This window comes from Halomonas urmiana, from assembly GCF_005780185.1.
GTDB lineage: Bacteria > Pseudomonadota > Gammaproteobacteria > Pseudomonadales > Halomonadaceae > Halomonas > Halomonas urmiana.
Window position 1 is genome coordinate 55,203 of sequence record NZ_VBUI01000013.1, and the last position, 56,114, is coordinate 111,316.

The following is a 56,114-nucleotide window of genomic DNA, read 5'->3' on the forward strand; positions in this document are numbered from 1 at the left end:
CCTGCCCGACACCGACCGCTCTCGCGCTGGTGGCGACCCTCAAGGCACTGCGCCCACTCGCCCCTCGTCGGGCCCGCGTTCGGTGGCCGAGCGCGCCCGGGACATGGGGATCAGCCGCAATGAGCTGGTCAAGGCCCGCAGCCGCGGCACCATCCTGATCGGCATGGAAGAGAAGGACGTGATCGACATCCTCGGCCAGCCGGACGACGTGGATACCAGCGGGGGGTATGGCTCCCGCTGCAAGACGCTGCACTGGTACGACCGCCGAGACGACCTGCCCGATTACGTCAGCACCTGCGATGGTCGGGTCGATTACTTCAGCAACGGGTAATCACCGGCGCTGCATGCGCCCGATCGAGTGCCTCGAGCGTCCATGACGCAAAACGGCCGCCGCCTCGAAGGGCGGCGGCCGTTTTTCATGTCGTGCTGGTGCCGCAAAGAGGATTCGAACCTCCGACCTACGCATTACGAGTGCGTTGCTCTACCAGCTGAGCTATTGCGGCGACAGCAGGCAGGATAGCGCCGGGCCCGGCGCGCTGCCAAGGGTCAGGAGCGCAGCCGGGTCAGCCCCTCCTGGGCACTCGAGGCGACCAGTCGGCCCTGGCGGTCGTAGAGGCTGCCGCGGGCGAAGCCTCGCGCCCCGCCGGCCCAGGGGCTGTCCATGTCGTAGAGCAGCCAGTCGTCGACCCGCACGTCGTGATGGAACCAGAGGGCATGATCGAGGCTGGCGATCTGCAGTTGGGGGTCGCGGAAGTCGAGGCCATGGGGCACCAGGGCGGTGGTCAGCAGGTTGAAGTCGGAGCTGTAGGCGAGTAGGTAGCGGTGCAGCGCCTGGTCGTCGGGCAACTCGCCGACCAGCCGGAACCACAGGCGCTTGCGGGCCGGTCGGCCCGCCGCGGCCTCGTCGCCGAGGTGCAGGAACTCGATGGGGTGGCCGGGGAAACGCTCGAGGCGGCCATCGCCGTCCGCCAGCGCCTCGGGCGGGGTGACCTCGGGCATGGCGGGCTGGTGGGCGATGCTTTGCTCCTCGCCGTGGAAGGAGGCGCTGCAGAAGAAGATCGGCCGCCCCTTCTGGATGGCGGTGACCCGGCGGGTGGTGAAGCTGCCGCCGTCGCGCACCGCATCCACCTGGTAGACAACCGGACGATGCGGATCCCCCGGGCGCAGGAAATAGCCGTGCTGGGAGTGGACCCGCCGGCTGGGGTCGACGGTCTGGCTGGCCGCCGAGAGCGCCTGGCCCAGCACCTGGCCGCCGAACAGCTGCGGCAGGCCGAGGTCCTGGCTGCGGCCGCGAAACAGGTTCTCCTCCAGGGCCTCGAGGCCGAGCAGGTCCACCAGGGTGTTGAGGGCGTCGGGTGTCATCGTTGTCCTCCGGGACGACGGCGTGCAGGGAGGCCGTCGGTATCATACGATCGTCTGAAGCCATCCAGTCTACGGGAGTTCAGTACAGTGCGCAGCGACGAGTTCTACATGCACCGGGCGCTGGACCAGGCCCGGCTGGGCCTGGACGCCGGCGAAGTGCCGGTGGGCGCGGTGGTGGTGGACGCCGCGGGCGAGATCGTCGGCGACGGCTTCAATGCCCCGGTGGGCGGCCACGATCCCAGCGCCCACGCCGAGATCCAGGCGCTGCGCGCCGCCGGCGAGCGACTCGGCAACTACCGGCTGGACGGCTGCACCCTCTACGTGACCCTCGAGCCCTGCCTGATGTGCACCGGGGCGATCATCCATGCCCGCCTGGCCCGAGTGGTCTACGGTGCGGCCGAGCCGCGCAGCGGCATGGTGGAGTCGAAGGCCAACCTCTTCGCCCAGCCCTGGTATCACCACCGGGTGACGGTGGAAGGGGGCGTGCTGGCCGCCCGCGCCTCAAGGCTGCTCAAGGCGTTCTTCGCCGCCCGCCGGGGGGGCGACGTGCGCGGCGACGGCGAGGCCGGCTAGCTAGAGGACCGGCGGCACCTGCTCGAAGAGCTCGACGTCGGCCCGGTCCGGCCGCCGGGCATTGAGCTCGTGGAACTGCTCCTGGCTGCGATCGAGGTAGGCCAGGATCTCGTAGTAGCGGCGGATGTTGCGCACGTAGATCACCGGCTCGCCGCCCCGGGCGTAGCCGTAGCGCGTCTTGCTGTGCCACTCGCGCTCCTGCAGCAGCGGCAGTGAGCCGCGCACGTCGCGCCACCGGTCGGGGTCGCCGCCGCGCATCTCGGTGATCTTGCGGGCATCGTATAGATGGCCGAGGCCGACGTTGTAGGAGGCCATGGTCATGAACAGGCGGTCATCGCCTTCGATCGATGCCGGCAGGCGCTCCTCGATGTGGCGCAGGTAGCGGGCGCCGCCGTGGATGCTCTGAGCCGGGTCGAGGCGATTGTCGACGCCGAGATCCCCGGCGGTGGCGTTGGTCAGCATCATCAGCCCGCGCACCCCGGTGGGGGAGGTGGCCCGTGGCTCCCAGTGGGACTCCTGATAGCCCAGCGCGGCCAGCAGCTTCCAGTCGAAGCCGGTGTTACGGGCGGCCTCGCGGAACAGCTCGCTGTAGCGGGGCAGGCGCGCGCGGGCGTGGGCGATGAAGGTCCGGGCCCCCACGTACTCGAGGTAGTCGTCGTGGCCGAAGTAGCGGGCGACCAGGGCATCGAGCTCCTCATCGCGGCGCAGCGCGTCGAGGAAGCGATTGGCTTCGCCGACCAGCCCCAGCCCGCGGCCGGCGGGGAAGGCCCAGGCCAGGGAGAGCGGCTTGCCGAGCGTGAAGCCGTCCTCGACCTCGGGGAAGAACAGCCGGTTGAGGCGGAACTGGTGCTCGAAGATCACCGCGGCATCCAGGGTGCCGCCGGCCACCTGGCCGAGCAGCTCGGCCACCTCCAGTTCGGCGGACTCCTTCCAGCTGAGCCACGGATGCTCCTCCTGTAGCTCGCGCAGCACCCGGTCGGTGCCGGAGCCGCGCAGGGTGCCGATCTCGAGCCCCTCCAGTTCCTCGATTCCCTCGGGCGGATGCAGGCCGCGGCGATAGACCAGCAGCGGCTGCAGCGGCATGATCGGCCGGCTGAACAGCACGCCCTCGAGGGTCGGGTCCAGTGGCAGGGCGGCCGCGCCCAGGTCGCCCTCCTTGCGCACCGCCTCGAGCACGCCGGAAATGTGGTGGTCAGCGTCCAGGGTCAGGCTGACCCCCAGGTGATCGGCGAAGCGGCGCACCAGCTCGTACTCGAACCCGGTGGGGCCCTCGCGCCCCTCGTAGTAGGTGGTGGGGGTATTGCGGGTATGCACGCTGAGAAAGTCCCGGGCGAGCACCTCTCTAAGGTGCGACTCCTCCGGGGAGCCGCCGTGGTGGGGTAGCAACGCCAGCAGCAGGGCGCTGCACAGCAGGGCGGTCCCGCGCCAGTGGCGCCGGGAAGGGGCGGTCGCGAATGCGGGCATAGGGGCGGCGTGCGGCGATGAGACCCTCAACCATAACCAGCTAATCGATGGCTGTCACCTTCGCCGATTTCTCGCGCCCGGTGCTTTCCAGTATCATGTGCGCTCGTTGCCGCCGGCCGCGGCCCCGAATTCCCCCCAGTACCAGAGGCTCCAGGATATGCTCGAACTGCGAGGCGCGCCCGCCCTATCTGCTTTCCGTCATGCCAAGCTGTTGGACGCCCTGCGCGCATCCGTTCCCGAGGTCGAGTCCCTGCAGGCCGACTACGTTCACTTCGTCGACCATGACGGCGACCTGGACGAGGGCGAGCGGCGCCTGCTGGAGCAGCTACTCGACTATGGTCCTGCGCGCCAGGATGCGCCCCACGGCGAGGGCCAGCTGTTCCTCGTGGTGCCGCGCATCGGCACCCAGTCCCCCTGGTCCTCCAAGGCCACCGACATCGCCCACAACTGCGGGCTTGGCCGGGTGCGGCGCATCGAGCGCGGCATCGCCTATCGGGTCAAGGTGGCCGGGACGCTCGCCGAGGCCGCCTTCGAGAGCCTCCAGGCCGCCCTGCACGACCGCATGACCGAGACCGTGCTGGCCGATCCCTCCGACGCCGCCCGGCTCTTCGCCCACCACGCGCCGGCGCCGCTGGGCAGCGTGGACATCCTCGACGGCGGCCGCGAGGCTCTCGAGGTCGCCAACGTCGTGCTAGGCCTGGCGCTGGCCGAGGACGAGATCGACTACCTCTGCGAGGCGTTCCGCGAGCTCTCTCGCAACCCCTCGGACGTTGAGCTGATGATGTTCGCCCAGGCCAACTCCGAGCACTGCCGCCACAAGATCTTCAATGCCGACTGGCTGATCGACGGCGAGCCCCAGGAGCGCTCGCTGTTCAAGATGATCAAGAACACCCACGAGCGCTCGCCCGGCGACATCCTCTCCGCCTACAGCGACAACGCGGCGGTGATCCGGGGCTCGGAGGCGCCGCGCTTCTATCCCGCGCCGCTGACCGGCCGTGGCGAGGAGCGCGCCGTCTACGGCGCCACACACGAGCCGATCCAGATCCTGATGAAGGTGGAGACCCACAACCATCCCACGGCCATCGCGCCGCATCCGGGCGCGGCCACCGGCGCCGGCGGCGAGATCCGCGACGAGGGCGCCACTGGCATCGGCGGCAAGCCCAAGGCGGGCCTGACCGGCTTTACCGTCTCCAACCTGCGCATCCCCGAGTTCGTGCAGCCTTGGGAGGCCTTCGACTACGGCAAGCCCGAGCGCATCCAGTCGGCGCTTCAGATCATGCTCGAGGGGCCGATCGGCGGCGCCGCCTTCAACAACGAGTTCGGCCGCCCGAACCTCGCCGGCGTCTTCCGCACCTACGAGCAGGATGCCCTGGGGCGCGACGGCATCGAGCGGCGCGGCTACCACAAGCCGATCATGCTGGCCGGCGGCTACGGCAACATCCGCGACGGCCACGTCCAGAAGGGCGAGATTCCCGTCGGCGGCAAGCTGATCGTGATGGGCGGGCCGGCGATGCTGATTGGCCTGGGCGGCGGTGCGGCCTCCTCCATGGCTTCAGGCGCCTCCAGCGCCGACTTGGACTTCGCCTCGGTGCAGCGCGGTAACCCCGAGATGGAGCGCCGCGCCCAGGAGGTCATCGATCGCTGCTGGGCGCTGGGCGAAGGGAACCCGGTCCGCTTCATCCACGACGTCGGTGCCGGCGGGCTCTCCAACGCCCTGCCGGAGCTGGTCAAGGACGGCGAACGCGGCGGGCTGTTCGACTTGCGCGCCGTGCCCAACGCCGAGCCCGGCATGAGCCCGCTGGAGATCTGGTGCAACGAGGCCCAGGAGCGCTACGTGCTCGCCGTGGCCCCGCAGGATCTTGACACCTTCGAGGCGCTCTGCGCCCGCGAGCGCTGCCCCTACGCCGTGGTCGGCGAGGCCACTGCGGCCCACCACCTGGCGGTGACCGACGGCCACTTCGAGAGCCAGCCGGTGGATCTGCCGATGAGCGTGCTGTTCGGCAAGCCGCCGAAGATGCAGCGCGAGTTCAGCCGCCAGACCAACACCCTCTCCGGCGTGATGCTCGACAACCTCGACCTGCGCGAGGCGATGGACCGGGTGCTGCGCCTTCCCGCCGTGGCTTCCAAGAGCTTCCTGATCACCATCGGCGACCGTTCGATCACCGGGCAGGTGGCTCGCGACCAGATGGTCGGCCCCTGGCAGGTGCCGGTGGCGGATGTCGCCGTGACCACGGCGAGCTTCGACACCCATGCCGGCGAGGCGATGGCCATGGGCGAGCGGCCGCCGGTGGCGCTGATCGACCCGGCCGCCAGCGCACGCCTGTCGGTCGCCGAGGCGATCACCAACCTGGCCGCCGCGCCGATCGCCAAGCTCGAGGACATCAAGCTCTCGGCCAACTGGATGAGCGCCGCCGACCATCCGGGCGAGAACCAGGCGCTGTATGACGCCGTGCACGCCGTGGGCATGGAACTCTGCCCGGCGCTGGGCATCGCCATCCCAGTGGGCAAGGACTCCATGTCCATGCGCACCGCCTGGCAGGAGGAGAACGCCCAGGGCGAGGCCGAGGAGAAGAGCATCACCTCGCCGCTGTCGCTGTCGATCACCGGCTTCGCCCCGGTCACCGACGCCATGCGCACCCTGACCCCACAGGTCAACCTGGAGCAGGATGAATCCGACCTGCTGCTGATCGATCTGGGCGCCGGCAAGAACCGCCTGGGCGGCTCGGCGCTGGCCCAGGTCTACGGCCAGGTGGGCGACGTGTGCCCGGACCTGGACGATCCCGAGGACCTGCGCGCCTTCTTCACGGTGATCCAGGGGCTCAACGCCGAGGGCAAGCTGCTGGCCTATCACGACCGCAGCGACGGCGGCCTGCTGGTGACCCTGCTGGAGATGGCCTTCGCCGCCCACACGGGGCTCGAGATCAAGCTCGACTGGATGATCGACGAGCCCGTCGACGCCTTCAACGCGTTGTTCGCCGAGGAGCTTGGCGCGGTCATCCAGGTGAACCGCCGCGACACCGAGGCGGTGCTGGCGCAGTTCGCCGCGGCGGGCATCGAGACCTGCGGCGTTATCGCCCGGCCGCGCTACGACGACCAGGTGCGCGTGACGCTGTTCGAGGAGCCGCTGCTGGAGACCACCCGGCTGCTGGCCGAGCGCACCTGGGCCGAGACCAGCTACCGCCTGCAGGCGCTGCGCGACAACGCCGAGTGCGCCAAGAACGAGTTCGACGGCCTGCTCGACGGCCGCGACCCGGGCCTCTCGGCCCAGCCGACCTTCGACGTCGACGAGGACATCGCCGCGCCCTATCTTCAGGCACCCCGGGTCAACAAGACCCGCCCGGCCGTGGCGGTGCTGCGCGAGCAGGGCGTCAACGGCCAGTTGGAGATGGCCTGGGCCTTCGACAAGGCCGGCTTCGAGGCCGTCGACGTGCACATGAGCGACATCCTCGAGGGCCGGGTGAGCCTCGAGGCGTTCAAGGGCCTGGTGGCCTGCGGCGGCTTCTCCTACGGTGACGTGCTGGGCGCCGGCGGCGGCTGGGCGAAGTCGATCCTCTTCAATCCCCGCGCCCGGGAGCAGTTCTCGGCCTTCTTCGAGCGCGACGACAGCTTCTCGCTGGGTGTGTGCAACGGCTGCCAGATGCTCGCCCAGCTCAAGGAGCTGATCCCGGGCGCCGAGGCCTGGCCGCGCTTCGTGCGCAACGAGTCCGAGCAGTTCGAGGCGCGGGTCTCCATGGTGCAGGTGGAGGAGAGCCCGTCGATCCTGCTTGCCGGCATGGAGGGCTCGCGCCTGCCGATCGCCGTGGCTCACGGTGAGGGCCGGGCCGAGTTCCGCGACAGCGCTCACCTGCGCAGCCTCCAGGGCAGCGGCCAGGTCGCCCTGCGCTTCCTGGATAACCACGGCCAGGTGACCACCCGCTATCCGGCCAACCCCAACGGCTCGCCCTCCGGCATCACCGGCCTGACCACGCCGGACGGACGCGTGACCATCATGATGCCGCACCCGGAGCGGGTCGTGCGGGCGGTGACCAACTCCTGGCGCCCCGCCGAGTGGACGAAGGACGGCGCCTGGATGCGCCTGTTCCGCAACGCCCGGACCTGGCTCGGCTGATTCGCGAGGTGCGGCGCCGCTCGCGCCGTCGATGAAACGCCGACGCCCGGGCCATGTGCCCGGGCGTCGGCGTTTCTGCGATGGCCTGTCTGGCGCTGCGCGTGTTATCGGGGCGTCATCAGTGCGCCACTGTGCGCTATCGATCTGCCGCCGGTGCGCGTCCGTTCGCCTCGGCCGGCGGGGCGAGGGCGATCAGCCGCGATCGTCGTCGGCGGTGTCGCGACGCTGGAGCTGCTCCTCGAGCTCCTCGATGGCGTGGCGGAACTGTGCCTGGAAGTAGTCGAAGCGTCCGAAGTCGTAGTCGCACTCGGCGCAGTGAACGTGGTACTCGTCCTTGCGGCCGGGCGGGAATCGCTTCATGCGATGGCCGCACTTGGGGCATTCCGGGCTGGTCTTCACTTTCATCTGCGCCTCTCCTGTTTCGGCTATGGGCAATCGATTCTTCCCTTGGTCCCTTTAGATATCATGGCGAAAGGCCGTCAGGTCAAGGCCCGTTCATCGCCGGCCGTGCCCCGCCGTTAAAATGAAAAATAATTCCACTATATTTTCCTTGCCGGCCGGGCCGGTCTATGGAGCGTCTGGCGCGCCTGACGCGGCCGACGCCGCCCGGTAGGATGGCGTCTTCGCCGACAGGAGGTGTCCATGCCCGAGACGTCTGTGCCCCAGCTGCGCCCCTACCAGCACCAGGCCGTCACCCGGGTGGTCGAGTACTTTCGAGCCGCCGACGACCCCGCGGTAGTGGTGCTGCCCACCGGCAGCGGCAAGTCGCTGGTGATCGCCGAGCTGGCGCGCCTGGCCCGGGGGCGGGTGCTGGTGCTGGCTCACGTGCGCGAGCTGGTCGAGCAGAATCACGCCAAGTACCAGGCCTACGGCCTCGAGGCCGATATCTTCAGCGCCGGGCTGGGGCGCAAGGAGAGCGGCCGCCAGGTGGTGTTTGGCTCGGTGCAGTCGGTGGTGAGGCACCTGGAGCGCTTCGACGATGGCGCCTTCACCCTGCTGGTGATCGACGAGTGTCACCGGGTATCGAGTGAGAAGGAGGCCAGCTACCGTCGGGTGATCGACCGCCTGCGGCATGCCAACCCGCGCCTCAAGGTGCTGGGGCTGACCGCCACGCCCTATCGGCTGGGCCAGGGCTTCATCTACCACCGCCACCACCACGGCATGGTGCGCGGCGACGAGGCGTGCTTCTTTCGCGACTGCGTCTTCGAGCAGCCGCTGCGCCTGATGGTCCGCCAGGGCTACCTGGCCGAGCCCCGGCGGATCGATGCCGCGGTGGAGCGCTACGACTTCTCGGCGCTGGCACCGGCCTCGAGCGGGCTCTTCCGCGAGGAGGAGCTCAACCGGGTCGTCGCCGGGAACCGTGCGACCCCGGGGATCATCGCCGAGGTGATCGAGCGCGCCCGTGAGCGCCAGGGCGTGATGCTGTTCGCGGCCAGCGTGGCCCACGCCGAGGAGATCCTGGGCTATCTGCCGGCCGGCGAGGCGGCGCTGATCACCGGGGCGACCCCCTCGGCCGAGCGCGAGCGCCTCATCGCCGCCTTCAAGGCCCGCGAGGTCAAGTACCTGGTCAACGTGGCGGTGCTGACCACCGGCTTCGACGCCCCCCACGTCGACCTGATCGCCATCCTGCGCCCCACCGAGTCGGTGAGTCTCTACCAGCAGATCGTCGGGCGCGGCCTGCGCCTCTCGCCGGGCAAGGCCGACTGCCTGATCCTCGACTACGCCGGCAATCCCTGGGACCTCTATGCCCCGGAGGTGGGCAGCCCCAAGCCGGACGGTGACAGCGAGCCGGTGCAGGTGCCGTGCCCCGAGTGCGACCACCCCAACCTCTTCTGGGGCAAGCGCGACGGTGAGCTGGTCATCGAGCACTTCGGGCGGCGCTGCCAGGGGCTGGTGCCTTCTACTCGCGCCCGACCCCGCGCGAAAAGCGCAAATCGCGCCAGCCCCCGCGCGAAAGGCACGTCCTCAAGGTCGGCAGCGCCGGCGATGGAGCAGTGTTCGTTTCGCTTCCGCTTCAAGACCTGCCCCGACTGCGGCGCCGAAAACGATATCGCCGCCCGGCGCTGCCAAGGCTGCCAGGCGCTGCTGGTGGACGCCGACGACAAGCTGCGCGAGGCGCTCAAGCTGCGCGACGCCCGGGTGCTCCGGGTCGGCGGGATGCAGCTCGAGGCCACCGTCAACGGCCGCGGGCTACCGCGCCTCAAGGTCACCTACCACGACGAGGAGGGCGTGACCCTGAGCGAGTGGTTCGCCCTGGAGACCCCGGCCCAGCGCGGCGCCTTCGCCGCGACCTTCCTGCGTGACCACCTGCGCGCGCCGGGTGCTCGCTGGTCGCCGACCACACCGGAGGAGGTGATCGCCGAGCAGCGCCGGCTGCGCGCGCCGGACTTCGTGGTGGGGCGCAAGGTGGGGCGCCACTGGCAGGTGCGCGAGAAGCTGTTCGACTACACCGGGCGCTATCGCAAGGCGGACAGTGTGGAATAGCCAGCGGTAATCGACCGCCTGCGCCATGGTCAAGGGGACCCGCATGGTAAAGGTTGTTAAAGTGGCATCACGGAGCAGGCAGGCGCACGGCAACGGAGGGTAGAGCAGATGCTGCCAGACGACTTTTTCGCAAACCTGGTGGAGAAAGTGGATGACGTGATCTGGGCGGTCGGTTATCCCCATCTGCAGCTGGAATACCTCAATCCTGCCGCAGCTTCCGTTTTCGGACGCCCGGTTCAGGCATTCATGGAGGACCCGCGGCTCTGGTTGGCTATCGTCCATCCGGATGATCATCACGACGTTGCAGCCTCCCATGATCGCCTCCTGGAGCAGGGACACGTGGAGCGTCGCTATCGAATCCTGAGACCCGATGGCGAAGTGGTCTGGATTCATGATCGCGCCTGGCTGATGCGAGAAGCAGACGCTGAGCCGCTGCGTCTGTTCGGGGTCGCGCGGGATGTGACGCACGAAATGGCCGAGCAGCAGCGATTGAGCAGCACCTTGATGCTGCACCGCCGCTTCATGGAGAGTGCCCCTGACCCCATCTTCCTGGTCAAGGTCGAGCCGGACGGCACTTTCGTTTTTCGCTACAACAATCCTGCTCACCGGTTGCAGACCGGTATCCCCCTCGAGGTGCTACGCGACCAGACGCCGGATACGTTGCTTGATGCGCCTCAGGCGGCGTCCGTCAAGGCGCGCTATAGCGAGTGCGTGCAGCTGAAGCAGCCCATCCAGTACGAGGAGCGTCGCGCTCTGCCGGCCGGCACACGTGACTGGCAGATCATGCTGGTGCCTGTGGAAGATGCGGCCGGCAACGTTATCGAGCTGGCCGGTATTGCGCGCGATATCACGCTGCTCAAGGCGGCCGAGCGGAAGAGTCGCGGCGCCTTCGAGTCCCTGGATCAGCTGCTCCAGGCGAGCCCGGTGGTGATTTATGAGTGCCAACCGACACCTGAGCTGATCCCGATCTATATCAGTTCCAGCGTAGAGAGGCTGACAGGTTACGCACGCAGCGAGCTCCTGGGTCGACCCGCCTGGCATGCCATGCTCCATCCCGACGATGCCCCTCTGGTCATGGATAAGGTGAAGGCCATGCTGGCGGGCGAAGGGCCGATCCAGCTCAATTACCGCCTGCGCCATCGGGAGGGCCACTATCTTCAGGTGCAGAGCGAGAAGCGGTTGATCTGCGATGAGGGTGGGCATTCCGTCAAGGTGGTAGGAGCGATTCTCGATATCAGCCACTCCATTCGCCTCAGCCAGCGGCTGGAAAAGCTGGCCCAGCAGCTGCCAGGTTTCATCTATCAATATCATCTCACCCTGGATGGCAAGGGCTGCTTTCCCTATGCCAGTACCAGCAGCCTGGAGATCTATGGAGTGCCCCCCGAGGAGCTGGCGCATAGCGATGAGGCGGCCTTTCGCAAGATTCATCCCGATGACCAGCCGGACGTCAAGGCTGCGATCGAGATGTCGGCCGAGACGCTGAGCCCTTGGCACTGCGAATACCGCGTCCTGCATCCCGGGGGGCAGGAGCTCTGGGTGGAAGGGAGTGCTGCGCCTGAGCGCCTGGCGGATGGCAGCGTGTTGTGGCACGGCTACATTGCCGACGTCTCGGAGCGCAAGCGACTGCAACTCGAACTCCAGAAGAGCGAGGCTCGCTTCCGTCGGCTGGCGACGGTGGACATGCTGACGGGTGCCCCAAATCGGCGCCACTTCATGCAGTCTCTCGATACCGAGCTGTCTCGCGTCAAGCGGCATGGTGTCGCCGCCTGCCTGGTGATGTTCGATGCCGACCACTTCAAGCGTATCAACGATACGTTTGGCCATGCCGCCGGCGACGAGGTGCTCAAGGCGCTGGTCATCGCAGGACGTGAGCAATTGCGCACCCCTGATATCCTGGGTCGATTGGGGGGCGAAGAGTTCGCTATCCTGCTGCCCGATACCTCACTCGATGGGGCCCGGGGGGTTGCCGAACGTTTCCGCCGCGGCATTGCGGCCCTGAAGGTTGCCTCGGGGGATGCCAGCATCAGCTTGACCATCAGCTTGGGGGCCGTTGCGTTGCGCGCGCAGGATTCGCCGGATAGCGCCATGGAGCGAGCCGACAAGACGCTCTATGCGGCCAAGGCATCCGGTCGTGATCGCGTCTGTTGCGAAAGCGATGGCATGGGCGAAGCGACAATCGGCTGAGGGGCTCTGTCTGCGCAAGAGGCATCTTGCTAGACTGCCCCGTTGTTCCTGCGTCCCCGGAGAGGCACGCCGCGTGAGCGCCACCCCCGATACCGCCAGCCCCGAACAGACCGATGCCGCGGCCGGCCACGCCGACGTGCTGGGCCGCCTGTTCGACGAGCCGATCACCGAGCTGCCCGAGGATCTCTACATCCCGCCGGAGGCCTTGCGGGTCTTCCTGGAGGCCTTCGAGGGGCCGCTGGACCTGCTGCTCTACCTGATTCGCCGTCAGAACCTGGATATCCTCGCCATCGACGTCGCCGCCATCACCCACCAGTACATCGAGTACGTGGAGCTGATGAAGGCCATGGAGATCGAGCTGGCCGGGGAGTACCTGCTGATGGCGGCGATGCTCGCCGAGATCAAGTCCCGCACCCTGCTGCCGCGTCCGCCCAAGGAGGGCGACGAGGACGACGAGGAGGACCCGCGCGCCGAGCTGATCCGCCGCCTGCAGGAGTACGAGCGCCTCAAGCATGCCGCCGAGGCGCTGGCCGAGCTGCCGCGCCTGGGCCGCGACTGGTTCCCGGCGCGGGCCGCGCTGCCGGCCCTCGAGGCGCGGGTGATCCACCCGGACGTGGAGCTCGACGAGTTGCTCGGGGCGTTGGCCGGCATCCTGCGCCGCGCCGAGCTCAACCAGGCCCACCAGATCAGCCGCGAGGGGCTCTCGACCCGGGAGCGCATGCTGACGATCATGGCGAAGCTGACGCGGGAGCACTACACCCCCTTCGAGGCGCTGTTCACCCTCGAGGAGGGGCGCGCCGGGGTGGTCGTGACCTTCATGGCGATCCTCGAGCTCGCCAAGGAGGCGATGATCGAGATCGTCCAGAATGCCCCGCTCTCACCGATCCACGTGCGGGCCCGGCTGGACGAGGAGGCGGCCTTCGAGGAGGCCCTGGAGGACGAGGCGGGTGACGAGCGCCCCTTCGACGACGCGCGCCTCGATGATCACCAAGACGGGAGCAAACCGGCATGACCGCCATGGAATCCCCCAATGCTCTGGACGATATCCTCGAGGCCACGCTGCTGGCGGCCGGCGAGCCATTGGGACTGGATCGCCTGGAGGGACTCTTCGACGAGCACGAGCAGCCGCCGCGTCGCGCGCTGCGCGAGGCCCTCGAGCGGCTGGGCCTGCGCCACGAGCGGGGTGCCCTGGAGTTGCTCGAGACCGCCTCGGGCTATCAGCTGCGCATCCGCCCGCGGCTCTCGCCCTGGGTGTCGCGGCTGTGGGACGAGCGCCCCCAACGCTACTCTCGGGCGCTGCTCGAGACCCTGGCGCTGGTCGCCTACCGCCAGCCGGTGACCCGCGGCGACATCGAGGAGGTGCGCGGGGTTTCGGTGAGCGGCTCGATCATGCGCACCCTGCTCGACCGTGGCTGGGTGCGCGTGGTGGGCCACCGCGACGTGCCGGGTCGCCCGGCGGTCTATGCCACCACGCGCAGTTTCCTCGATGACTTCGGACTCAAGACTCTCGACGAGTTGCCGCCGATGCACGAGCTCAAGCAGTTCGAGGAGCCGACCCTCGAGGAGGAGGCACCGCCGCCCCAGCACGACCTGCTAGCCCAGGCGGATGCGCCGGCGGACGACACCGACGACGGGTCAGACGACAAGACAGCGCCGCCCGAGGAGGGCGGTGAGGTCGATGCCGAGACCGCCGAGGCGGTCTCGGAGATGACCGAGACGACGGCCGGGAGGGCCGACGACGACCACGCCGGGACGGCGTCCGAGCGGACAGGGCTGAGCTTCGCCGATCTGGAGGCTCGCCTGTCCGAACGTGCCCGGGGCCGCGTCGACGATGACGCTGCCGCGGGGACGGAATCCACATCCAGTGAGAACGATGACCGATGAGCACTACCACCGAGAAACTGCAGAAGGTCCTGGCCCGTGCCGGGCTGGGTTCGCGCCGCGAAATGGAAACGGCCATCGCCGACGGCCGGGTCAAGGTCAACGGCAAGGTGGCGACCCTGGGCGACCGCATCGAGGCGCGCGACCGGGTGGCCCTCGACGACCGCCCGGTGACCCTGCGCGCCGCCGAGGACGTGCCGCGTCGGGTGATCATGTACAACAAGCCCGAGGGTGAACTCTGCACCCGCAAGGACCCCGAGGGGCGCCGCACCGTCTTCGATCGCCTGCCGCGCCTCAAGGGCGAGCGCTGGATCGCCATCGGCCGCCTGGACATCAACACCAGCGGCCTGCTGCTGTTCACCACCGACGGCGAGCTGGCCAACAAGCTGATGCACCCCTCCACCCAGGTGGAGCGCGAGTACGCCGTGCGCGTCATGGGCGAGGTCACCCAGGCGCAGGTCAAGGCGATGGTCGAGGGGGTGATGCTCGACGATGGCCCGGCGAACTTCACCGACGTGCAGGAGTTCGGCGGCGAGGGCATCAACACCTGGTTCCACGTCGTGATCATGGAAGGGCGCAACCGCGAGGTGCGCCGGCTGTGGGAGTCCCAGGGCCTGACCGTCAGCCGCCTCAAGCGGGTGCGCTACGGCAACATCTTCCTCGACAAGCGCACCAAGGCCGGGGAGTGGGTGGAACTCTCCCAGGACGAGATCGATGATTTGGCCATGACGGCCGGCCTGGCGGCGCGCAAGGTGCCGGAGCTGACCCCGGACGAGAAGAATCGCTGGAGCCGCGACAAGCACAAGCGCCGGCCGGTGCAGGCCATGCGCAAGCCGAAGAGCCAGCGTCAGCGCTGATCCGCGCCGTTCTCTTCGACCAAAGGCAAAAATCGCTTGCCATCGCGGGGGCGGATCAGTAATATCTGCACCCGTTCGGAAGGGTCGTTAGCTCAGTTGGTAGAGCAGTTGGCTTTTAACCAATTGGTCGTAGGTTCGAATCCTACACGACCCACCATCCGAACCTGAGAGCATGGCGACTGAGCCGCCATGCGTCATGGGTCGTTAGCTCAGTTGGTAGAGCAGTTGGCTTTTAACCAATTGGTCGTAGGTTCGAATCCTACACGACCCACCAGATTCGACGCCCCCGCTTCCCCTGGAAGCGGGGGCGTTCTGCGTTGGGGACGCCCAACGCGGGTCGAGTCCGGCCGGGGACGTTCGCGCTGCGACACTTTCTTCTCGCCGGAATCGAACAATAGGCAGTCATTCTGGTCTAGAATGGCGTTGGGTCGGCCATCGCGACAGACGCAGCGGTTGACCCTCTGGCGTGTGGCCCCCGTGCGGAGTGCACGAGCGGCGACACCTGGTGCATTGCAGGGGGAGCCCCTGCCGGTCACAGTGGTAGACACGATGACGATCATGACTTCCCGTGCCGATCTGCGCGAGCAGCTGGCACGCACCTATTGCCCCACCCGCATTCCCGCCGAGGATGAGGCGCGCATCGACGAGATCAAGGCGCTCCTCGAGGCCAACAACGCCGTGCTGGTGGCGCACTACTATACCGACGATGCCATCCAGCAGCTGGCCGAAGAGACCGGCGGCTGCGTCGCCGATTCCCTGGAGATGGCGCGCTTCGGCGCCCGCCACGAGGCCGATACCCTGGTGGTGGCCGGCGTGCGCTTCATGGGCGAGACGGCCAAGATCCTCTCCCCGGAAAAGCGGGTGCTGATGCCGACCCTGGAGGCGACCTGCTCGCTGGACCTGGGCTGCCCGGCCGACGAGTTCAGCGCCTTCTGCGATGCCCATCCCGACCGCACCGTGGTGGTCTATGCCAACACCTCCGCGGCGGTGAAGGCGCGCGCCGACTGGGTGGTGACCTCCTCCATCGCCGTGGACGTGATCGAGCACCTCCAGGCGCGGGGCGAGAAGATCCTCTGGGCCCCGGACAAGCACCTCGGCGGCTACATCCAGAAGCAGACCGGCGCCGACATGTTGCTCTGGGACGGTGCCTGCATCGTCCACGAGGAGTTCAAGGCCCAGGGCGTCGAGGATCTCAAGTCGCTCTATCCCGATGCCGCCGTGCTGGTGCACCCGGAATCGCCGGCCTCGGTGGTGGAGCTTGCCGACGTGGCGGGGTCTACCTCCCAGCTGATCACCGCGGCGAAGGAGCTGCCCAACGAGCGGCTTATCGTCGCCACCGATCGCGGCATCTTCTTCAAGATGCAGCAGGCGGTGCCGGAGAAGACGCTGTTCGAGGCGCCCACCGCCGGCAACGGCGCCACCTGCAAGAGCTGCGCCCACTGTCCGTGGATGGCGATGAACGCCCTGGACAACCTGGCCGGCGCGCTGCGCCAGGGAACGGGGGAGGTGTTCGTCGATGACGCCCTGCGCCTGGCCGCCCTCAAGCCCCTGGAGCGGATGCTCAACTTCCAAGCGCCCAGCTGAAAGCGCCGAGCCGTTCAGAGACGGGGGGCAGCTGCCTAGGCTGAAAGCGAGGAAACCCCACGGGTATCGAAGCCAGTGGGGGTTCTTCTTGACATCGGATCTTGAACAGCCAGCATTCTGCTCGGCGCTCGGCGCTCGGCGCTCGGCGCTCGGCGCTCGGCGCTCGGCGCTCGGCGCTCGGCGCTATCGGAACTCCTCCAGCGTCTCCCGGTAGCCGATGAAGTCCTCCCGGCGACGCTCGATCGCGCTCGCCGCGGCGGGCTCGCCCCGGCGCTCGGCGACGTCCTTGGCCACCTCGAGCTGGCGAATGGCCCGGTCGATGCGTCCGGTGAGCTGCAGCTGCTCGGCGCGGGCCAGGTGGCCCCAGGCCTCCCGGCCGCTGCGCCCGGCGGCCTCGGCGAGCAGGGTGAATACCTGCGGGTCCTCGGGTCGGCGCTCGGCCAGCTCGCGCAGCACCCGGTAGGCCTCGTCGGGATCACGCTGCAGCAGCGCCTCTCCGAGCAGTCGGTGGGTCGGCGCGTAGTCCGGCATCAGTCGCAGCTGAGCCCGGCTGCGGCCGATGGCGTCGTCGGTGCGTCCGGCGGAGAAGGCCACCTGGGCCGCGGTGGCCGGTAGCATCGTGAGGTCCGGGTGCGCGCGGGCCAGGGCGTCGAGCTCGCTCAGGGCCCGGTCGGGGCGGCCCGCGCGGGCGTCGAGCAGCGCCGCCAGGTAGCGGCGTGCCGCCGCGGGGGCCTGGTCCTGGGCCAGCCGGGTGGCGGCCTGCTGGGGATCGCGCTCGTGGATCGCCAGCAGGGCGCGGGCCCTGACCAGCGCGTACTCGAGCGCCTCGCCACGCGGCGTCGCCACGGGCGTCTGGTTGGCACGGGCCTGGGTGTCGCTGATGCGCGATTCGGTCATCGGGTGAGAGAGCAGGAACTCCGGTGGGTTGCCGCCCTGCAGGCTGACCATGCGCTGCAGGGCGCGGAACATCTCGACCATGGCGGCCGGGTCGTAGCCGGCACCGGCCATCGCCTGCAGGCCGACGCGGTCGGCCTCCTGCTCGAAGCGCCGCGAGTAGCGCAGCTGGTCCTGTATGAAGGCTGCCTGGGTGCCCATGGCGGCGGCGATGCCGGCATCGCCGCCGCCTCCGGCGGCGATCAGCATGCCGGCCAGCATGGCCGCCATGGTCGGGATCTGGGTCTGCTCGGCGCGTTCCCGGCCGCGGGCGTAGTGGCGCTGGGCGAGGTGGCCGAGCTCATGGGCGACCACCGAGGCGAACTCTGCCTCTCGCTCGGCGAAGGCGAACAGCCCGGCGTTGACGCCGATCACTCCGCCCGGCACCGCGAAGGCGTTGAGCAGGCGGCTCTCCACCAGGGTGACGACGGTACGCGCCTGGGTGAGGCCGCTGTGGGGCAGCAGGCGGGCGACCAGCGACTCCACGTAGTCCTGGGCGATGGCGTCCTGCCACGCGGGGGCGCGGGCGCGGAACTGGCGCAGCCAGGCGCGTCCCAGGCGCAGCTCCTCGCCGCTGATGGCCTGGCTACCGCCATGGGTGAGGCTCGGCAGGCCATAGTCGCCGCTCGCGATCGGGGTGCCGCCGCGGTCGCTCAGGTCGGGCGCCTCGAAGCGGCCCGCGGACTGCACCTGAGTCGGCAGGGCGAGCGACAGGCAAAGGGCGCTGGCGGTGAGGCAGGTTCCGGTTCGACGCAACATGGCCATCCTCGTCACGGGGCGAAAGCAGGGGCGGGCATTCCGCTCTGACATTGATTCGGTACGCAAAGTGCCTTTAAATCGCAGGAACTTGCGTGTGGGTCCGTCGGCCTGCACGACTCACTGCATTCTCCCGGGAGACAACATGGCGCTGCAACCCGACGACCTGCTCGATGCCCGCGGTCTTCCCTGTCCGCTGCCGCTGCTCAAGGCCAAGCAGGCCCTGTCACGCCTCGCGCCCGGTCAGCTGCTCGAGATACAGGCCACGGACGCGGGCTCCTGGCACGACTTCGAGACCTTCATCGCCCAGAGCGACCATGAGATGCCGGCCCGCGAGGAGCGGGGCGATGTCTATCATTACTGGATTCGCAAGGGCGGGGAGCATGCTACATGACCCTGAGGTCGGTATTCCGTGGCTGGATCGAGCACTACTTCTCCGACGAGGAGGCGGTGATCCTGCTGGTGGTGCTGGTGCTCGGCTTCGCCGTGGTGATCTGGCTGGGCAAGATGCTGGCGCCCTTCCTCACCGCGCTGGTCATCGCCTTCCTGCTGCAGGGGGCGGTGAACGGACTGACCCGGCGGCGCGTGCCGCACTTCCTGGCGGTGATGCTGGTCTTCCTGGCCTTCATCGGCGTGCTGCTGGCAATGGCGCTCATCCTGATGCCGCTGATCTGGAACCAGCTGATCAACCTGGTCCAGGAAACGCCGCGCATGTTCGCCAGCGTCCAGCAGCTGCTCGACGACCTCCAGGTGCGCTACCCGCAGCTGGTCACCCCGGACCAGATCCAGACCTGGATCGGCATGGCCGGCCGCGAGGTGACCCAGCTCGGCCAGCGGGCCCTGACCCTCTCGCTGGCCTCTCTGGGCAACCTGGTGGGGCTGATCGTCTACCTGGTGCTGGTGCCGATCCTGGTCTTCTTCATGCTCAAGGATCGTGATCGGCTGGTGGGGTTCATCGTCTCGCTGTTGCCAAGGAATCGCGGGCTGATGACGCGGGTCTGGCAGGAGATGGACGACCAGATCGCCAACTACGTGCGCGGCAAGTTCACCGAGATCATCATCGTTGGCAGTGTGGCCTTCTTCACCTTCGCCTTCTTCGGGCTGCCCTACTCGGCGCTGCTGGCGGTGCTGGTGGGTCTCTCGGTGCTGGTGCCCTACATCGGTGCCGCCGTGGCCACGCTGCCGGTGGCGGCCGTGGCCGGCTTCCACTTCGGCCTGGGTGACCAGTTCCTCTACGTGATCGTGGCCTACGGCGTGATCCAGGCGCTGGACGGCAACGTGCTGGTGCCGGTGCTGTTCTCCGAGGCGGTCAACCTGCACCCGGTATCGATCATCCTGGCGGTGCTGTTCTTCGGCGGGGTCTGGGGCTTCTGGGGCATCTTCTTCGCCATTCCCCTGGCGACCCTGCTCAAGGCGCTGGTCTATGCCTGGCCCAGGGGCCTCAAGCAGCGCCGCCAGGAAGTCTCCCGGGAAGAGCAGGCCGCCGGGCCCTGAGTGCCGCCGCCGCGGGGCGGCGGCGCGGCCGTCACTGCCCAGCATGCAGCGCCTGGGCTGCCTCGAGCACCTCCTGGGCATGGCCCTTGACCTTGACGCCGCGCCACTCGCGGGCGAGCCGACCGTCGGCATCGATCAGGAAGGTGCTGCGCTCGATGCCCAGGTGCTCCTTGCCGTAGAGCTTCTTCAGCTTGATGACGTCGAACAGCCGGCAGACGGCCTCGTCCTTGTCGGAGATCAGCGCGAAGTTGAACCCCTGCTTGGCCTTGAAGTTCTCCTGGGCGCGGATGCCGTCCCGGGAGACGCCCAGGATCACGGTGTTGGCGGCCTCGAACGCCGCCTTGCGATCGCGGAAGTCGCCGCCCTCGGTGGTGCAGCCCGGGGTGCTGGCCTTGGGATAGAAGTAGATCACCACCTGGCGGCCCCGCAGGTCGGAGAGGGTGGCGGGGGTATCGCCGGTGGCGGTGGCGTTGAAATCGGGGACGGGTTCGCCGAGGCTGACGCTCATGAAACGGCTCCTTGTGAGGGTGGCGTGGAACGGAGACAAACCGCCGGTCGCACGGGGTGGGTCGGACCCATGAGCGTCGATTACACGCAAGGCGCGGCGAACTGTAAAGTCGCGGCTGTACAGGCTCTCGAGGCCTGAGTACCATTTGGCCCCTGGCCCCGGGGCAGGTCCCGGCGCTTCCCGGGGGCCGGCAGGCCGTATATGCAGGTGAATCGAGAGGAATCGAGAGGATGATCACTGGAAGTATCGTCGCGCTGGCGACGCCGATGAAGGTCAACGGCGATATCGACTGGGAGGCCCTGCGCCGCCTGGTGCACTTTCATCTCGACAACGGCACCGATGCGATCGTGGCGGCCGGCACCACCGGCGAGCCGACGACCATGTCCTTCGCCGAGCACTTCGACGTCATCCGCACCGTGGTGGAAGAGGTCAACGGACGCATTCCGGTGATCGCCGGTACCGGCTCCAACAACACCACCGAGGCGGTCGAGCTGACCCGCTACGCCAAGGAGGTCGGTGCCGACTACTGCCTGACGGTGGCGCCCTACTACAACAAGCCGACCCAGGAAGGCCTGTTCCAGCACTTCAAGGCCATCGCCGAAGCCAGCGACCTGCCGGTGATCCTCTACAATGTGCCGGGTCGCACCTGCTCCGACATCTACAACGAGACCGTGATGCGCCTCGCCGAGGTCGACGGGATCATCGGCCTCAAGGATGCCACCGGCAACCTGGAGCGTGCCGAGGACCTGATCGCGCGCCTCAAGGGCAGCGACTTCATGCTCTATTCCGGCGACGATGCCACCGCCTGCGACTTCATGTTGATGGGCGGCCACGGCGACATCTCGGTGACCGCCAACGTCGCGCCGCGGGCCATGCACGAGCTGTGCAGCGCCGCCGTGACCGGCGATGCCGACAAGGCCCACCAGCTCAACACCCGCCTGCTGCCGCTGCACACCAGCCTGGGCGTCGAGTCCAACCCGATTCCGGTCAAGTGGGCGCTATATCGCATGGGCTACATCGAGCCGGGCATCCGCCTGCCGCTGACCTGGCTCTCCGAGAAGTACCACTCCACCGTCAGCGAGGCCCTGCAGCTGGCGGGGATGATCGACGATTGAGCGGTGCCCGGCATCGCACTCCGCACAATACGAGGCAAGGTGGACGCATGAACTCTGCGCTGAAAGGGATGCTGGTGGCGACGGTCGCGCTGGCCACGGTCGGTTGCGCCCGTGATGGCTACTATCACGATCGCAACCTCGACTACGCCGAGGCCGAGGAGGCGGCGCCCCTGGTGCTGCCGGAGGCCCGCAACCCGGCGCGCTACCGGGACGCCATGCCGGTACCCGAGGTGAGCGGCGCGCGTCCTGCCGCGGACGGCGTGGTGGAAGCGCCGCTGCCCCAGGCCCTGTCGCCGGGGCGTGCCCGAGAGCGCGGCGACGTCGAGCGCCGCGAGATCGGCAGCGACGCCTGGCTGGTGGTGGGCGCCGAGCCGGCCTCGGTATGGCCGGAGCTCGAGCGCTTCGCGCAGGGGCGTGGGCTCCAGGTCATCGCTCGGGATCCGAGCCGCGGCGTGCTGGAAACCGAGCAGGCCCGGCTGAGCGTCCGCCAGGGGCTGCGCCGCGGCGACAGCGAGCTGCACTGCGAGCGCGGCGGCGCCGTCGACGTGGGCTGCCTCCGGGCGTTGGAGCGCCACTTCGAGTCGCTCAGCGCCTCGGCCAGCGCGGCGTCGCTGACCGCCCAGCGCCCCGAGGTGCAGGACCGCGCCCGGTTCGAGCAGCGCGGCGACGACTGGCAGGTGATCCTGCCCTACGACATCGATCGCCTGTGGGCCGAGTTCAGCCATCAGCTGGAGATCGACTTCGCCGTCGAGGGCCGCCGCGAGCTGCGCGAGCGCGATCCGAGTGCGCACAGCTTCCTGGTCGACTACCTGACCCGCGAAGGGCGTGAGCAGGGCCTGCTGAGCTCGCTGGCGTCGCTCGAGCTCGGCGCCAAGCCACAGCCGGTGCGGCTGACCCTCGAGGCGCGTGGCCCCGAGCAGACCGTGCTGCGCGCGGTAGGTGTCGGCGAGGCCGGCGCGCTGTCCGAGGAGGATCAGCGCGAGCTGCTCGAGCGGGTGGCGGGCCTGCTGCGCTGATGGGCGACGCGGCGTCGGGCGGCCTGACCTTCGCCTCCCTGGGCAGCGGCAGCAAGGGCAACGCCACCCTGGTCAGCGACGGCGAGACGCACCTGCTGGTCGATTGCGGCTTCGGCCTGAAGGAAACCGAGCGCCGCCTGGCCCGGCTGGGGCTGCACCCCCGCCAGCTCGACGCCGTGCTGGTGACCCACGAGCATGGCGATCATATCCGCGGCGTCGGCCCCCTGGCGCGCCGGCACCGGGTGCCGGTCTACCTGACGCCGGGCACCTGGCTGTCGGGGCGCCTCGGCGAGCTGCCCCATCGCCACTGGATCACCCCCCAGGCCAGGTTCGCCGTCAAGGGGCTGATGATCGACCCGATCACCGTGCCACACGATGCCCGCGAGCCGGTACAGTTTTGCATCGCCGGCAGCAGTCGTCGGCTCGGCCTGCTCACCGACCTGGGGCATCCCAGTGCGCATGTGGTCGAGGCCTTCGCCGGCTGTGATGGCCTGGTGCTGGAGTGCAACCACGATCGCCGGATGCTCGCCGAGGGGCCCTACCCGGCGAGCCTGAAGCGTCGCGTGGGCGGCGACTGGGGCCACCTGGCCAATGTCCAGGCGGCCTGGCTGCTGCAGCGGCTGGGGCTCGACCGCCTGCAACGCATCGTCTGCTCGCACCTCTCCGAACACAACAACCGCCCCGAGCTGGCCCTGGAGGCCCTGGTGCCCCTGCTCGACGGTGACGACTCCCGGCTGAGGATCGCCGCCCAGGACGATGGCCTGGCGTGGCAGACCCTCGGCTGACCGACCATCCTTACCCGTATCCTCGCCCCTGGAGGCTCCCATGGAAAAGCGCCAAGAACTCTTCGCCGGCAAGGCCAAGTCGGTCTATGCCACCGATGACCCGGACCGCCTGATCCTGCACTTCCGCAACGACACCAGTGCCTTCGACGGCCGTCGCGTGGAGGCGCTCGAGCGCAAGGGTCAGGTCAACAATCGCTTCAACGCCTTCATCATGGGCAAGCTGCAGGAAGCGGGCATCCCCACCCACTTCGAGAGCGAGCTCTCCGCTGACGAGTGCGTGGTCAAGAACCTCGAGATGATCCCGGTGGAGTGTGTGGTGCGCAACATCGCCGCCGGCAGCCTGGTCAAGACCCTCGGCGTCGAGGAGGGGCAGACCCTCACTCCGCCGACCTTCCAGCTGTTCCTCAAGAACGACGAGCTTCACGACCCGATGATCAACGAGTCGCTGGCCGAGACCTTCGGCTGGGCGACCCCCGAGCAGCTGGCCGAGATGAAGGCGCTGACCTTCCGCGTCAACGAGGTGCTCAAGGCACTGTTCGCCGATGGCGGCATGCTGCTGGTCGACTACAAGCTCGAGTTCGGGCTCTTCCACGGCAAGATCGTGCTGGGCGACGAGTTCTCCCCGGACGGCTGCCGCCTGTGGGACGCGGCGACCCGCGAGAAGCTCGACAAGGATCGCTTCCGCCAGGGGCTCGGCAACGTGATCGAGTCCTACGAGGAGGTTGGTCGGCGGATCGGCATCGACTTCGGCTAAGTCCGGCCGCTGTAACGAAGCGCATCATGACGAAGGGCCCTCCCGGGGCCTTCGTCGTTGGCGGGCCTCAGGCCGCCACGATCTCGACGACCTCCAGGCGCGTCCCGCCCGTGGCGTCGGGATGCGCCTGGAAGCGTACGTCCACGTCGCGCAGGCGCACCCCGTAAACACGCTCCTCGACGTCCCGACGATAGGCCGGACGTGGATCCTGGGCGAGCACCTGGCGAATCAGTGCGCGCAGACTGACGCCGTCCTCGCGGCGCTCGAGCACCGCCTCGGCCGCCGGGGAGAGACTGACTGGCAGGGTCGGCGGCGCCTCGGGGGCGAAGCCGGCGCGCGCCTCGGGGCGTGACTCCGCCCAGGGCAGATAGGGCTTGAGGTCGAGCACCGGGGTGCCGCTGACCAGGTCGGCGCCGCGCAGGGTCAGACGCACGCCGCGCTTGGTATCGATGTCGACCAGCTCCACCAGCGAGAGCCCCAGGCGGTTGGGGCGGTGGGTGCTGCGGCTGGCGAAGACCCCTACCTTGGCATTGCCGCCCAGACGCGGCGGGCGCACCAGCGGCGCCCAGCGCTCGGGACTCTGGTGGAAGACGAAGGTCAGCCAGAGGTGGCTGAAGGCGTCGAGGCCCCTCACCGTCAGCGGATCATCGAAGGGCGGCAGCAGCACCAGGCTCGCCCGGGCCGCACTCGCCAGCCCCGGCTGGCGCGGAATGCCGAACTTGTCCGGGAAATCGCTCTCGATGAGGCCGACGGGCGTCAGGTCGAAGGCGTCGGGCGGGGCGGGGCGGTCGGTCATGGCGGATCCTTGCGCTTTTCCGTCGCGGGGATTGGCCCCGGGGCAGGGCTTGGGTAGTCTGCTGGCCTGATCATCATCGCAGGAAGCTCACACATGCGTCATGCCGACCATCCTACCGCCGGCGCCGAGCCACCCGTCGAGGCACGCCCCGGAGCGCGCCGCGGCCCGCGCATCGTCTACCGGGTGGCTCGCGCCCGCGACGCCGCCGACCAGGCCGAGGTGTTTCATCACGCCGTGATGCAGGGCGCGGCGGGCCACTACACGCTGGCTGAGCGCGAGGCTTGGGCGATGGCCCTGCCGCGGGATGCCAGTGCCTGGTCGGCGCGCCAGGCGCTCTTCACCACCCTGGTGGCCGACTGCGAGGGGCGCTGCGTGGGGTTCCTCGAGCTGGACCCGGCCGCGGGGCGGATCGAGACCCTCTATGTCTGGCCGTCGCTGGGGCGGCGCGGCATCGGCTCGACGCTGCTGGTGCATGCCGAGCGGATGCTGCTGGAGCAGGGGGTAAGCCGCGCCCGGGTCGAGGCCAGCGCCGTGCTGGCGGATGGCCTGGTGCGGCGCGGCTGGAATTGGCTCGGCGACGAATGGGTCGAGCGTGGCGGCGAGCGGCTCTATCGCCAGCGCCTGGAGAAGCGCCTCGTCGCCGTCGAGACCTGAGTGGGCTTGTCAGTTGCCTTAGTCCGGCTGGTCGATGAAGCGCATCGACAGGTCGATGGCCTTCAGGTCCTTGGTCAGCGCGCCGCTGGAGATGCAGTTCACCCCGGTCTCGGCGATGGCGCGCAGCGTGGTCTCGTCGACGTTGCCCGAGGCCTCCAGGGTGGCGCGCGCCGCGTTGCGGGCGACCGCCTTGCGCATGTCGTCGAGGCTAAAGTTGTCGAGCATGATGACATCGGCGCCGGCGGCCAGCGCCAGGTCGAGCTCCTCGAAGGTCTCCACCTCCACCTCCACTGGCAGGTCGCGGGCGATGTCGCGGGCCTCCTTCACCGCCGCCTCGATCCCCCCGCAGGCGGCGATATGGTTCTCCTTGATCAGGAAGGCGTCATAGAGGCCGATGCGATGGTTGTGGCCGCCGCCGCAGGTCACCGCGTACTTCTGCGCCAGGCGCAGGCCGGGCAGGGTCTTGCGGGTGTCGAGCAGGCGCACCCCGGTGCCCTCGAGAAGGTCCACATAGTGGCGGGTACGGGTCGCCGTGGCCGAGAGGGTCTGCAGCAGGTTGAGCGCGGCGCGCTCGCCGGTTAGCAGGCTGCGCGCCGGGCCCTCTAGCTCGAGGAAGGCCTGGCCGGCCGCGAGGCGGTCGCCGTCGGCGGCTTGCCAGTGCAGGCTGACCCGGGGGTCGAGCCGACGAAAGAGTTCGTCAACCCAGGCCACCCCACAGAGGATCGTCGCCTCGCGGGTGATCACCCGCGCACGGGCCGTCTGCTTCTCGGGAATCAGCTGGGCGGTGATGTCGCCGGGGCCGACGTCCTCGGCCAGCAGCCGAGCGGCACTGTCACGGATCTCTTCGGCAATGGCGTCCTGATAATGCATGGCGGGTCCATCTCTGTGCGGGGAAGCTTGAGCGGGTCATTATAGGGGAAACCCATGCATCGACGTCAGGGAAAAACCATGCGCATCGACGACGGCTGGCTGGTGCCGGCCCGGCGGCTCGCCTCGCCCAACCAGGACGTCCGCCCGACGGGGGAGGTCTCGCTGCTGGTGCTGCACTCGATCAGCCTGCCGCCGGGGGAGTTCGGCGGCGAGCATATCGAGCGGCTCTTCACCAACCGGCTCGATCCCGCGGCGCACCCCTTCTTCGCCGCGATCGCCGGCCTGTGCGTCTCGGCCCATCTGCTGATCCGTCGCGACGGGGAGTGCGTGCAGTTCGTGCCCTTCGAGGCCCGCGCCTGGCACGCCGGGCGCTCGCGCTGGCAGGACGGTGCCCTCGAGCGGCGGGCGCTGAACGACTTCGCCGTGGGCATCGAGCTGGAGGGGGACGAGGTAACGCCCTACACCGGCGCCCAGTACCGGGCCTTGGCGAGCGCCACCGCGGCGATGCTGGCGCGCTATCCGGCGCTCACGTCGCGTCGCATCACCAGCCACGCCCGGGTAGCCCCGCTGCGCAAGAGCGACCCCGGTCCCGCCTTCGACTGGGCCTACTTTCGCCAGGAGCTTGGAAAAATACGTACTTAGGCACCAAGCTCGACGTGCCGGCTCCGCGGCTCCGGCGTCGGATGAGCCGCACGGGGTAGTTCTCCTACAGCGGCTCGAATCCGGCCGGTTTTGGCGGGTAAATACCCCCTTACCCTCCTACGCTGCGGTGCAATATGGGTATTTGAAAAACATTTCCACTCTATCTTGAATTGGCAGGGACCAGCGTTTACGGTATCTTCGCGCTAACAGCGGGGCACCCTGTGCATTGTCTTGTAAAACAACTACAGGCATGACGCGTTGGGGCGCTAACCCCGATCATGAGTGCCATTTCGCCCCTCTGCGGGGCTGTAGTTCCCCACCGTCATTCGGAGAGACGTCTATGAGTCTGGAATCAAGAGAAGATCTCGATCCGGTCGAAACCACGGAATGGTTGGATTCCCTGGAATCGGTCCTGGATCGCGAGGGCGAGGATCGTGCCCGGTACCTGATGACTCGCCTGGCCGACCGGGTGCGGCGTGATGGCATGCAGGTGCCCTTCTCGGTGACGACCCCGCATCGCAACACCATTCCGGTGCACCGCGAGGCGCCGATGCCGGGCGACCTGTTCATGGAGCGTCGCATCCGCTCGCTGATCCGCTACAATGCCATCGCCCAGGTGATTCGCAACAACCGCGCCAACCCGGGCCTGGGCGGGCACATCGCCAGCTTCATGTCGGCGGCGACCCTCTATGACGTGGGCTTCAACCACTTCTTTCGCGCGCCGAACGGCGACTTCGAGGGCGACCTGGTCTACATCCAGGGTCACGTGGCGCCGGGCGTCTATGCTCGCGCCTACCTCGAGGGCCGCCTCACCGAAGACCAGATGGACAAGTATCGCCAGGAAGTGGACGGTGACGGTCTCTCGTCCTACCCGCACCCCTGGCTGATGCCGGACTTCTGGCAGTTCCCCACGGTGTCCATGGGCCTCGGCCCCATCCAGGCCATTTACCAGGCCCACGTGATGAAGTACCTGGATTCGCGTGAACTCAAGAACATGCACGATCGCAAGATCTGGTGCTTCATGGGCGACGGTGAGTGCGACGAGCCGGAGTCCCTCGGTGCCATCCACCTGGCGAGCCGCGAGAAGCTCGACAACCTGATCTTCGTCATCAACTGCAACCTGCAGCGCCTCGACGGCCCGGTCCGCGGCAACTCGCGGATCATGGACGAGCTCGAGGGCGTCTTCCGCGGCGCCGGCTGGAACGTGCAGAAGGTCGTCTGGGGCCGCCTGTGGGATCCGCTCTTCGAGAAGGACACCAAGGGCATCCTGCAAAAGCGCATGGATGAGGCGGTCGACGGCGACTACCAGAACTACAAGGCCAACGGCGGCGCCTACACCAAGGAGCACTTCTTCGGGAAGTACCCGGAGACCGCCGAGATGGTCAAGGGCATGTCCGACGAGGACATCTGGAAGCTCAACCGTGGCGGCCACGACCCGTTCAAGGTCTACGCGGCGTACCACGAGGCGACCCAGAACGCCAACGGCCGTCCCACCGTGATCCTGGCGCACACCGTCAAGGGCTACGGCATGGGTGGCGGCGACGGCGAGGCCGCCAACGAGGCGCACCAAGTCAAGACCATGGAGTACGAGGCGCTCAAGACGTTCCGTGACCGCTTCGGCATTCCGCTCACCGACGAGCAGCTCAAGGAGGTGCCGTACTACAAGCCCGAGGACGACTCCCCGGAGCTGAAGTACATGCACCTGCAGCGTGAGCGCCTGGGTGGCTACCTGCCGAGCCGTCGCAACGACTTCGAGTCGCTGCCGATCCCGGCGCTGGAGGACAAGACCTTCGCCTCCCAGACGGGCGGCTCCAAGGGTCGCGAGGTCTCCACCACCATGGCCTTCGTGCGCATCCTCAACGGCCTGGTCAAGGACAAGAAGATCGGCGAGCGCGTGGTGCCGATCATCCCCGACGAGGCGCGCACCTTCGGCATGGAGGGCATGTTCCGCCAGCTCGGCATCTATACCTCGGAAGGGCAGAAGTACGAGCCGGTGGACAAGGGCCAGATCATGTTCTACCGCGAGGATCAGAAGGGTCAGATCCTCGAGGAGGGCATCACCGAGGCCGGCGCCATGTCGGCGTGGATCGCCGCCGCGACCTCCTACTCGAACAATGCCACGACGCTGCTGCCGTTCTACGTCTACTACTCGATGTTCGGCTTCCAGCGCATCGGCGACCTGGCCTGGGCCGCCGGCGACATGCAAGCCCGCGGCTTCCTGGTCGGCGGCACCGCCGGTCGCACTACCCTCAACGGCGAGGGGCTGCAGCACCAGGACGGCCACAGCCACCTGCAGGCGTCGATGATCCCGAACTGTCGCAGCTACGATCCGACCTATGCCCATGAGGTGGCGGTGATCGTTCAGGACGGCCTGAAGCGCATGTTCACCGACAAGGAGAACTGCTTCTACTACCTGACGGTGATGAACGAGAACTACGAGCAGCCGGCGCTGGAGGACGTGCCCGCCGCCGATATCATCAAGGGCATGTACCTGCTGCGCGAGACAAAGGGCAAGAAGGGCCGCGTGCAGCTGATGGGCTGTGGCACCATCCTGCGTGAGGTCGAGGCGGCCGCCGAGATGCTCGCCGAGGAGTGGGGCGTGGGCGCCGACATCTGGAGCGTCACCAGCTTCAACGAGCTGCGTCGCGAGGCCCTGGAGATCGACCGTCAGGCCTTCATCAATCCCGAGGCCGAGGCGGGCAAGCCCCACGTCACCGCCTGCCTGGAGGGGCGTGAGGGTCCGGCTATCGTCTCCACCGACTACATGAAGCTGTTCGCCGACCAGGTCCGTGCCTGGGTGCCGACCGACTACCATGTACTCGGGACCGACGGTTACGGCCGCTCCGACACCCGCGAGAAGCTGCGTCACTTCTTCGAGGTCGATCGTCGTTTCGTCACCGTGGCCGCGCTCAAGGCGCTGGCCGACCGCGGCGAGCTGGATCGCAAGGTCGTCGGCGAGGCGCTCAAGAAGTACGGCATCGATCCGGCCAAGCCCAACCCGCTTGCGGTGTGAGGCGTCGCCCGAGCGATTCGGTGGCATGGCGGGCCCGCGGGCCCGCCCCCGTCAAGAGTTTGAAGGAGCGCGACCTTGAGTAGCGAAATCATCAAAGTTCCGGACATCGGTGGCGATACCGATGTTGAGATCATCGAGATCGCGGTGGCCGAGGGCGACGTCATCGCCCCCGAGGACACCCTGATCACGCTGGAGTCCGACAAGGCCAGCATGGACGTGCCGGCGCCCAAGGGCGGCAAGGTGCTGAAGGTCCTGGTCAAGGAGGGCGATACCGTCTCCGAGGGCGACGACATCGTCGAGATCGAGGCCGAGGGTGGCGGCGACGCCGACGCCGGTGGCAAGGAAGAGGCCGAGAAGGCCCCCGAGCCCGAGAAGGCCGCCGAGCCGGAGGCGGCGTCTGCGCCCGCGCCGGAGAAGCCCGCGGCCAAGAAGAGTGGTGGCGGCAAGCAGACCGTCGAAATCAAGGTGCCCGACCTCGGCGGCTCCGCCGACGTCGAAATCATCGAGGTGGCGGTGGCCGCGGGCGACCAGGTCGACGCGGAAGACACCCTGATCACCCTAGAGTCCGACAAGGCCTCCATGGATGTGCCGAGCCCCCAGGCCGGCAAGATCGTCAGCCTGACCGTCAAGGAGGGCGATACCGTCTCCGAGGGTGATGTCATCGGCACCATGGAAGTCGAGGACGCGAGTACCGGCGAGGGCGGCGGTGACGCCGAGCCCGCCGAGTCGGCGCCCGCGCCGGCCGAGAGCGCCCCGCCGGCCGAGGCCCCGGCCGAGGACGAGAGTGCCGGCGGCGGCGAGCCGGAGCGCAAGGAAGTCCGCGTACCGGACCTCTCCGGCTCCGCCGACGTGCCGATCATCGAGATCGCCGCCAGCGCCGGCGACGAGGTCGACGAGGAGGACCCGCTGATCACCCTGGAGTCCGACAAGGCCTCCATGGACGTGCCCAGCCCCTACAAGGGCAAGCTCCTCGAGCTGACCGTCAAGGAGGGCGATACCGTCTCCGAGGGTGACCTGATCGGCTATATCGAGGTGGCCGGCACTCCGGTGGCCGGCAGCAAGCCCGCCGCCAAGCCGGCGGCGAAGGCGCCCGAGAAGAAGCCGCAGCAGAAGGCCGAGGCGCCGGCCGCGAAGGCCTCCGGGACTCCCGCCGGCTCGCCGAGCCCCGAGGCGCAGATGGCCGCCCACAAGCCGCGCGACGGCAAGTTGGTGCACGCCGGTCCGGCGGTGCGCATGCTGGCCCGCGAGCTGGGCGTCGACCTGGGGCTGGTCAAGCCCAGCGGCCCCAAGGAGCGCGTGCTCAAGGAGGATGTCCACGCCTACGTCAAGCAGGTCATGGACGGCAAGGCGAAGACCCCCGCCGCGGCGGCACCGGCCGCCGCCGGCAGCGGCATTCCGCCGATTCCGGACCAGGACTTCAGCCAGTTCGGCGAGGTGGAAGAGAAGCCGATGGGTCGCCTGATGAAGATGGGCGCTACCAACCTGCATCGCAGCTGGGTCAACCTACCCCACGTCACGCAGTTCGACGAGGCGGACATCAGCGAGCTGGAGGCCTTCCGCAAGTCGATGAAGGCCGAGGCCGAGGCGCAGGGCGCTAAGCTCACGCCGCTGCCCTTCTTGATCAAGGCCTGTGCCTTCGCGCTGAAGAAGTATCCGCAGTTCAACGTCAGCCTGAAGAGCGACGGCGAGACGATCGTGCACAAGAAGTATGTGCACATCGGCATTGCCGTGGACACCCCGGACGGCCTGATGGTGCCGGTGATCCGCAACGCCGACCAGAAATCGCTGATCGAGCTGGCCAAGGAGTCGGTGGAGCTGGCCGGCAAGGCGCAGTCGAAGAAGCTCAAGCGCGACGAGATGACCGGCGGCTGCTTCACCATCTCGAGCCTGGGCTCCATCGGCGGCACCGCCTTCACGCCGATCGTCAACGCCCCGGAGGTCGCCATCCTCGGCATCTCCAAGGCGCAGATGAAACCGGTGTGGGACGGCGTGGCCTTCCAGCCGAAGCTGATGATGCCGCTGTGCCTCTCCTACGATCACCGGGCGGTCAACGGCGCCGATGCCGCGCGCTTCACCGCCTTCCTGGGTCAGGTGCTCACGGACATCCGCCGCCTGCTGCTGTAAGGCGCGCGTCGTCCGCTTGGGTCGACCCGAGCACTCGACCCGAGCACTCGCCCCACGCAACGGCGCCGCAAGGCGCCGTTGTCGTTTGCGGGACTCTCCTCAATCAGGGCTTGGCTCAAGCGGGGCAGACCAAAGTGCAACTTGGCCGCAGGGGGTTGATGCCGCACTCTTTTTTCCTCTTTAGCGACCTGGATCGGGGCCCTTCGCTTGTCTGCGCCCGGCGGCGCGGTTATCGTTCGCTCCTTACCTTTCTTCGTCGACCAGAAACACACTTATAAGGAGCAGTCAGATGCGTTTGATCCTTTTGGGCGCCCCGGGTGCCGGCAAGGGTACCCAGGCCCAGTTCATCTGTGAGCGATTCAATATTCCACAGATCTCCACCGGCGACATGCTGCGCGCCGCGGTGAAGGAGGGCAGTGAGCTAGGGCTCAAGGTCAAGGAGATCATGAACAGCGGCGGCCTGGTGTCCGACGACATCATCATCGCCCTGGTCAAGGAGCGCATCAGCCAGCCCGACTGCGCCAACGGCTTCCTGTTCGATGGCTTCCCGCGCACCATCCCGCAGGCTCAGGCCATGCGCGATGCCGAGGTGAAGATCGATCACGTGCTGGAGATCGCCGTCGATGACGAGGAGATCGTCAAGCGCCTGGCCGGCCGCCGCGTCCACCCGGGCTCCGGTCGCGTCTACCACCTCGAGTACCAGCCGCCGAAGGAAGAGGGCAAGGACGACGTCACCGGTGAGGCGCTGATCCAGCGCGATGACGACCGCGAGTCCACGGTGCGCAACCGCCTGGCGGTCTACCATGAGCAGACCGCACCGCTGGTCGACTACTATCAGCAGTGGGCCAAGGAAGCGCCCGAGGCGGCTCCGGCCTACCATCGTGTCGAGGGTGTGGGCAGCATTGATGACATCACCGGTCAGGTGATCGAGGCCCTCGAGGGCTGAGCTTCGCGCGATGCCTCCCCCCGTGCATCGCACGTCGCCGAAGGCCCGCCATGCGCGGGCCTTCGTCGTTGGCGGCGGCGGGCGTATAATGCTGCGACATTTTCCGCCGTGACCTCTTGCCCATGCCGATCCTGCTGGCCCTGGATGCCTCCTCGAGCGCCTGCTCCGCCGCCCTACTGCGCCGCCGCGAGGGCCTCGACGACGAATTGATCTCACGCTTCGCCCTGACCCCGCGGGAGCATACCCGGCGCCTGCTGCCGATGGCCGACGAGGTGCTCGCCGAGGTGGGCCTGGCGGCCTCGGCGCTCGACGCCGTGGCCTACGGACGGGGGCCCGGTTCCTTCACCGGACTGCGCATCGCCGCCGGCGTCGCCCAGGGCCTCGCCTTCGGCCTCGACCGCCCGCTGATCGGCGTCTCGACGCTCGAGGCGCTGGCCCTGGGGGGACACCGTCGCCACCATTACCGTCGGCTGATCACCGCCCTGGACGCCCGCATGGGGGAGATCTACGTGGCCGCCTGGCAGTGCCGCGACGGTCGCCTGGAGGCGCTCATGGAGGAGGCGGTGATGCCTCCGGAGCGGCTGCGCCTGCCCGAGGGCCTGGGTGACGCCGACTGGGTCGGCATCGGGTCGGGCTGGAATCTCCGCGAGCAGATGGGCGTCGAGGTGCAGGCGGGGCTCGGCCTCTGCCTGCCCGATGTCGAGGCCGAGGCCGCCGATATGGCATTGCTGGCCATGGAGGCGCTGGCGCGGGGTGAGGCCCGCCCGGCTCACGAGGTGCAGCCGGTCTACCTGCGCAACCAGGTCGCCTGGCAGAAGAGCCGATGAGCGGCGTCGCGGTCCGGGACCCCGCGCTCTATCCGCTGGCCCGGCGCCTGGGGCTGCCCATGGTCGACGAGGGCGGGACGGACGAGCCCGAACTGACCCTGGCCCGCCGGGATGATCGTCTGGTGCTGGCCGGCGATCCGCATCGCTACGGTCATCCGTTGGCGGTGGACTTCGTCGCCGGGCGCGCCGCTCACCGGCGGCGCTTCGGTGGCGGTCGCGGCCAGCTCGTCGCCCGCGCCTGCGGCCTGGCCAAGGGCGTCACGCCCTCGGTGGTGGACGCCACCGCGGGGCTTGGCCGCGATGCCTTCGTGCTGGCGAGCCTGGGCGCCGAGGTGCTGCTGGTGGAGCGGGTCGCGGCGATCTTCGCGCTGCTCGAGGATGGCCTGGCGCGGGCCCTGGCCGATCCCGAGACCCGCGAGATCGCCGCGCGCATGCACTTGGTGCACGGCGATGCCGGTCGCGAACTTGTGACCCTGGTGGCGAGCCGCGAGGTGGCCCCCGAGGTGATCCACCTCGATCCGATGTTTCCCCATCGCGACAAGTCGGCGCTGGTCAAGAAGGAGATGCGCCTCTTCCGCACCCTGGCCGGCGACGACCCAGACGCCCCGCGGCTGCTCGAGGCGGCGCTCGACGTGGCGACCCATCGGGTGGTGGTCAAACGACCGCGCAAGGCGCCGCCCCTGGAGGGCCCGCCGCCGCGCCACATCATCGCGGACAAGACCAGCCGCTACGACCTTTACGTGCATCGCCGCCTGGGCGCCTGAGCTCAGTCCTCGCCTCTTATCCTTCACCCCGGCGGCTGACCAGCTGCAGTCGATGGCGCAGCGCCGGGTCGAACAGCGCCCGGCTTTCGCGGGCCGCCTCGCGCAGCGCCTCGTCGAACGTCAGGCGGCCGTCGTCGGGGGCGAGCCATCCGCAGGCCGTCAGGCTCTCCACCAGGCCGGCGAACAGCCGCGCATCGAAGAACTCCGGGGCGTCACGTCCCGAGAGCAGGGCCAGCCGCTCGGCCAGCAGCCGGCTGCGCTCGGTGAGCGCCTCGGCGGTGAAGTGTCCCGAGGGCTCGTTCAAGAGCACCGAGAGCAGCAGGTAGCCCCGCTCCAGCGAGGGCTGCATCAGCGCACCGAGCATGTCGAGCTGCTCCCCGGCCGCCAGCGACTCCCGGGGCCGCCGCCAGCCCTCGCCCTCGCGCTCCAGGAGGCCCTCTTCGCCCAGTGCCTCGAGCATCGCGGACAGGTCGTCGCGTAGCGCGGGGGCGGGCTCGATGGAGAGCTCCCGGGCCAGTATCGGCCAGCCGGGGCCGAGCAGGGCCGCGAGGTCGTCCAGGCGGTGGGCGGCCTGGTGTCGGAAGGCGAAGGCGGTGAGGCCGGCGAGGGCGAAGAGGTGCAGCACGTTGTTGCGGTACCAGCCCAGCAGCCCGGCCTGGCGCTCGTCGGCGACGATGATGTCGCCCAGCGGATGGGGGTGACGTTCGATCATGCCCAGCGTCGCCACCTGCTCGATCCACGCCTCGGGCGTGCCCGTCGGCAGGCTCGCGTCGCGACCGCCCGGCAGGCGTCGCTGCAGGGCCACCAGCAGCGTCAGCTGCTGGGTCAGCAGCCCGACCTCGATGGCGCGGTGGGGCGTGGCCAGCAGCACCAAGGCGACCAGGTTGGCCGGGTTGAGCGCGGCGGCGGCGTTGATGCGCCGCGAGAGCGTCTCGCCGAGCGCCGGGACGACCCGGTTGAGCCAGGCGGGGCGCGGCGCGTCGGGTGCCTGCCACCAGCCCGGCACCTGGGCGTCGAGGAAGGCGGAGAGCGACAGCGGCTCGCCGACGTTCACGTCCACCCGCCCGTGGGGCTGGCGCAGCCGTCGCGTCATGCCGAGCAGCGCCAGCGGCGACTCCCGGCGCTTGTCGGCCCCGCGCATCTCGCGCTGGTAGCTGGCGTTCTCGAGGATGCGCTCGTAGCCGAGATAGACGGGCACGAAGAGTACATCCCGGCCGCCCTCCCGTCGGCTGCGCAGGAAGGAGCGCAGGGTCATGGCGAGCATCCCCGGGCGGGCCGGCAGCAGGCGGCCGCTGCGCGAGCGTCCCCCCTCCATGAAGTACTCCAGGGGATGGCCCCGCGACAGCAGGCGGTGCAGGTACTCGTTGAACACCGCCGCGTAGAGGCGATTGTCGCGGAAGCTGCGGCGCATGAAGAAGGCGCCGCCGCGGCGCAGCACCGGGCCGATCAGCGGCATGTCGAGATTGCGCCCGGCGGCGATGTGCGGCGGCATCAGCCCTTCGCGGTAGAGTGCATAGGAGAGCAGCAGGTAGTCGATGTGGCTGCGGTGGCAGGGCACGTAGACCAGGGTGTGCTCGCCGGCCAGGGCCTTGACCCGCGACAGGCCGCGCACCTCGACGCCATCGTAGAGGCGGTTCCAGAGGCGCCGCAGGGCGCCGGCCATGAAGCGCATCACCGGGTAGGTCATGTCGGAGGCGATCTCGCGTCCGTAGCGGCGGGCACGTCGGGCGATTCGCGGGCGCGGTGCCTGCTCGGCCGTGGCGACCTCGCCGATGGCGCGCTGTACCCCGGCGCTGGCCACCACGCCGTCGATCAGCGTGCGCCGATGGGAGAGATCGGGGCCGAGCACTCGGGTGCGGGTGCGTCGAAAATGCCCTCTCAGCAGCCGGGCCACCTTGCGATTGGTGAGCGCCGGATCGCGGTCGTCATCGAGCTCGGAGAGGCGCAGCGGTGCGCCGAACTGCACCTCGACGTCGCGCCCGTTGACCGCCACCGAGAGCAGGCGGCGCAACCGCCCAGTGAGTCGCCAGCTGTCGGCGGCCAGCAGGTGCCAGACGCCGAAGCGCTTGCCCGGGGCGCGCCCCCAGAAGACGCTCACCGGCACCAGCTGCAGGTCGTGGGCGGGGTCGCGACGGTACTGCTCGATCAGCGGCTGGAAGGGCGCCGTCGGTCGCCGCCCGCGGCGCCACAGGCGACGCCCCGGGGCGGGCAGCGCCAGGCAGGCGGGCAGGGTCAGCTCGCCCGCGCGGCGTTGGCCGCTGGCCCCCGGCAGGCCGTGGGCGCGGGCCAGGGTCTCCAGCAGCAGGGTGTCGGAGAGCGCCGGGCGCGACAACACGTAGAGGACCGGCAGCGTCGGCGCCAAGGGGAGCGCCTCGGGGGCGGGCTCGATCAGCTGGATCTGGGTCCAGCGCCTGATCAGCGGCGTGAGGGCCGCGCGCAGCGCGCCGGCGAGCATGCGTGCAAGGCCCATCCTGTCGCCCCGGCTGGAAAAGAGCCGTCAGTATAACGCTCTTCGGTCCCTCGAGCAGGGGATGGCCTTTTCCCCGGGCGGTAAACATGCGTCAATGCCGTGACAGGTGGGCGACAGGGACGGAGCCATGCACGGCATGTGGCGAGACGGCAATCACTTCGCACTGCTGCCCGAAGCGGCGCGCTTCCTGCCGGCGATGTTCGAGGCCGTCGATCGGGCGCGCCACTTCGTACTGATCGAGCTCTACCTGATGGAGACGGGACGGCTGGCCACGGCCGTCAGCGAGTCGCTGCTGCGGGCCGCCGAGCGCGGCGTGTCGGTGATGCTGCTGCTCGACGGCTACGGCGCCATGGGCCTCGACGAGGCCGACCGTCGGCGGCTGGAGGCCGGCGGAGTGGCGCTGCGCTTCTTCAATCCCCTGGGGTTCGAGTCGCCGGTGCGCAACCTCACCCGGGATCATCGCAAGCTGGTCGTGGTCGATGGTGCCGAGGCCTTCACCGGCGGCTTCGGCGCCGTGGACGAGTTCCTGGATGCCTGGTACGAGGTCGCCGTGCACATCGAGGGGCCGGTGGTCGTCGACTGGGTGCGGCTGTTCTGCAGCGTGTGGGACTCGCCGTTGAGCCGCGGGCCCGGGGCGCCTTCGCTGGTGCGGGGCATCGAGCTTTCGCCGCGCCGCGACGAGGGCTACCATGGCATGCGCGGACGCGTGGTATGGGGCCAGGGGTATCGCTACCAGGCGATCCGCCACTCCCTGCATCGCCGGGTCGCGGCGTCGACGCGGCGGCTATGGATCTGCACGCCCTACTTCGTGCCCACGCTCACCCTGCGCACGCGCCTGACGCGCGCGGCGCGTCGCGGTGTCGACGTGCGGTTGCTGCTGCCCGGAAAGGTGCACGACCACCCCGGCGTGCGCTATGCCGGCCAGCGCTTCTACGGCCGGCTGCTGCGCGCCGGGGTGCGCATCTTCGAGTTCCAGCCCACCTTCATCCACGCCAAGTTCTCGCTGGTCGACGACTGGGTCAGCCTCGGCTCCTGCAACTTCGATCATTGGAGCCTACAGTGGAACCTGGAGGCCAACCAGGAGGTGGACGATGCCCGCTTCGCCGCCCGGGTCGCCGAGCTGTTCGAGCGCAACTTCGCGACCAGCGAGGAGATCGATCCCGAAGCCTGGGCGAGGCGGCCGCGCTGGCAGCGGTTCAAGGAGTGGCTGTTCGGCCTGGTGGACGGCCTGCTGACCCGACTGCGCTGACCCGGCTTCGCCGGTTCAAGCTTGAAGCTGGAAGAGCGGCGCTTCGCGCCTGGAAGCTCGAAGAAAGGGCTTGATACCGCTGGAGGACGATGCAAACTGACTTCCAGCTTCCAGCTTCCAGCTTCCAGCTTCCAGCTTCCAGCTTCCAGCTTACGACTTACGGCTGTCCTTGCCCTTGCCGCGACCGGCGGGCGCTTTGCGTCGCGGCTTGGGCTTGGGCGTCTCTGGCGGAACGCGATAGTGCAGGTAGAGATCGAGCAGCAGCTCCGGCAGCTGGCCGACCAGGCTCTCCAGCCGCGCACTGTCGCCGGCCAGTTCGGCCATGTCGGGCTCGTCCTCGAACAGCCCCGAGAGCAGCATGAAGGGCAACAGCAGGGTGGCGGCGGCCTCCTCATCGTCGTCGAACCAAGCGGCCTCGTCGAGGAACACCCCCTCCATGAAACCGGCGCACCAGTCGCCGATCGGCGTCTCTTCGGGCGGCACTTCGCCCAGTTCGAGCTCAAAGGGCAGCTCCGGTAGCCCGCCGCCCTCCAGCACCTCGATGGCGTTGGCGCGCAGGCGCTCCAGCAGCCCGAGGATCGCCTCTCGCTCGGCGTCGTTCTCGAAGGTCGGCTCGCCATGGAAGAGCTCGGCGACCCAGGTCGCCGCCGGCACGTCGCGCGGGGCCACCGCCAGCGCGACGAGGAAGCCGTGGGCGCCGATCAGGTCCAGGGCGTCGGCATCGACGCGCTCGGAGTCGAGGAAGTCATCCAGCAGGTCGAGCTCCTGGTCCTCGAGCAGCGGCTGGGGAAGGGGCGTTTCGGCATCGGACATGACGGCTCTCGCAGGGAAGCGGTGCAGGGTGGACGGGGTGATGCCACGGGCGCGATGCCCGGGCTTTACGCGTAGAGACAGACCAGCCATTCTAGCATCCCATGATGGCTCCCGCGCTTCCCGACCCTGACACCACCCGACTCGATGCCCTCGAGCGCGAGGCCCTGCATCGCGTCCTGATCGCCCGGGTCGAGGCGGCCTGGCGACTGTGCCGCGAGGTCCATCCGGCCCTGCCGCGCCCGGCAGTGTGGCTGGACCTGCGCGGCAAGTCGGCCGGCCAGGCCCATTTCGGGCGCGGTGGGCTGCGCTTCAATCCGGTGCTCTTCGACGAGAACCGCCGGGCCTTCCTGGTCGAGGTGGTGCCTCATGAGATGGCCCACTGGCTGGTGCATCACCTCGAGGATGGCGGGCGGGCGCGTCCCCACGGTCGCGAGTGGCAGACCGTGATGCGCTCGCTGTTCGGCCTCGCCCCCACCACCACCCACCGCTTCGATACCCGGCGGGCGAGTCCCGCGCCCTACCGCTACCGCTGTGCCTGTCGCGAGCACGCCTTCACCGCACGCCGTCACGGCCTGGCCCGGCGCGGAAGCCGCTATCGCTGCCGGCACTGCGCTCAGACCTTGGTCTATTGCGATCGGTCGGCGTTTGAAAAGTCCGTTTAAGTTATTGTTATAAAAAAGAAATTTGATCATACCAATGTCTAAGGGGAAGGCCGCCTGCACAGGTATATGCTGAGGGCACGTCGTGGTGCCGACCCGCCAACAACAACAGGGTCGGTGACATACACTGATGAGGGTGCATCTCTTGGAAGAGGCCAATCAATGACCGAGCATCAGAAAGTCCATCCGGTACGTGACGATTTTGCCGCCAACGCCTGGGCCGACAAGGAGAAGTATCAGGCTCTGTACCAGCAGTCCGTGAACGACCCCGAAGGGTTCTGGGCGGAGCAGGCCAAGCGCCTCGACTGGTTCAAGGCGCCGACCAAGATCAAGCACACCCAGTTCGACACCCACAACGTCGACATTCGCTGGTTCGAGGACGGTGTCCTCAATGCCAGCGTCAACTGCCTGGATCGTCACCTCGAGACGCGTGGCGACCAGACCGCGATCATCTGGGAAGGCGACGACCCCGCCGATTCCAAACACATCACCTATCGCGAGCTCTACGAGGGCACCTGTCGCCTGGCCAACGGCTTCAAGGAGCTCGGCGTGGGCAAGGGTGACGTGGTCACGCTCTACATGCCGATGATTCCCGAGGCCGCCATGGCGATGCTCGCTTGTGCCCGCATCGGCGCGGTGCACTCGGTGGTGTTCGGCGGCTTCTCGCCGGATGCCGTGGCCCAGCGCGTGATCGGCGCGAAGTCCAAGCTGATCATCACCGCCGACGAGTCCGTGCGCGGCGGCAAGCAGGTGCCGCTCAAGGACAACGTCGATGCCGCCCTGACCCGCGCCGGCACCGACGTCTGCGAGAAGGTGATGGTGGTCAAGCGCACCGGCGGCGAGATCGAGTGGAAGGAAGGTCGCGACGTCTGGTACGAGGATATCGTCGCCAAGCAGTCCAGCGACTGCCCGGCCGAGGAGATGAACGCCGAGGACCCGCTGTTCATCCTCTATACCTCCGGCTCCACCGGCGCGCCCAAGGGGCTCAAGCACACCACCGGTGGCTACCTGCTGCATGCCGCCCTGACCCACCAGTACGTGTTCGACTACAAGGACGGCGAAGTCTACTGGTGCACCGCCGATGTCGGTTGGGTCACCGGCCACAGCTACATCGTCTACGGTCCCCTGGCCAACGGTGGCACCACGCTGATGTTCGAAGGGGTGCCGAGCTATCCCACCCACGGCCGCATGGGCGAGATCGTCGACAAGCACAACGTCGCCATCCTCTACACCGCGCCCACCGCCGTGCGCGCGCTGATGGCCCACGGCGACGACGTCATGGCATCGAGCCAGCGTGACAGCCTGCGCCTACTCGGCTCGGTGGGGGAGCCGATCAACCCCGAGGCGTGGGAGTGGTTCTACCGCGTGATCGGCAACTCGAAGTGCCCCATCGTCGACACCTGGTGGCAGACCGAGACCGGCGGCATCATGATCGCGCCACTGCCCGGCGCCGTCGACCTCAAGCCGGGCTCGGCGACCCTGCCGTTCTTTGGCGTGATGCCGGCTCTGGTGGACAACGAGGGCAACATTCTCGAGGGTGCCACCGACGGCAACCTGGTGATCCTCGACTCCTGGCCGGGGCAGGCGCGCTCCATCTGGGGTGACCATGATCGGTTCATCCAGACCTACTTCTCCATGTACAAGGGGATGTACTTCACCGGCGACGGTTGCCGTCGGGACGAAGACGGCTACTACTGGATCACCGGTCGCGTCGACGACGTGCTCAACGTCTCCGGTCACCGCATGGGCACCGCCGAGATCGAGTCCTCGCTGGTGGCTCACGAGGCGGTGGCCGAGGCGGCCGTGGTCGGCTTCCCCCACGACATCAAGGGGCAGGGCATCTACATCTACGTGACCCTGGGCGACGGCTTTGAAGAGAGCGATGAGCTCAAGAAGGAGCTGACCCAGTGGGTGCGCAAGGACATCGGTCCGATCGCCTCGCCGGACGTCATCCAGTGGGCACCGGGGCTGCCCAAGACCCGCTCGGGCAAGATCATGCGCCGCATCCTGCGCAAGATCGCCGCCAACGAGTGCGACGGCCTGGGCGACACCAGCACCCTGGCGGATCCCTCGGTGGTCGATGAGCTGATCGAGCATCGCGCCAATCGCTGAGGGCAATGCCCCCAGTGCGACAGCGGAGACCGAGCCGGCCCCACGGGGTCGGCTTCTTCATGTCGGGCGATGACAGAGGAGGGCCCGCGACCCGATCGGGACCTCATTGTTTCTCGCCTCTTGGGAATCGCCGGGGCCATGGGGTAACATGCGACAACAATAGAGAGCCCAGCGTGGCGGTCGTCGGTCCGCCGCCCGAGGAACCGGAGGAAGATCCATGGCCTTTGCCCAGAAATTCATCGTTGCCGATGACCATCCGCTGTTCCGTGCGGCCCTGACCCAGGCCCTGCGTCAGCTGGCGCCCCAGGCCGAGATCGTCGAATCCGATACCATGGCGGCCACCACTGACGTGGTCACCCGGCATCCCGATGCCGACCTGATCCTCCTGGACCTGCACATGCCGGGGGCCCACGGTTTCTCCGGCCTGATCCAGCTGCGCGGCCAGACGCCGGACATCCCGGTGGCGGTGGTGTCGGGCAGCGACGAGGTCCACGTGGTGCGCCGGGCCATCGACTACGGCGCCTCGGGATTCATTCCCAAGTCCTCGTCCCTGGCGCTGATCGCCGAGGCGGTGGGCGAGATCCTCGACGGCGAGGTGTGGCTGCCGGCCGAGATTGCCGACGCCCTGGGCGAGGCCAACGAGGACGAGACCCGCTTCGCCGAGGCGATCGCCTCGTTGACCCCCCAGCAGTTCCGGGTGCTCAACATGCTCACCGAGGGGCTGCTCAACAAGCAGATCGCCTATGAGCTCAGCGTCTCCGAGGCGACCATCAAGGCCCACGTCACCGCCATTCTCAGAAAGCTTGGCGTGCACTCCCGCACTCAGGCGGTGATCGCCGCGCAGAAGCTCGAGGTCGAACCGCCCAGGGTCGAGTCCTGACCTTCGGCCAGGAGCCGTAAGACCGGCGCTTCGCGCCTGGAAGCTTGAAGGGCCGGGCTGCGCCCGGAGCTGGAAGAACGCCCGCTTCGCGGGCTTAAGCTTGAAGCTGGAAGAAAGACCTTGACCCCGTAGGTACTGGACTTATGCTGCCTTCCAGCTTCCAGCTTCCAGCTTCCAGCTTCCAGCTTCCAGCTTCCAGCTTCCAGCTTCCAGCTTCCAGCTTCCAGCTAGGCGCGAGGTGCGCGGCTGGCCTGCAGGGTGCGAGTGAGCAGGGCGCGCAGTGCGGCCGGGCGCACCGGCTTGAGCAGTAGCTGATAGCCCGCCCGCTTGATCTCCTCGGCGACCTCCTCGGTGCGATCGGCGGTGATCACGATGCCCGGCACGGCCTCCTCCAGCCGGTCGCCCAGGGCCTCCAGGGCCATCAGTCCGGTGACCTCGTTGTCCAGGTGATAGTCGGCGAGTATCGCGTCCGGGCTGCCGTCGAGGTGGCGCAGCACCGACTTGGCGCCGCCGATGGTGGTGGCCGTGAAGACCTCGCAGCCCCAGCCCGAGAGCATCGCCTTCATGCCCTCGAGGATCAGCGACTCGTTGTCGATACAGAGGATGCGCGTGCCGTCGAGCTTGTTGCCGGCTCGCTTGGGGGCGGCGTCCTCGGCCTGCTGGGTCGCGGTGCGCGGTGCCACCGTCGGCACGCTGACCGAGAACATGGTGCCGATGCCCTCCCGGGAGCACACCCGGATGGGATGGTCGAGCACCCGCGCCATGCGGTCGGCGATGGAGAGTCCGAGCCCCAGCCCCTTCTCGCTCTCCTTGTGCCGAGTGGTCTGATCGAGGCGCCGGAACTCCTGGAAGATCTCGGCCTGCTTGGCCTCGGGAATCCCCGGGCCAGAGTCCCACACCTCGATGGTGAGCCGTTCGCCGTGGCGGCGGCAGCCCAGTAGGACGCGGCCCGCCTGGGTATAGCGGATGGCGTTCGACAGGAAGTTCTGGACGATCCTGCGCAGCATCTGGGGGTCGCTGTCGACCCACTGACCGGTCGGCACCACCACCAGGTCCAGCCCACGCTCCTCGGCCATCACCGCGAACTCGGCGCGCAGCGGCCGGATGATGTCGGCCAGCGCGAAGTGGCTGCGCCGCGGGGTCAGGGCGCCGGCATCGAGCTTGGAGATGTCGAGCAGGGTGCCGAGCAACTCCTCGGCGGCCTGCAGGGAGTTGTCGATATGGCCGATGGTGCGCTTCATGTCCTCGGCGTCCATCTCCTGAGCCAGCGCCGAGGTGAAGAGCCGCGCGGCGTTGAGCGGCTGCAGCAGATCGTGGCTGGCGGCGGCCAGGAAACGCGTCTTGGAGGCGTTGGCGTCTTCGGCGAGCTGCTTGGCCTGGCGCAGGGCCAACTCGGCCTCGGCGCGGACCCGGTTCTCCTGGCGCAGGGCGGCGTTGGCCTCGGAGAGCGCCTGGGTGCGCTCGCGGACGCGCTCTTCGAGGGTCTCGTTGGTCTCCTTCAGCGCGATCTCGGCCCGGCGCCGCTCGGTGATGTCCTGATAGAGGGCGAAGAAGCCGAGTATCGCCCCGCTGTCGCCGAAGTGGGGCGTGTAGGTGACCAGCATGTAGCGCCGCGCCTCGCCGATGGGTAGCGAGACCTCGAAGTTGACCCGCTCGCCGGCCAGCGCGCGCTCGATCCAGGGCGCCCGCTCGCGGGCCATGTCGGGGGCGATGACCTCATCGACGCGCTTGCCGATCACCGCGTTGCGGTCGATACCGAAGGCCTGCTCGTAGGCGCGGTTGGTGAAGAGGTAGCGACACTCCTTGTCGAAGTAGGCGATCAGCGCCGGGACGTTATCCGTGTAGATGCGGATGTTGTTCTCCGAGCGGATCAGCGCCTCCTCGATGCGCTTCTGCTGGGTGATGTCCTGATAGGTGTAGACGAAGCCGCCGCCCGGCATGGGGTTGCCCTGGACCTCCAGCACGCTGCCGTCCTGGCGATAGCGCACGTAGCGGTGAGGCTGGCCCTCGCGGATGTTATCGATCAGCAGCCGCACGTGCTCCTCGGGGTCGCCGGGGCCGTACTCGCCGTTGTGGGCGTTGTAGCGGAAGATCTTGTCCATCGGGGCGCCGACGCGGATCAGGTGATCGGGGAAGCGGAACAGTTCCAGATAGCGCTGGTTCCACACCACCAGGCGCAGGTTCTGGTCGACCACGCTGATGCCCTGGTTGATGTTCTCGATGGTGGCCTGCAGCAGGGCGCGGTTGAACTCCAGCACCTGGGAGGCCTCGTCGACGATCGAGATCACGTCGGAGATGCCGATGCCGCGGCCCTGCAGGGCGGAGTTGACGACGATACGCGCCGAGGAGGCGCCGAGCACCGAGGCCAGGAAGCGCTCGGTGAACTGGATGACGTCGATGGAGGCCCGGGTATTGTCCTCCAGCGGCTTGCCGGTGCGCCGGGCATAGTCGTCGAAGGCGCGGCTCACCTGGCCGGCGCCCAGGAAGCGCTCGCACAGCACCTTCAGGTCGCCCACGGTGGTGGCGCCGGTCCAGGGGCGATTCACCGAGGTCTGGCGGGTCTCAACGCTGTCGACGAACAGCGAGGCCTGGATGCGCTCGACCACCCGCTGGGGGGTCATCTGGGAGACGAAGATGTAGCAGAAGAGATTCACGCCCAGCGAGAGCATCACGCCGTGGGTGAAGCTGTCGCCGACGTTGAGGCCGAACAGCGAGGTGGGGGCCAGCCAGGCGATGTCCAGGGGGCCGCCGTGGGCCCAGTCGACCGGCAGCACGCCGGTGGTGATCATGGTCGGCATCAGCAGGCTGTAGGCCCAGATGGCGAAGCCGGCGTTCATGCCGACGATCACCCCGAGCCGGTTGCCGCGCTTCCAGTAGAGGCCGCCGATCAGCGCCGGGGCGAACTGCGCCGCGGCGGCGAAGGACAGCATGCCGATGTTGGCCAGCGAGCTGAACTCGCCGATCAGGTGATAGACGCCGTAGGCCATCGCCAGGATCACCACGATGGTGATGCGCCGGGCGCGCAGCACCAGGCGGCCGTAGTCCCGCGGCTTGGTATCGAACCAGCGCAGGCGGAACAGCGCCGGGATGACGATCTCGTTGGAGATCATGATCGAGACCGCCACGGCGGCGACGATCACCATGCCGGTGGCCGCCGAGAAGCCGCCGATGAAGGTCAACAGCGTCAGCCAGGCGTTGTCGGCCGCCATCGGCAGGGCCAGCACATAGGTGTCGGGCTCGATGCGGCTCTCGGAGAACACGGTCAGGCCGGCCGCGGCGATCGGGATGACGAAGAAGGCGAAGGCCAGCAGGTAGAGGGGAAAGAGCCAGCGCGCCTTGGTGGCGTCGTCGCGGTGGATGTTTTCGACCACCGCGACATGGAACTGGCGGGGCAGACAGAGGATCGCCAGCATGGCCAGCAGGGTCTGGGCCCAGAAGCTCTGGCCGAAGTCCTGATCGGCGAGCTGGCGCTGCAGCGCCAGCTGCTCCTCGGCGCGGCCCAGAAGGTCGCCCAGGCCGTCGAACATGCCCCAGGTGACGTAGGTGCCGAGCGCCAGGAAGGCCACCAGCTTGACCAGCGACTCGAAGGCCACGGCGTGGATCAGCCCCTCGTGGTGCTCGGTGGCATCGGTGTGGCGGGTGCCGAAGAGGATGGCGAAGGCGGCCATCACCAGTGCCACGTAGAAGGCGGTGTCGCCGAACAGCGGGGCCCGGGTGATGTCCGAGGCGGCGGTGATCACGCTGAAGGAGGTCGCGACCGCCTTCAGCTGCAGGGCGATGTAGGGCAGGGTGCCGATCAGTGCCACGAGGCTCGCGAAGGCCGCCAGCGACTGGGTCTTGCCGTAGCGCGAGGCGATGAAGTCGGCGATGGAGGTGACGTTCTGGTGCTTGGCGACGCGGATCATCTTGGCCAGCACCGGCCAGAACAGCAGCAGGGTGAGGATCGGGCCGACGAAGATGCTGGCGAACGACCAGCCGGACGTGGCCGCCTGGCCCACGGCGCCATGGAAGGTCCAGGAGGTGCAGTAGATGGCCAGCGCCAGGCTGTAGATCACCGGGCGGCGTCGGCTCGCCCCGTGCTGGCGAGCGTGGCGGTCGCCGCGCCAGGCGATGGTGAACAGCACGGTGATGTACAGCAGTGAAACGACGATCAGCAGCCAGCCGGCGAACATGCACTCAACTCCCTTCCGAAGGCGCCCATTCTAGGGCAAGGCCGCTGCGCGGGGCAGCCGCCTCGCGGCTCAGGCCTGTGGGCAGAGCACCCCATAGAGCGGGGCGGACGCCTCGAGGCGGCGCATCGCCTCGGTGGCGGGCGTACGCGCCTCGCCCTCGAGGGGCAGCATCTCCCGAGTCGCGCAGTTCATCAGCCAGGCCTGGTGGCTCACCTGATCCACGTACTCCTTCTCGAAGCGGTAGAGCAGGAACTCGACCAGCCGTTCGCCGTTCGCCCGGCTGACCGCCAGCTGGTCCTGCTCGACGATGGTGAAGGCCGTGGTCATCGGGAAGAGGAAGGTCCAGGGACGCCAGAAGACCTGGCTCTCCTCCACGTCGATCACCTCGGCCGTGTCGGGCAGCTGCTGGCGCTTGTGCTCGAACCAGGAGTACTCGTGGTGGATCTGGTAGGCCAGCATGCCGAGCCCGGCGCAGACCGGGACGATCCAGCGCGGCAGGCGCTTGCCGCTGGCCAGGCGCAGGATCAACCCGACCCCCGCGGCGCCGAGGCCGGCGAATACCGCCGCAATCAGGTGCCATATCATAAATCATCTGTCCTTAAAGCAATCGGGCTTCCCTGAGGAAGCCCGATCGGGTGAGGTTCCGCGGCCCGGACTGGCCGGGCCAGGGGGGCCATTATGGCCCAGAAGGTCCTGAGACGTCAGTGCCCGGTGGCGACACCAGCGCCCTTCGGATAGCGAACGCTCTCCACCAGGTCCTGGATCTCCTGCGGAGGCTCCTCGGTGGCGTTGGAGACGATGAAGGCGACCGCGAAGTTGAAGATCGCGCCCACCGCACCGAAGGAGAGCGGGGAGATGCCCAGGATCCAATTATCCGGCGTGTTGGGCAGCATGTTGGTGCCCGGAATGAAGAACCAGCCCAGGTAGGTGAAGATATAGAGCAGGGTCGCACCGAGACCGGTCAGCATGCCCGCGACGGCGCCCTTGTTGTTCACCCGCTTGGAGAAGATGCCCATCATCAGCACCGGGAACAGCGAGGCACCGGCGATCCCGAAGGCCAGTGCGACCGTCTGCGCCGCGAAGCCGGGCGGGTTCAGGCCCAGGTAGGTCGCCAGCAGGATGGCGCCGGCCATGGAGATGCGTGCCGCCAGCATCTCGCCCTTCTCGGTGATCTTCGGGTTGATCATGGTCTTGATCAGGTCGTGACTGATCGCCGAGGAGATGGCCAGCAGCAGGCCGGCGGCTGTGGACAGCGCCGCGGCGATGCCGCCCGCCGCGATCAGGCCGATGACCCAGCTGGGCAGGTTGGCGATCTCGGGGTTGGCGAGCACCAGGATGTCGTTATTGACGTTGAGCTCGCTGCCGTTCCAGCCGCGCTGTTCGGCGGTCTCGGCGAAGGCCTCGTTGCCGTCGTTGTAGACCTGGATGCGACCGTCGTTGTTCTTGTCCTCGTACTGGATCAGGCCGGTCTCTTCCCAGGTCCGCACCCACTCGGGACGTTCCTCGTAGCGGATCGGGTTGGTGGTGGCGTCCTCGTAGTTTTCGACCTGGCCGGCCATGTCCGGATAGACGGTGGTCATCAGGTTCAAGCGTGCCATGGAACCCACGGCGGGAGCGGTCAGGTAGAGCAGGGCGATGAAGACCAGGGCCCAGCCGGCGGACCAGCGCGCGTCGGCCACCTTTGGCACGGTGAAGAAGCGGATGATGACGTGGGGCAGGCCCGCGGTACCGACCATCAGCGACAGGGTGAACAGCACCATGTTCAGCTTGTTGTCGACGTCGGCCGTGTAGTCGCGGAAGCCGAGCGCGTTGACCACGTCATCCAGCTTCTCGAGCAGCGGCACGCCGGATTCGGTGTGGGTGCTGAACATGCCCAGCCCCGGAATCGGGTTGCCGGTCAGCTCCAGGGCGATGAACACCGCCGGGATGGTGTAGGCGATGATCAGCACCACGTACTGCGCTACCTGGGTGTAGGTGATGCCCTTCATGCCACCGAATACGGCATATAGGAAGACGATGAAGGCGGCGATCCAGATGCCCCAGGTGTTGCTGACCTCGAGGAAGCGCGAGAAGGCCACGCCGGCACCGGTCATCTGGCCGATGACGTAGGTGATCGAGGCCACGATCAGGCAGATGACCGCGACCAGGCGGGCGGTGTTGCTGTAGAAGCGGTCCCCGATGAAGTCCGGCACCGTGAACTTGCCGAACTTGCGCAGGTAGGGTGCCAGCAGCATGGCGAGGATGACGTAGCCGCCGGTCCAGCCCATCAGGAAGGTGGAGTTGGCATAGCCGCCGGAGGCCAGCAGGCCGGCCATGGAGATGAAGGACGCCGCGGACATCCAGTCGGCGGCGGTGGCCATGCCGTTGGTGATCGGGTGAACGCCGCCGCCGGCGACGTAGAAGTCCTTGGTCGACCCGGCGCGGGCCCAGATCGCGATGCCGATGTAGAGGGCGAACGAGGCCCCTACGAACAGCAGGTTGATGGCAAACTGACTCATGCTGGCTTACTCCCCGAGTCCGAACTGTTTGTCGAGACGGTTCATCTTCCAGGCGTAGAAGAAGATGATCGCGATGAAGGTCAGGATCGATCCCTGCTGGGCGAACCAGAAGCCCAGGTCCGTTCCTCCTACTGGAATGCCAGCCAGTAGCGGGCGAAACAGGATGGCGCAGCCGTACGACACGAAGGCCCAGACGATCAGGCACCCCGTGATCAGGCGTACGTTCGCCTTCCAGTAAGCAGCGGCATTAGACTTGTCGTCTGCCATAGTGTTGCTCTCCACTTGTTGTTGAGATTGGAAAGTTGCCCGGAGCGTTTGCATCACTCATCAGGACAGTCGTGCCGACGGAACAGCCTCGATGGCGGAGTCTGAGCTGGCCTGTCATCGGGTGGCCCGCGGCCGGTCGTGGTGAAGTGTCGACGCGGGAATGCCCTGTATGGCTCATGCCCAAGTCTGGGCAGCAAACGCCTAAAATAAATCCCAGACTTTCGTATCATGACGACAGGCTGGTACAGGGTTTCTTTTTAAAATCCATTTTAATCAATTGCTTGCGACATTGTTTAGCAAGCGTTTTTGTTATCTTTAAGGTGCGCATAGGACGATGGTATAGCCTGGAAATGTCGCCGGGTTGAGGGGCGTCGTAACGCAGTGTTTGACCATGGTCTAAGGCGGCCAAGTTAGGACGATTGTCTAGGTCTTTATCCCATGCCGATTTTGCTATCGTTAAGGCTTGCTGGACGCCGAGTGCGCCGAGGTCAGCGGGGTGGTCAACGCCGCGCAACGAGGACAGCCCCATGGTCGATGTAGAACTCTCTCATCCCCCCTTCACCTTCCTCGACGAGGAAGGCCGCGAGCGCGTTCGCCGCAGTATCGACCTGGCCTATTTCGACCGCGAGGAGATCATCCTCGATGCCGGCCAGGCCGGGGAATATCTCTTTCTGATTCACAAGGGCGAGGTCGCCGAGCTGGACCCGACCCTGCCCGGCGCTCAGTCGCATATCGGTCACTACACGGCCGGCGACCTGTTCGGCGCCATCAGCATCCTCAACGGCAAGAGCCGCTATCGCTTCCGGGCCGAACAGGAGAGCCTCTGCTACCTGCTGCCCAAGGGGGTTTTCAAGCAGCTCTGTACGGCCTATCCGGCCTTCGCCGAGTTCTTCCGCCAGCGCCTGGCCCAGAAGACACGCCTGCTCACCGAGCGCCGCGCCGAGGGCGGCGTCACCATGGCGGGCTTCATGCTGGCTCGCGTTAGTGAGTGCATGCGTTCCCCCCTGCTGGTGGCGGCCAGCACCAGCCTGGCCGAGGCGGTACATACCCTGAACGACAGCCATGCCGACAGCCTGCTGGTCGAGGGCGAGCAGGGGCCGGGCATGGTCACCAAGACCGACCTGCTCAACGCCCTGGTGCTCGAGGGCCTGACCCAGCAGAGCCCGGTGCAGGACGTGGCGCACTTCGCGCTGATCACGGCGACGCCCGAGCAGTACCTGTTCGAGGTGCTGGTCCAGATGACCCGCTGCAAGGTGGAGCGCGTCGTGGTCATGGAAGGCGACCGGCCCTGCGGCGTGGTCGAGCTGACCGACGTGCTCAGCTACTTCTCCAGCCGCAGCTACGTGGTGAGCCTGCAGGTGGAGCAGGCGAACAGCCTGGAGTCGCTGGCCGCGGCCAGCCGTCGAACGCCGGAGCTGGTCAAGGCGCTGATGGCCCAGGGCGTCAAGCTGCGCTTCGCCATGGGGCTGCTGGCCGCCCTCAACGGGCGCATCATGAACAAGGCCTGGGGGTTTCTGATCGACGAGCGGTACCACTCGGAGAGCTGCCTGATGGTGATGGGCAGCGAGGGGCGCGGCGAGCAGATCCTGAAGACCGACCAGGACAACGGCCTGATACTGGCCGACGATCTCGACTGGCCCGACTGCCAGGCGCAGATGCAGCGCCTCACCGAGACGCTGATCGAACTGGGCTACCCGCCGTGTCCCGGCGACATCATGGTCTCCAACCCCGAGTGGGTGGGCACCGAGAGCCAGTGGCGCGGGCGCATCGCGCAGTGGGCGGCGAAGCGGGACGGCGAGAGCCTCATGCGGCTGGCGATCCTGCTCGACGCCCATGCGGTGGCCGGCAACGCCTCACTGCTCGCGCGGCTGCGCGAGGAGCTCTTCGAGCGCTGCAGCCGCGACGAGATCCTGCTCTCTTATTTCGCCCGCACGGCGCTGCGCTTCTCCACGCCCCTGACGCTGTTCGGATCGCTGAAGAAGCCCCAGCACGGCGTGGACATCAAGAAAGGCGGTATCTTCCCCATCGTCCACGGGGTGCGCACCCTGGCGCTCGAGCGGCGCATCACGGCGACCTCGACGCTTGCGCGGCTCGAGGCGCTGGTCGCCGATGGCCGCCTGGAGGAGCGCTTCGCCGAGGACCTGGGCGAGGCCCTGTCGCTGTTCACCGAGCTGAGGCTTCGCCAGCAGCTCGAGCGTCTCGACGACCCACAGGGCAAGGGAGAGGAGCCCGACCGGGTGGTGGTGCAGGAGCTCTCTTCCCTGGAGCGGGACCTGCTCCGCGAGGCCCTGCACATCGTCAAGGAGTTCAAGCAGCGATTGTCGCACCGTTTCCACCTGGAATATTCCTGACCCGCGGCGCGCTCGCCACTGCGCGCGCCACTGAATGCGTCACCGACGCACCACGACACCAGGAGGTTTGACCGATGCTCAGGGCCCTGCGCCGCGCCGCCGATCGACGCCGTCAGGTGGATGGCGATCACGGTTGGCTCTTTGCGCCCTATACCGGCGAGGAGCTGGTCGCCATCGACTGCGTGACCACCGGTCCCGACCCGCGTCGGGCCGAGCTGGTGTCGCTGGCCGCGGTACGCCTGCGCGGTGACCGGGTGCTGACCAGCGACTCCCTCGACCTGCGGCTGGCGCGTCCCGCCAGCCTCTGTGGCGATTCGATCCGCCTGCACGGCCTGCGCGGCATCGACCTGGCCGAGGGAGCCGGCATCGACGAGGCGCTGGCGCAGTTCCTGGACTTCGTCGGCAATCGCCCGCTGATCGGCTGGCGCCTGGACGACGACCTGACGCTGCTCAACCGCTACCTGCGGCCGCGCTTCGGCTTCGATCTGCCCAACGCCTGCATCGACGTGGCCCAGGCCTACTATCGTCGGCTGCACCGCTGCCACCCCGAACTCGCCACCCGGCCGTGCTTCGAGCAGGTGGCCGCGCGCCTGGGGGTACCGGTGATGGGGCGGCACACGGCACTCGGCGACGCCGTGACCACGGCACTGATTCACCTGCGCCTGACGCGCAGCCCTTCCGGGGTCGAGCGTTTCTGTTGATCCTCGCGGCACAGGCGGGCCTGCGTCGCCTGTCGGCGGGGAGAATGGTAGGATAGCGCCCGCCATTTTCCAGCCGCCCAGGCAGCGCCGATACCATGCCAGACGCCCTGATGTTCGATCCCCGCGAGACCGCCCCGCGCCCCGTCGCCGACCCCGCGACGCCTCCCGACGAGCTCGATGCGTCGGACAAGCGCGCGTTCAACAAGCTGCAGAAGCGGCTGCGTCGCCAGGTGGGCAACGCCATCATCGACTACGGGATGATCCACGAGGGGGACCGGGTAATGGTCTGCCTCTCCGGGGGCAAGGACAGCTACACCCTGCTGGAGATCCTGCGCAGCCTGCAGCGCAACGCGCCCGTGAACTTCTCCCTGGTGGCGGTCAACCTGGACCAGAAACAGCCCGGCTTTCCCGAGCACGTGCTGCCCGAGTACCTGGACAAGCTCGATGTCGAGTATCACATCCTGGAGCGCGACACCTACTCGGTGGTCAAGGAGAAGACGCCCGAGGGCAAGACCACCTGCGCGCTCTGCTCGCGACTGCGGCGCGGCTCACTGTACGGTTTCGCCGAGGAGATCGGGGCCACCAAGGTGGCGCTGGGGCATCATCGCGAAGACATCCTCGAGACGCTGTTCCTCAACATGTTCTTCGGCGGCAGCCTCAAGGCCATGCCGCCCAAGCTGCTCTCCGACGACGGCCGCAACATGGTGATCCGTCCGCTGGCCTACTGCCGGGAGGCCGATATCGCCGAGTTCGCCCGCTGGATGGCGTTCCCGATCATTCCCTGCAACCTCTGCGGCTCCCAGCCGAACCTGCAGCGCCAGGTGGTCAAGGAGATGCTGGCCGAGTGGGAGGTCAAGCATCCGGGGCGGCTCGAAAGCATGTTCAAGGCGGTCACCAATGTGGCGCCCTCCCAGCTGGCCGACCGCGAACTCTTCGACTTCGCCGGCCTCGAGGAGAAGCAGGCGCGCCTCAATGCCGATCGCATCGATCTTCACAACGAATAGCCGTAAGCCTTAAGCGGTAAGCCATAAGACAACCCCACCGCCGCCAGACGCGTGGGGTTGTCTTGTCTTGGGAGTATTCTCAAGCTGATCAATAGCTTATAGCTTATAGCTTATAGCTTATAGCTTATAGCTTATAGCTTATAGCTTATAGCTCCCGCGAAGCGGGGACTACCGGCAGCCCTCCTGTTCGGCCACCTCGAGCAGCGCCTCCAGATCGAGGATGTTCACCTCGCGCCCGGACACGGCTACCAGCTCCTGGGACTGGAAGCGACTCAGGATGCGGCTGACGGTCTCCACCGCGAGTCCCAGGTAGTTGCCGATGTCGGCCCGCGACATGGAGAGCCGGAAACTGTAGGGGGAGTAGCCGCGCCGGCGGAAGCGGTCGGAGAGGCCGGTGAAGAAGGTCGCCAGGCGCTGGTCGGCGGTCTTGCGCGACAGCAGGCGCATCATGCGACGGTCGTCGCGCATCTCCTTGCTCATGCTGCGATAGAGCTGGCCGCGCAGCTCCGGAAGGGACTCGGAGAGGGCGTCAAGGCGATCGAAGGGGATCTCGCAGACCGTGGTGGTCTCCAGGGCCACCACCGTGCCCGGATAGCGCTCCTCGTCGATGCCGTCGAGGCCCACCAGCTCGCTGGGCAGGTAGAAGTTGGTCAGCTGGTCCTCGCCGCTGCCCTCGGTGGTCACTTGCTTCAGGCTGCCCGAGCGCACCGCGAAGACGCTGGTGAACGGGGTGCCCTGGCGGAACAGTGCCTCGCCCTTCTTCAACGGCGGTCGGCGGCGGATGATGGCATCGAACTGGTCCATGTCCTGCACTTCGAGCGCCAGCGGCAGGCAGAGCGAGCTCAGGCTGCAGGTCTGGCAGCGAGTCTCGTTCAGCAGGGCACGGCGCCTGCCGGTTGCGGGATCGGGCATGCTCTCCTCCATGGATGGTGGCTCAGTGCTCATTATGGAGGATAGTCGCCCACCGGCAAAGCACCGCTTGAGGCGTCGCCGCTGACCTTGGCATTCAGGGTGCGTCGGTCAGGGCGCGGCGGGGTAGGCGTCGAAGGCCGCCGCCAGCTGACGAATCATCAGGCGCCCGGTGGGCGTCGCGCGCCACTGTGGGCCCTGGCGCACGATCAGTCCCTGTGGCTCGGCCAGGGCCAGGCGCGCCAGCGGCTCGGCGAGATGGGCCTCGGCGTCTAGGCCGAAGGCCTCGCCTAGCGCCGCCAGGTCGAGAGGGAGATCGCGCATCAGTCGCTCGATGGCGGCGCTGCGCAGCCGGTCCTCCAGGCTCAGTCGATGGCCGACGGCGGTCGGCAGCTCCCCACGATCCAGGGCGTCCTCATACGCCTCGAGCCTCAGGGGGTTGCGTACGTGCAGATCTTCCAGGCGGGAGACCGCCATGACACCCAGCCCCACCAGGTCGTGGCGCTCGCCTCCTACCCCGAGGGCCCTGGCGAGGCGGTCATCGCCCCGCGCGAAGCGGTCGTGGCCGAGATGCACGTAGCCCGCGGCGGCGAGCATCTCGATGGCCGCCTGCAGCATCCCCTGGACCTCCTGCGGGGTGGGCAGATCCGCAGGGCGGATCTGGCGCTGCCGGGGGAAGCGCTCGGGATGGTGATGGTAGTGAAACAGCGACAGCCGCGACGGCGCCATGGCGATGACCTGCTCGAGGGTGGCGGCGAAGCCGTCGCGGGTCTGGCGGGGCAGGCCGAGGATCAGGTTCAGGTTGACGGAGTTGAAGCCCAGCCGGTCCGCCTCGTCGAGCAGCTGCTCGGTCAGGCCGCGGCCCTGCTGGCGATTGATCGCCTGCTGGACCTCGTCATCCAGGTCGAGCACCTCCAGGCTCAGTCGGTTGAAGCCCAGCGCCTCGAGATGACGCAGGGTGAAGACATCGGCCTCGCGGGGGTCGATCTCGATGAGGTACTCCCGGTCGCGATCGCCGGCCAGCCGGAAACGGGCGTCCAGCCGGTCGATCAGGTCGCTCATCTGGTCCAGGGTCAGGAAGGTCGGCGTGCCGCCGCCCCACTGCAGGGAGCGGACCTCCCGCCGAGCATCCAGGTGGCGACTGGTCAGCACCATCTCGCGGTCGAGGCGCGTGAGATACGCCTCGGTCAGGCGGGTATCCGAGGTGGTGACCGGTCGGCGGGTGCAGTGAAAGCAGGCCTGCTGGCAGAAGGGCAGGTGCACGTAGAGCGACAGCGGGCGCGCCGCGGCGTTACTGTGCTCGAGTGCCCGGCGGTACTCCTCGGCGCCGATGCACTCCCCCATCGCCTGGGGCGTAGGGTAGAAGGCATAGGCGGGGGCCGGCGAGGCCACCGCGAAGGGAACGTCGCTACCGGATGCGGTAAACGCACGAGCGGGCATGGTCAGCTCTCCGGAGGGAAACATGCCTTCATGCTAGCGACGCCCCCGTCGCGCCGCGTTGAGCTGCGTCAAGCGAAGCTGTGATCGGCGTGGCC

At 68.0% G+C, this 56,114-nt stretch carries 44 protein-coding genes and 3 tRNA genes (1 of these 47 only partly in view); 31 read left to right on the top strand and 16 right to left on the bottom strand.

The features are described from left to right. Nucleotides 1-331, top strand: the 3' portion of a protein-coding gene (locus FEI13_RS09680; RefSeq protein WP_138181334.1) for a hypothetical protein. 164 nt of this gene lie to the left of the window's left edge; only the last 331 of its 495 coding nucleotides appear in the window; the start codon falls outside the window, past its left edge; its stop codon occupies nt 329-331. A 96-nt stretch (nt 332-427) separates the two neighbouring features. Here the strand turns inward: FEI13_RS09680 and FEI13_RS09685 are convergent. Both FEI13_RS09685 and FEI13_RS09690 read right to left on the bottom strand, forming a co-directional pair. Continuing rightward, nucleotides 428-503, bottom strand: a tRNA-Thr gene (locus tag FEI13_RS09685). A gap of 43 nt (nt 504-546) precedes the next feature. Then, on the bottom strand, nt 547-1,362 hold the full coding sequence (locus FEI13_RS09690; RefSeq protein WP_138181335.1) for an acyl-CoA thioesterase: 816 nt from the start codon (nt 1,360-1,362) through the stop codon (nt 547-549). A gap of 87 nt (nt 1,363-1,449) precedes the next feature. On the opposite strand from FEI13_RS09690, the gene tadA reads away from it, so the two are divergent. Beyond that, on the top strand, nt 1,450-1,935 hold the full coding sequence (gene tadA, locus FEI13_RS09695; protein WP_138181336.1) for a tRNA adenosine(34) deaminase TadA: 486 nt from the start codon (nt 1,450-1,452) through the stop codon (nt 1,933-1,935). On the opposite strand, the gene mltF is transcribed toward tadA, so the two are convergent. After that, nucleotides 1,936-3,399, bottom strand: coding sequence for a membrane-bound lytic murein transglycosylase MltF (mltF, locus tag FEI13_RS09700; protein ID WP_138181337.1), 1,464 nt, complete (start codon nt 3,397-3,399; stop codon nt 1,936-1,938). Nucleotides 3,400-3,556: 157 nt separating this feature from the next. Here mltF and purL point away from each other — a divergent pair, with 157 nt between their 5' ends. Next, nucleotides 3,557-7,507 (top strand): phosphoribosylformylglycinamidine synthase, encoded by a 3,951-nt coding sequence (purL, locus tag FEI13_RS09705; RefSeq protein ID WP_138181338.1) that lies wholly within the window; start codon nt 3,557-3,559, stop codon nt 7,505-7,507. A 192-nt stretch (nt 7,508-7,699) separates the two neighbouring features. Here the strand turns inward: purL and FEI13_RS09710 are convergent, their stop codons facing one another. Continuing rightward, nucleotides 7,700-7,912 (bottom strand): hypothetical protein, encoded by a 213-nt coding sequence (locus FEI13_RS09710; protein WP_138181339.1) that lies wholly within the window; start codon nt 7,910-7,912, stop codon nt 7,700-7,702. Nucleotides 7,913-8,149: 237 nt separating this feature from the next. On the opposite strand from FEI13_RS09710, the gene FEI13_RS09715 reads away from it, so the two are divergent. The 8 genes from FEI13_RS09715 (at nt 8,150) to nadA (ending at nt 16,497) form a co-directional block, all read left to right on the top strand. Further along, the gene (locus FEI13_RS09715) at nt 8,150-9,991 is read left to right on the top strand and encodes a DEAD/DEAH box helicase (protein WP_138181340.1); all 1,842 of its coding nucleotides are present in this window, start codon (nt 8,150-8,152) and stop codon (nt 9,989-9,991) included. A gap of 108 nt (nt 9,992-10,099) precedes the next feature. Further along, the gene (locus FEI13_RS09720; RefSeq protein WP_138181341.1) at nt 10,100-12,175 is read left to right on the top strand and encodes a PAS domain-containing protein; all 2,076 of its coding nucleotides are present in this window, start codon (nt 10,100-10,102) and stop codon (nt 12,173-12,175) included. Between the two features lie 73 nt (nt 12,176-12,248). Next, nucleotides 12,249-13,187 carry a segregation and condensation protein A gene (locus tag FEI13_RS09725; protein ID WP_420841586.1) on the top strand — a complete coding sequence of 313 codons (939 nt, stop codon included), beginning with the start codon at nt 12,249-12,251 and terminating at the stop codon, nt 13,185-13,187. After that, nucleotides 13,184-14,059, top strand: coding sequence for an SMC-Scp complex subunit ScpB (gene scpB / locus FEI13_RS09730; protein WP_138181342.1), 876 nt, complete (start codon nt 13,184-13,186; stop codon nt 14,057-14,059). Before FEI13_RS09725 ends, scpB begins: the two co-directional genes overlap by 4 nt. After that, nucleotides 14,056-14,913: a 23S rRNA pseudouridine(2605) synthase RluB gene (gene rluB / locus FEI13_RS09735; protein ID WP_138181343.1), complete on the top strand. Its 858-nt coding sequence runs from the start codon at nt 14,056-14,058 to the stop codon at nt 14,911-14,913. The genes scpB and rluB overlap by 4 nt, the downstream gene beginning before the upstream one ends. Before the next feature lie 81 nt (nt 14,914-14,994). Further along, nucleotides 14,995-15,070, top strand: a tRNA-Lys gene (locus FEI13_RS09740). A 41-nt stretch (nt 15,071-15,111) separates the two neighbouring features. Further along, a tRNA-Lys gene (locus FEI13_RS09745) sits at nt 15,112-15,187 on the top strand. A gap of 284 nt (nt 15,188-15,471) precedes the next feature. Further along, nucleotides 15,472-16,497, top strand: coding sequence for a quinolinate synthase NadA (gene nadA, locus FEI13_RS09750; RefSeq protein WP_158294537.1), 1,026 nt, complete (start codon nt 15,472-15,474; stop codon nt 16,495-16,497). A 183-nt stretch (nt 16,498-16,680) separates the two neighbouring features. Here the strand turns inward: nadA and FEI13_RS09755 are convergent, their stop codons facing one another. Continuing rightward, nucleotides 16,681-18,189: a M48 family metalloprotease gene (locus FEI13_RS09755; RefSeq protein WP_138181345.1), complete on the bottom strand. Its 1,509-nt coding sequence runs from the start codon at nt 18,187-18,189 to the stop codon at nt 16,681-16,683. A 142-nt stretch (nt 18,190-18,331) separates the two neighbouring features. Between FEI13_RS09755 and FEI13_RS09760 the strand changes: the two genes are divergently transcribed. Continuing rightward, entirely contained in the window at nt 18,332-18,580 is a 249-nt protein-coding gene (locus tag FEI13_RS09760; protein ID WP_138181346.1) for a sulfurtransferase TusA family protein, read from the top strand. Beyond that, nucleotides 18,577-19,680 (top strand): AI-2E family transporter, encoded by a 1,104-nt coding sequence (locus FEI13_RS09765; protein WP_138181347.1) that lies wholly within the window; start codon nt 18,577-18,579, stop codon nt 19,678-19,680. The genes FEI13_RS09760 and FEI13_RS09765 overlap by 4 nt, the downstream gene beginning before the upstream one ends. 31 nt (nt 19,681-19,711) lie before the next feature. Here the strand turns inward: FEI13_RS09765 and FEI13_RS09770 are convergent, their stop codons facing one another. Further along, complete coding sequence (locus FEI13_RS09770) at nt 19,712-20,188, bottom strand: peroxiredoxin (protein WP_138181348.1); 477 nt, start codon at nt 20,186-20,188, stop codon at nt 19,712-19,714. A 230-nt stretch (nt 20,189-20,418) separates the two neighbouring features. On the opposite strand from FEI13_RS09770, the gene dapA reads away from it, so the two are divergent. Genes dapA through purC form a run of 4 tightly spaced genes read left to right on the top strand, consistent with a single transcriptional unit; the run spans nt 20,419 to nt 23,858 of the window. Next, nucleotides 20,419-21,303, top strand: coding sequence for a 4-hydroxy-tetrahydrodipicolinate synthase (dapA, locus tag FEI13_RS09775; RefSeq protein WP_138181349.1), 885 nt, complete (start codon nt 20,419-20,421; stop codon nt 21,301-21,303). Between the two features lie 47 nt (nt 21,304-21,350). Continuing rightward, entirely contained in the window at nt 21,351-22,319 is a 969-nt protein-coding gene (locus tag FEI13_RS09780) for a lipoprotein, NlpB (RefSeq protein WP_138181350.1), read from the top strand. Further along, nucleotides 22,319-23,104, top strand: coding sequence for an MBL fold metallo-hydrolase (locus FEI13_RS09785; RefSeq protein ID WP_138181351.1), 786 nt, complete (start codon nt 22,319-22,321; stop codon nt 23,102-23,104). The genes FEI13_RS09780 and FEI13_RS09785 overlap by 1 nt, the downstream gene beginning before the upstream one ends. A 40-nt stretch (nt 23,105-23,144) precedes the next feature. Continuing rightward, nucleotides 23,145-23,858, top strand: coding sequence for a phosphoribosylaminoimidazolesuccinocarboxamide synthase (gene purC / locus FEI13_RS09790; RefSeq protein WP_138181352.1), 714 nt, complete (start codon nt 23,145-23,147; stop codon nt 23,856-23,858). Between the two features lie 67 nt (nt 23,859-23,925). Here the strand turns inward: purC and tsaA are convergent, their stop codons facing one another. Next, on the bottom strand, nt 23,926-24,654 hold the full coding sequence (tsaA, locus tag FEI13_RS09795) for a tRNA (N6-threonylcarbamoyladenosine(37)-N6)-methyltransferase TrmO (RefSeq protein ID WP_138181353.1): 729 nt from the start codon (nt 24,652-24,654) through the stop codon (nt 23,926-23,928). Nucleotides 24,655-24,747: 93 nt separating this feature from the next. Here tsaA and FEI13_RS09800 point away from each other — a divergent pair, with 93 nt between their 5' ends. Continuing rightward, on the top strand, nt 24,748-25,308 hold the full coding sequence (locus FEI13_RS09800) for a GNAT family N-acetyltransferase (protein ID WP_138181354.1): 561 nt from the start codon (nt 24,748-24,750) through the stop codon (nt 25,306-25,308). Between the two features lie 18 nt (nt 25,309-25,326). Here the strand turns inward: FEI13_RS09800 and nadC are convergent, their stop codons facing one another. Then, complete coding sequence (gene nadC, locus FEI13_RS09805) at nt 25,327-26,178, bottom strand: carboxylating nicotinate-nucleotide diphosphorylase (protein ID WP_138181355.1); 852 nt, start codon at nt 26,176-26,178, stop codon at nt 25,327-25,329. 78 nt (nt 26,179-26,256) lie between these two features. On the opposite strand from nadC, the gene ampD reads away from it, so the two are divergent. The 6 genes from ampD to FEI13_RS09835 all read left to right on the top strand — a co-directional run bounded on the left by ampD (nt 26,257) and on the right by FEI13_RS09835 (nt 34,494). Next, nucleotides 26,257-26,820 carry a 1,6-anhydro-N-acetylmuramyl-L-alanine amidase AmpD gene (ampD, locus tag FEI13_RS09810; RefSeq protein WP_138181356.1) on the top strand — a complete coding sequence of 188 codons (564 nt, stop codon included), beginning with the start codon at nt 26,257-26,259 and terminating at the stop codon, nt 26,818-26,820. Between the two features lie 340 nt (nt 26,821-27,160). Beyond that, the gene (gene aceE / locus FEI13_RS09815; RefSeq protein WP_138181357.1) at nt 27,161-29,833 is read left to right on the top strand and encodes a pyruvate dehydrogenase (acetyl-transferring), homodimeric type; all 2,673 of its coding nucleotides are present in this window, start codon (nt 27,161-27,163) and stop codon (nt 29,831-29,833) included. Nucleotides 29,834-29,908: 75 nt separating this feature from the next. Continuing rightward, nucleotides 29,909-31,957: a dihydrolipoyllysine-residue acetyltransferase gene (aceF, locus tag FEI13_RS09820; RefSeq protein WP_138181358.1), complete on the top strand. Its 2,049-nt coding sequence runs from the start codon at nt 29,909-29,911 to the stop codon at nt 31,955-31,957. 289 nt (nt 31,958-32,246) lie between these two features. After that, nucleotides 32,247-32,903: an adenylate kinase gene (gene adk / locus FEI13_RS09825; protein ID WP_138181359.1), complete on the top strand. Its 657-nt coding sequence runs from the start codon at nt 32,247-32,249 to the stop codon at nt 32,901-32,903. 122 nt (nt 32,904-33,025) lie between these two features. Beyond that, the gene (gene tsaB / locus FEI13_RS09830) at nt 33,026-33,730 is read left to right on the top strand and encodes a tRNA (adenosine(37)-N6)-threonylcarbamoyltransferase complex dimerization subunit type 1 TsaB (RefSeq protein WP_138181360.1); all 705 of its coding nucleotides are present in this window, start codon (nt 33,026-33,028) and stop codon (nt 33,728-33,730) included. Then, nucleotides 33,727-34,494 carry a class I SAM-dependent methyltransferase gene (locus tag FEI13_RS09835; RefSeq protein WP_138181361.1) on the top strand — a complete coding sequence of 256 codons (768 nt, stop codon included), beginning with the start codon at nt 33,727-33,729 and terminating at the stop codon, nt 34,492-34,494. The genes tsaB and FEI13_RS09835 overlap by 4 nt, the downstream gene beginning before the upstream one ends. Before the next feature lie 16 nt (nt 34,495-34,510). Here the strand turns inward: FEI13_RS09835 and plsB are convergent, their stop codons facing one another. Then, entirely contained in the window at nt 34,511-36,964 is a 2,454-nt protein-coding gene (gene plsB, locus FEI13_RS09840; protein ID WP_240036490.1) for a glycerol-3-phosphate 1-O-acyltransferase PlsB, read from the bottom strand. Between the two features lie 127 nt (nt 36,965-37,091). On the opposite strand from plsB, the gene FEI13_RS09845 reads away from it, so the two are divergent. Continuing rightward, nucleotides 37,092-38,213 carry a phospholipase D-like domain-containing protein gene (locus FEI13_RS09845; protein ID WP_138181362.1) on the top strand — a complete coding sequence of 374 codons (1,122 nt, stop codon included), beginning with the start codon at nt 37,092-37,094 and terminating at the stop codon, nt 38,211-38,213. Nucleotides 38,214-38,363: 150 nt separating this feature from the next. Here FEI13_RS09845 and FEI13_RS09850 read toward each other — a convergent pair whose 3' ends face one another. After that, entirely contained in the window at nt 38,364-39,026 is a 663-nt protein-coding gene (locus tag FEI13_RS09850) for a YecA/YgfB family protein (protein ID WP_138181363.1), read from the bottom strand. A gap of 101 nt (nt 39,027-39,127) precedes the next feature. Between FEI13_RS09850 and FEI13_RS09855 the strand changes: the two genes are divergently transcribed. The 3 genes from FEI13_RS09855 to FEI13_RS09865 all read left to right on the top strand — a co-directional run bounded on the left by FEI13_RS09855 (nt 39,128) and on the right by FEI13_RS09865 (nt 42,677). Further along, nucleotides 39,128-39,688 (top strand): SprT family zinc-dependent metalloprotease, encoded by a 561-nt coding sequence (locus tag FEI13_RS09855; RefSeq protein WP_138181364.1) that lies wholly within the window; start codon nt 39,128-39,130, stop codon nt 39,686-39,688. A 159-nt stretch (nt 39,689-39,847) separates the two neighbouring features. Continuing rightward, complete coding sequence (acs, locus tag FEI13_RS09860) at nt 39,848-41,797, top strand: acetate--CoA ligase (protein WP_138181365.1); 1,950 nt, start codon at nt 39,848-39,850, stop codon at nt 41,795-41,797. A 217-nt stretch (nt 41,798-42,014) separates the two neighbouring features. Further along, nucleotides 42,015-42,677, top strand: coding sequence for a LuxR C-terminal-related transcriptional regulator (locus FEI13_RS09865; protein WP_138181366.1), 663 nt, complete (start codon nt 42,015-42,017; stop codon nt 42,675-42,677). 227 nt (nt 42,678-42,904) lie between these two features. Here the strand turns inward: FEI13_RS09865 and FEI13_RS09870 are convergent, their stop codons facing one another. The 4 genes from FEI13_RS09870 to FEI13_RS09885 all read right to left on the bottom strand — a co-directional run bounded on the left by FEI13_RS09870 (nt 42,905) and on the right by FEI13_RS09885 (nt 49,614). Then, the gene (locus FEI13_RS09870; protein ID WP_138181367.1) at nt 42,905-46,849 is read right to left on the bottom strand and encodes a hybrid sensor histidine kinase/response regulator; all 3,945 of its coding nucleotides are present in this window, start codon (nt 46,847-46,849) and stop codon (nt 42,905-42,907) included. Between the two features lie 69 nt (nt 46,850-46,918). After that, nucleotides 46,919-47,434 (bottom strand): hypothetical protein, encoded by a 516-nt coding sequence (locus FEI13_RS09875; protein WP_138181368.1) that lies wholly within the window; start codon nt 47,432-47,434, stop codon nt 46,919-46,921. Nucleotides 47,435-47,550: 116 nt separating this feature from the next. Next, entirely contained in the window at nt 47,551-49,347 is a 1,797-nt protein-coding gene (locus FEI13_RS09880) for a sodium:solute symporter family protein (RefSeq protein WP_138181369.1), read from the bottom strand. Between the two features lie 6 nt (nt 49,348-49,353). After that, entirely contained in the window at nt 49,354-49,614 is a 261-nt protein-coding gene (locus FEI13_RS09885) for a DUF4212 domain-containing protein (protein ID WP_138181370.1), read from the bottom strand. Nucleotides 49,615-50,141: 527 nt separating this feature from the next. Here FEI13_RS09885 and FEI13_RS09890 point away from each other — a divergent pair. The 3 genes from FEI13_RS09890 (at nt 50,142) to ttcA (ending at nt 53,670) form a co-directional block, all read left to right on the top strand. Continuing rightward, a complete protein-coding gene (locus FEI13_RS09890) occupies nt 50,142-51,965 on the top strand; it encodes a DUF294 nucleotidyltransferase-like domain-containing protein (RefSeq protein WP_138181371.1) in 1,824 nt (607 codons plus the stop codon). Nucleotides 51,966-52,039: 74 nt separating this feature from the next. Next, nucleotides 52,040-52,666: a 3'-5' exonuclease gene (locus tag FEI13_RS09895; RefSeq protein ID WP_138181372.1), complete on the top strand. Its 627-nt coding sequence runs from the start codon at nt 52,040-52,042 to the stop codon at nt 52,664-52,666. Between the two features lie 95 nt (nt 52,667-52,761). Further along, entirely contained in the window at nt 52,762-53,670 is a 909-nt protein-coding gene (gene ttcA / locus FEI13_RS09900) for a tRNA 2-thiocytidine(32) synthetase TtcA (RefSeq protein ID WP_138181373.1), read from the top strand. Nucleotides 53,671-53,838: 168 nt separating this feature from the next. Here the strand turns inward: ttcA and fnr are convergent, their stop codons facing one another. Both fnr and hemN read right to left on the bottom strand, forming a co-directional pair. Next, nucleotides 53,839-54,582: a fumarate/nitrate reduction transcriptional regulator Fnr gene (gene fnr, locus FEI13_RS09905; RefSeq protein ID WP_138181374.1), complete on the bottom strand. Its 744-nt coding sequence runs from the start codon at nt 54,580-54,582 to the stop codon at nt 53,839-53,841. A 108-nt stretch (nt 54,583-54,690) separates the two neighbouring features. Further along, nucleotides 54,691-56,019, bottom strand: coding sequence for an oxygen-independent coproporphyrinogen III oxidase (gene hemN, locus FEI13_RS09910; RefSeq protein ID WP_138181375.1), 1,329 nt, complete (start codon nt 56,017-56,019; stop codon nt 54,691-54,693). Nucleotides 56,020-56,114: the final 95 nt, after the last annotated feature.

What these genes read in the sequence shown, in the direction of transcription:
- FEI13_RS09690 (WP_138181335.1), bottom strand. Translation starts at nt 1,362, where the DNA reads ATGACACCCGACGCCCTCAACACCCTGGTGGACCTGCTCGGCCTCGAG.
- mltF (WP_138181337.1), bottom strand. Translation starts at nt 3,399, where the DNA reads ATGCCCGCATTCGCGACCGCCCCTTCCCGGCGCCACTGGCGCGGGACC.
- purL (WP_138181338.1), top strand. Translation starts at nt 3,557, where the DNA reads ATGCTCGAACTGCGAGGCGCGCCCGCCCTATCTGCTTTCCGTCATGCC.
- FEI13_RS09710 (WP_138181339.1), bottom strand. Translation starts at nt 7,912, where the DNA reads ATGAAAGTGAAGACCAGCCCGGAATGCCCCAAGTGCGGCCATCGCATG.
- FEI13_RS09715 (WP_138181340.1), top strand. Translation starts at nt 8,150, where the DNA reads ATGCCCGAGACGTCTGTGCCCCAGCTGCGCCCCTACCAGCACCAGGCC.
- FEI13_RS09720 (WP_138181341.1), top strand. Translation starts at nt 10,100, where the DNA reads ATGCTGCCAGACGACTTTTTCGCAAACCTGGTGGAGAAAGTGGATGAC.
- scpB (WP_138181342.1), top strand. Translation starts at nt 13,184, where the DNA reads ATGACCGCCATGGAATCCCCCAATGCTCTGGACGATATCCTCGAGGCC.
- rluB (WP_138181343.1), top strand. Translation starts at nt 14,056, where the DNA reads ATGAGCACTACCACCGAGAAACTGCAGAAGGTCCTGGCCCGTGCCGGG.
- nadA (WP_158294537.1), top strand. Translation starts at nt 15,472, where the DNA reads ATGACTTCCCGTGCCGATCTGCGCGAGCAGCTGGCACGCACCTATTGC.
- FEI13_RS09755 (WP_138181345.1), bottom strand. Translation starts at nt 18,189, where the DNA reads ATGTTGCGTCGAACCGGAACCTGCCTCACCGCCAGCGCCCTTTGCCTG.
- FEI13_RS09760 (WP_138181346.1), top strand. Translation starts at nt 18,332, where the DNA reads ATGGCGCTGCAACCCGACGACCTGCTCGATGCCCGCGGTCTTCCCTGT.
- FEI13_RS09765 (WP_138181347.1), top strand. Translation starts at nt 18,577, where the DNA reads ATGACCCTGAGGTCGGTATTCCGTGGCTGGATCGAGCACTACTTCTCC.
- FEI13_RS09770 (WP_138181348.1), bottom strand. Translation starts at nt 20,188, where the DNA reads ATGAGCGTCAGCCTCGGCGAACCCGTCCCCGATTTCAACGCCACCGCC.
- dapA (WP_138181349.1), top strand. Translation starts at nt 20,419, where the DNA reads ATGATCACTGGAAGTATCGTCGCGCTGGCGACGCCGATGAAGGTCAAC.
- FEI13_RS09780 (WP_138181350.1), top strand. Translation starts at nt 21,351, where the DNA reads ATGAACTCTGCGCTGAAAGGGATGCTGGTGGCGACGGTCGCGCTGGCC.
- FEI13_RS09785 (WP_138181351.1), top strand. Translation starts at nt 22,319, where the DNA reads ATGGGCGACGCGGCGTCGGGCGGCCTGACCTTCGCCTCCCTGGGCAGC.
- purC (WP_138181352.1), top strand. Translation starts at nt 23,145, where the DNA reads ATGGAAAAGCGCCAAGAACTCTTCGCCGGCAAGGCCAAGTCGGTCTAT.
- tsaA (WP_138181353.1), bottom strand. Translation starts at nt 24,654, where the DNA reads ATGACCGACCGCCCCGCCCCGCCCGACGCCTTCGACCTGACGCCCGTC.
- FEI13_RS09800 (WP_138181354.1), top strand. Translation starts at nt 24,748, where the DNA reads ATGCGTCATGCCGACCATCCTACCGCCGGCGCCGAGCCACCCGTCGAG.
- nadC (WP_138181355.1), bottom strand. Translation starts at nt 26,178, where the DNA reads ATGCATTATCAGGACGCCATTGCCGAAGAGATCCGTGACAGTGCCGCT.
- ampD (WP_138181356.1), top strand. Translation starts at nt 26,257, where the DNA reads ATGCGCATCGACGACGGCTGGCTGGTGCCGGCCCGGCGGCTCGCCTCG.
- aceE (WP_138181357.1), top strand. Translation starts at nt 27,161, where the DNA reads ATGAGTCTGGAATCAAGAGAAGATCTCGATCCGGTCGAAACCACGGAA.
- adk (WP_138181359.1), top strand. Translation starts at nt 32,247, where the DNA reads ATGCGTTTGATCCTTTTGGGCGCCCCGGGTGCCGGCAAGGGTACCCAG.
- tsaB (WP_138181360.1), top strand. Translation starts at nt 33,026, where the DNA reads ATGCCGATCCTGCTGGCCCTGGATGCCTCCTCGAGCGCCTGCTCCGCC.
- FEI13_RS09835 (WP_138181361.1), top strand. Translation starts at nt 33,727, where the DNA reads ATGAGCGGCGTCGCGGTCCGGGACCCCGCGCTCTATCCGCTGGCCCGG.
- plsB (WP_240036490.1), bottom strand. Translation starts at nt 36,964, where the DNA reads ATGGGCCTTGCACGCATGCTCGCCGGCGCGCTGCGCGCGGCCCTCACG.
- FEI13_RS09845 (WP_138181362.1), top strand. Translation starts at nt 37,092, where the DNA reads ATGCACGGCATGTGGCGAGACGGCAATCACTTCGCACTGCTGCCCGAA.
- FEI13_RS09850 (WP_138181363.1), bottom strand. Translation starts at nt 39,026, where the DNA reads ATGTCCGATGCCGAAACGCCCCTTCCCCAGCCGCTGCTCGAGGACCAG.
- FEI13_RS09855 (WP_138181364.1), top strand. Translation starts at nt 39,128, where the DNA reads ATGATGGCTCCCGCGCTTCCCGACCCTGACACCACCCGACTCGATGCC.
- acs (WP_138181365.1), top strand. Translation starts at nt 39,848, where the DNA reads ATGACCGAGCATCAGAAAGTCCATCCGGTACGTGACGATTTTGCCGCC.
- FEI13_RS09865 (WP_138181366.1), top strand. Translation starts at nt 42,015, where the DNA reads ATGGCCTTTGCCCAGAAATTCATCGTTGCCGATGACCATCCGCTGTTC.
- FEI13_RS09870 (WP_138181367.1), bottom strand. Translation starts at nt 46,849, where the DNA reads ATGTTCGCCGGCTGGCTGCTGATCGTCGTTTCACTGCTGTACATCACC.
- FEI13_RS09875 (WP_138181368.1), bottom strand. Translation starts at nt 47,434, where the DNA reads ATGATATGGCACCTGATTGCGGCGGTATTCGCCGGCCTCGGCGCCGCG.
- FEI13_RS09880 (WP_138181369.1), bottom strand. Translation starts at nt 49,347, where the DNA reads ATGAGTCAGTTTGCCATCAACCTGCTGTTCGTAGGGGCCTCGTTCGCC.
- FEI13_RS09885 (WP_138181370.1), bottom strand. Translation starts at nt 49,614, where the DNA reads ATGGCAGACGACAAGTCTAATGCCGCTGCTTACTGGAAGGCGAACGTA.
- FEI13_RS09890 (WP_138181371.1), top strand. Translation starts at nt 50,142, where the DNA reads ATGGTCGATGTAGAACTCTCTCATCCCCCCTTCACCTTCCTCGACGAG.
- FEI13_RS09895 (WP_138181372.1), top strand. Translation starts at nt 52,040, where the DNA reads ATGCTCAGGGCCCTGCGCCGCGCCGCCGATCGACGCCGTCAGGTGGAT.
- ttcA (WP_138181373.1), top strand. Translation starts at nt 52,762, where the DNA reads ATGCCAGACGCCCTGATGTTCGATCCCCGCGAGACCGCCCCGCGCCCC.
- fnr (WP_138181374.1), bottom strand. Translation starts at nt 54,582, where the DNA reads ATGCCCGATCCCGCAACCGGCAGGCGCCGTGCCCTGCTGAACGAGACT.
- hemN (WP_138181375.1), bottom strand. Translation starts at nt 56,019, where the DNA reads ATGCCCGCTCGTGCGTTTACCGCATCCGGTAGCGACGTTCCCTTCGCG.